Annotated in this window: 58 protein-coding genes, 6 tRNA genes and 1 riboswitch (2 of these 65 only partly in view); of the genes, 19 read left to right on the top strand and 45 right to left on the bottom strand. The window is 66.3% G+C overall.

Annotated features, from left to right (window positions below; translation table 11 throughout):
• Positions 1-1,261: the 3' portion of a S10 family peptidase gene (locus tag B9Y82_RS05820; protein WP_100471900.1), read on the top strand. Its footprint begins 236 nt before the window's first position; 1,261 of the gene's 1,497 nt are visible here — the last part of the coding sequence; its start codon lies off the left edge, out of view; it ends in the stop codon at positions 1,259-1,261.
• Positions 1,262-1,575: 314 nt separating this feature from the next.
• Here B9Y82_RS05820 and B9Y82_RS05815 read toward each other — a convergent pair whose 3' ends face one another.
• Positions 1,576-2,697: an inorganic phosphate transporter gene (locus tag B9Y82_RS05815; protein WP_014036730.1), complete on the bottom strand. Its 1,122-nt coding sequence runs from the start codon at positions 2,695-2,697 to the stop codon at positions 1,576-1,578.
• 13 nt (positions 2,698-2,710) lie between these two features.
• On the bottom strand, positions 2,711-3,337 hold the full coding sequence (locus B9Y82_RS05810; protein ID WP_004152833.1) for a DUF47 domain-containing protein: 627 nt from the start codon (positions 3,335-3,337) through the stop codon (positions 2,711-2,713).
• Between the two features lie 292 nt (positions 3,338-3,629).
• On the opposite strand from B9Y82_RS05810, the gene B9Y82_RS05805 reads away from it, so the two are divergent.
• Together B9Y82_RS05805 and B9Y82_RS05800 are read left to right on the top strand one after the other, a co-directional pair.
• Positions 3,630-4,934, top strand: a complete 1,305-nt coding sequence (locus tag B9Y82_RS05805) for a hemolysin family protein (RefSeq protein WP_100471899.1) — start codon at positions 3,630-3,632, stop codon at positions 4,932-4,934.
• A complete protein-coding gene (locus B9Y82_RS05800; RefSeq protein WP_100471898.1) occupies positions 4,918-5,577 on the top strand; it encodes an exopolysaccharide biosynthesis protein in 660 nt (219 codons plus the stop codon). Before B9Y82_RS05805 ends, B9Y82_RS05800 begins: the two co-directional genes overlap by 17 nt.
• An 88-nt stretch (positions 5,578-5,665) precedes the next feature.
• Here the strand turns inward: B9Y82_RS05800 and B9Y82_RS05795 are convergent, their stop codons facing one another.
• The 4 genes from B9Y82_RS05795 to B9Y82_RS05780 all read right to left on the bottom strand — a co-directional run bounded on the left by B9Y82_RS05795 (position 5,666) and on the right by B9Y82_RS05780 (position 8,861).
• A complete protein-coding gene (locus tag B9Y82_RS05795) occupies positions 5,666-6,163 on the bottom strand; it encodes a pyridoxamine 5'-phosphate oxidase family protein (protein ID WP_100471897.1) in 498 nt (165 codons plus the stop codon).
• A gap of 68 nt (positions 6,164-6,231) precedes the next feature.
• Positions 6,232-7,227, bottom strand: coding sequence for an LLM class flavin-dependent oxidoreductase (locus tag B9Y82_RS05790; RefSeq protein WP_100471896.1), 996 nt, complete (start codon positions 7,225-7,227; stop codon positions 6,232-6,234).
• A 152-nt stretch (positions 7,228-7,379) separates the two neighbouring features.
• Positions 7,380-8,147: a sulfurtransferase gene (locus B9Y82_RS05785; RefSeq protein ID WP_100471895.1), complete on the bottom strand. Its 768-nt coding sequence runs from the start codon at positions 8,145-8,147 to the stop codon at positions 7,380-7,382.
• 348 nt (positions 8,148-8,495) lie between these two features.
• Entirely contained in the window at positions 8,496-8,861 is a 366-nt protein-coding gene (locus B9Y82_RS05780; protein WP_100471894.1) for a DUF6164 family protein, read from the bottom strand.
• A gap of 70 nt (positions 8,862-8,931) precedes the next feature.
• Between B9Y82_RS05780 and B9Y82_RS05775 the strand changes: the two genes are divergently transcribed.
• Together B9Y82_RS05775 and B9Y82_RS05770 are read left to right on the top strand one after the other, a co-directional pair.
• Positions 8,932-9,366, top strand: a complete 435-nt coding sequence (locus B9Y82_RS05775; protein WP_100471893.1) for an FKBP-type peptidyl-prolyl cis-trans isomerase — start codon at positions 8,932-8,934, stop codon at positions 9,364-9,366.
• The gene (locus B9Y82_RS05770) at positions 9,353-10,600 is read left to right on the top strand and encodes a TIGR03862 family flavoprotein (RefSeq protein ID WP_100471892.1); all 1,248 of its coding nucleotides are present in this window, start codon (positions 9,353-9,355) and stop codon (positions 10,598-10,600) included. Before B9Y82_RS05775 ends, B9Y82_RS05770 begins: the two co-directional genes overlap by 14 nt.
• A 78-nt stretch (positions 10,601-10,678) precedes the next feature.
• Here the strand turns inward: B9Y82_RS05770 and B9Y82_RS05765 are convergent, their stop codons facing one another.
• From B9Y82_RS05765 to B9Y82_RS05750, 4 genes are all read right to left on the bottom strand, one after another.
• Positions 10,679-11,140 carry a GNAT family N-acetyltransferase gene (locus B9Y82_RS05765; protein WP_100471891.1) on the bottom strand — a complete coding sequence of 154 codons (462 nt, stop codon included), beginning with the start codon at positions 11,138-11,140 and terminating at the stop codon, positions 10,679-10,681.
• Positions 11,141-11,163: 23 nt separating this feature from the next.
• Positions 11,164-12,786, bottom strand: a complete 1,623-nt coding sequence (locus tag B9Y82_RS05760) for an FMN-binding glutamate synthase family protein (protein ID WP_100471890.1) — start codon at positions 12,784-12,786, stop codon at positions 11,164-11,166.
• Positions 12,787-12,841: 55 nt separating this feature from the next.
• Positions 12,842-14,128 carry a nucleotide sugar dehydrogenase gene (locus B9Y82_RS05755; protein ID WP_100475181.1) on the bottom strand — a complete coding sequence of 429 codons (1,287 nt, stop codon included), beginning with the start codon at positions 14,126-14,128 and terminating at the stop codon, positions 12,842-12,844.
• Between the two features lie 143 nt (positions 14,129-14,271).
• Entirely contained in the window at positions 14,272-14,706 is a 435-nt protein-coding gene (locus B9Y82_RS05750; protein WP_100471889.1) for a BLUF domain-containing protein, read from the bottom strand.
• Positions 14,707-14,837: 131 nt separating this feature from the next.
• Between B9Y82_RS05750 and B9Y82_RS05745 the strand changes: the two genes are divergently transcribed.
• A tRNA-Leu gene (locus tag B9Y82_RS05745) sits at positions 14,838-14,924 on the top strand.
• A 514-nt stretch (positions 14,925-15,438) separates the two neighbouring features.
• On the opposite strand, the gene B9Y82_RS05740 is transcribed toward B9Y82_RS05745, so the two are convergent.
• The 3 genes from B9Y82_RS05740 to B9Y82_RS05730 form a co-directional block, all read right to left on the bottom strand.
• The gene (locus tag B9Y82_RS05740) at positions 15,439-15,909 is read right to left on the bottom strand and encodes a GNAT family N-acetyltransferase (RefSeq protein WP_100471888.1); all 471 of its coding nucleotides are present in this window, start codon (positions 15,907-15,909) and stop codon (positions 15,439-15,441) included.
• Between the two features lie 214 nt (positions 15,910-16,123).
• The gene (hemN, locus tag B9Y82_RS05735) at positions 16,124-17,533 is read right to left on the bottom strand and encodes an oxygen-independent coproporphyrinogen III oxidase (RefSeq protein ID WP_100475180.1); all 1,410 of its coding nucleotides are present in this window, start codon (positions 17,531-17,533) and stop codon (positions 16,124-16,126) included.
• A gap of 44 nt (positions 17,534-17,577) precedes the next feature.
• Positions 17,578-18,018 (bottom strand): group III truncated hemoglobin, encoded by a 441-nt coding sequence (locus B9Y82_RS05730; protein WP_100471887.1) that lies wholly within the window; start codon positions 18,016-18,018, stop codon positions 17,578-17,580.
• A 179-nt stretch (positions 18,019-18,197) separates the two neighbouring features.
• Between B9Y82_RS05730 and B9Y82_RS05725 the strand changes: the two genes are divergently transcribed.
• Together B9Y82_RS05725 and B9Y82_RS05720 are read left to right on the top strand one after the other, a co-directional pair.
• Positions 18,198-18,482: a hypothetical protein gene (locus B9Y82_RS05725; RefSeq protein WP_100471886.1), complete on the top strand. Its 285-nt coding sequence runs from the start codon at positions 18,198-18,200 to the stop codon at positions 18,480-18,482.
• Positions 18,483-18,484: 2 nt separating this feature from the next.
• Complete coding sequence (locus tag B9Y82_RS05720) at positions 18,485-19,528, top strand: 4Fe-4S dicluster domain-containing protein (protein WP_100471885.1); 1,044 nt, start codon at positions 18,485-18,487, stop codon at positions 19,526-19,528.
• 9 nt (positions 19,529-19,537) lie between these two features.
• Here B9Y82_RS05720 and B9Y82_RS05715 read toward each other — a convergent pair whose 3' ends face one another.
• Both B9Y82_RS05715 and B9Y82_RS05710 read right to left on the bottom strand, forming a co-directional pair.
• Positions 19,538-19,774: a hypothetical protein gene (locus B9Y82_RS05715; RefSeq protein WP_100471884.1), complete on the bottom strand. Its 237-nt coding sequence runs from the start codon at positions 19,772-19,774 to the stop codon at positions 19,538-19,540.
• 359 nt (positions 19,775-20,133) lie between these two features.
• Positions 20,134-20,337, bottom strand: coding sequence for a hypothetical protein (locus tag B9Y82_RS05710; RefSeq protein WP_100471883.1), 204 nt, complete (start codon positions 20,335-20,337; stop codon positions 20,134-20,136).
• Positions 20,338-20,448: 111 nt separating this feature from the next.
• On the opposite strand from B9Y82_RS05710, the gene B9Y82_RS05705 reads away from it, so the two are divergent.
• Positions 20,449-20,850: a helix-turn-helix domain-containing protein gene (locus B9Y82_RS05705; protein ID WP_005415999.1), complete on the top strand. Its 402-nt coding sequence runs from the start codon at positions 20,449-20,451 to the stop codon at positions 20,848-20,850.
• Between the two features lie 22 nt (positions 20,851-20,872).
• A riboswitch (Fluoride riboswitch) is annotated at positions 20,873-20,936 on the top strand.
• An 80-nt stretch (positions 20,937-21,016) separates the two neighbouring features.
• Complete coding sequence (gene crcB, locus B9Y82_RS05700) at positions 21,017-21,409, top strand: fluoride efflux transporter CrcB (protein WP_100471882.1); 393 nt, start codon at positions 21,017-21,019, stop codon at positions 21,407-21,409.
• 3 nt (positions 21,410-21,412) lie between these two features.
• Here the strand turns inward: crcB and B9Y82_RS05695 are convergent, their stop codons facing one another.
• Both B9Y82_RS05695 and B9Y82_RS05690 read right to left on the bottom strand, forming a co-directional pair.
• Positions 21,413-22,246, bottom strand: a complete 834-nt coding sequence (locus tag B9Y82_RS05695; RefSeq protein ID WP_100471881.1) for an AraC family transcriptional regulator — start codon at positions 22,244-22,246, stop codon at positions 21,413-21,415.
• 96 nt (positions 22,247-22,342) lie between these two features.
• Positions 22,343-22,855 carry an AAA family ATPase gene (locus B9Y82_RS05690; protein WP_100471880.1) on the bottom strand — a complete coding sequence of 171 codons (513 nt, stop codon included), beginning with the start codon at positions 22,853-22,855 and terminating at the stop codon, positions 22,343-22,345.
• 261 nt (positions 22,856-23,116) lie between these two features.
• Between B9Y82_RS05690 and B9Y82_RS05685 the strand changes: the two genes are divergently transcribed.
• A complete protein-coding gene (locus B9Y82_RS05685) occupies positions 23,117-24,193 on the top strand; it encodes an alpha/beta hydrolase (protein ID WP_100471879.1) in 1,077 nt (358 codons plus the stop codon).
• Between the two features lie 90 nt (positions 24,194-24,283).
• Positions 24,284-24,484, top strand: coding sequence for a hypothetical protein (locus B9Y82_RS05680; RefSeq protein WP_100471878.1), 201 nt, complete (start codon positions 24,284-24,286; stop codon positions 24,482-24,484).
• A 34-nt stretch (positions 24,485-24,518) separates the two neighbouring features.
• Here the strand turns inward: B9Y82_RS05680 and B9Y82_RS05675 are convergent, their stop codons facing one another.
• The gene (locus B9Y82_RS05675; RefSeq protein WP_100471877.1) at positions 24,519-25,451 is read right to left on the bottom strand and encodes a LysR family transcriptional regulator; all 933 of its coding nucleotides are present in this window, start codon (positions 25,449-25,451) and stop codon (positions 24,519-24,521) included.
• A gap of 106 nt (positions 25,452-25,557) precedes the next feature.
• Between B9Y82_RS05675 and B9Y82_RS05670 the strand changes: the two genes are divergently transcribed.
• Together B9Y82_RS05670 and B9Y82_RS05665 are read left to right on the top strand one after the other, a co-directional pair.
• Complete coding sequence (locus B9Y82_RS05670) at positions 25,558-26,178, top strand: FMN-dependent NADH-azoreductase (protein WP_100471876.1); 621 nt, start codon at positions 25,558-25,560, stop codon at positions 26,176-26,178.
• A gap of 55 nt (positions 26,179-26,233) precedes the next feature.
• Positions 26,234-26,998: a thioesterase family protein gene (locus B9Y82_RS05665; RefSeq protein WP_100471875.1), complete on the top strand. Its 765-nt coding sequence runs from the start codon at positions 26,234-26,236 to the stop codon at positions 26,996-26,998.
• A gap of 15 nt (positions 26,999-27,013) precedes the next feature.
• Here B9Y82_RS05665 and B9Y82_RS05660 read toward each other — a convergent pair whose 3' ends face one another.
• Together B9Y82_RS05660 and B9Y82_RS05655 are read right to left on the bottom strand one after the other, a co-directional pair.
• Positions 27,014-27,283: a hypothetical protein gene (locus B9Y82_RS05660; RefSeq protein ID WP_008267735.1), complete on the bottom strand. Its 270-nt coding sequence runs from the start codon at positions 27,281-27,283 to the stop codon at positions 27,014-27,016.
• Positions 27,284-27,407: 124 nt separating this feature from the next.
• Entirely contained in the window at positions 27,408-28,112 is a 705-nt protein-coding gene (locus tag B9Y82_RS05655) for an ArsR/SmtB family transcription factor (RefSeq protein WP_100471874.1), read from the bottom strand.
• Positions 28,113-28,217: 105 nt separating this feature from the next.
• Here B9Y82_RS05655 and B9Y82_RS05650 point away from each other — a divergent pair, with 105 nt between their 5' ends.
• A complete protein-coding gene (locus tag B9Y82_RS05650; protein WP_100471873.1) occupies positions 28,218-28,859 on the top strand; it encodes a flavin reductase family protein in 642 nt (213 codons plus the stop codon).
• A gap of 10 nt (positions 28,860-28,869) precedes the next feature.
• Here the strand turns inward: B9Y82_RS05650 and B9Y82_RS05645 are convergent, their stop codons facing one another.
• The 7 genes from B9Y82_RS05645 to B9Y82_RS05610 form a co-directional block, all read right to left on the bottom strand.
• Complete coding sequence (locus B9Y82_RS05645; RefSeq protein ID WP_100471872.1) at positions 28,870-29,391, bottom strand: GNAT family N-acetyltransferase; 522 nt, start codon at positions 29,389-29,391, stop codon at positions 28,870-28,872.
• Between the two features lie 51 nt (positions 29,392-29,442).
• On the bottom strand, positions 29,443-29,769 hold the full coding sequence (locus tag B9Y82_RS05640) for a hypothetical protein (RefSeq protein ID WP_157804596.1): 327 nt from the start codon (positions 29,767-29,769) through the stop codon (positions 29,443-29,445).
• A 382-nt stretch (positions 29,770-30,151) separates the two neighbouring features.
• Positions 30,152-31,033 carry a hypothetical protein gene (locus tag B9Y82_RS05635; RefSeq protein ID WP_238381543.1) on the bottom strand — a complete coding sequence of 294 codons (882 nt, stop codon included), beginning with the start codon at positions 31,031-31,033 and terminating at the stop codon, positions 30,152-30,154.
• Between the two features lie 352 nt (positions 31,034-31,385).
• Positions 31,386-32,828 carry a hypothetical protein gene (locus B9Y82_RS20820; protein WP_238381542.1) on the bottom strand — a complete coding sequence of 481 codons (1,443 nt, stop codon included), beginning with the start codon at positions 32,826-32,828 and terminating at the stop codon, positions 31,386-31,388.
• Positions 32,829-33,052: 224 nt separating this feature from the next.
• A tRNA-Cys gene (locus B9Y82_RS05620) sits at positions 33,053-33,126 on the bottom strand.
• A 66-nt stretch (positions 33,127-33,192) separates the two neighbouring features.
• A tRNA-Gly gene (locus B9Y82_RS05615) sits at positions 33,193-33,268 on the bottom strand.
• A 142-nt stretch (positions 33,269-33,410) separates the two neighbouring features.
• A tRNA-Gly gene (locus B9Y82_RS05610) sits at positions 33,411-33,486 on the bottom strand.
• 127 nt (positions 33,487-33,613) lie between these two features.
• Here B9Y82_RS05610 and B9Y82_RS05605 point away from each other — a divergent pair.
• From B9Y82_RS05605 to B9Y82_RS05595, 3 genes are all read left to right on the top strand, one after another.
• Positions 33,614-34,015 (top strand): hypothetical protein, encoded by a 402-nt coding sequence (locus tag B9Y82_RS05605; RefSeq protein ID WP_100471868.1) that lies wholly within the window; start codon positions 33,614-33,616, stop codon positions 34,013-34,015.
• Positions 34,008-34,445 (top strand): hypothetical protein, encoded by a 438-nt coding sequence (locus B9Y82_RS05600; protein WP_087922096.1) that lies wholly within the window; start codon positions 34,008-34,010, stop codon positions 34,443-34,445. Before B9Y82_RS05605 ends, B9Y82_RS05600 begins: the two co-directional genes overlap by 8 nt.
• 183 nt (positions 34,446-34,628) lie before the next feature.
• A complete protein-coding gene (locus tag B9Y82_RS05595; protein WP_157804595.1) occupies positions 34,629-35,015 on the top strand; it encodes a hypothetical protein in 387 nt (128 codons plus the stop codon).
• 6 nt (positions 35,016-35,021) lie between these two features.
• Here B9Y82_RS05595 and B9Y82_RS05590 read toward each other — a convergent pair whose 3' ends face one another.
• Genes B9Y82_RS05590 through B9Y82_RS05575 form a run of 4 tightly spaced genes read right to left on the bottom strand, consistent with a single transcriptional unit; the run spans position 35,022 to position 39,271 of the window.
• Positions 35,022-35,936, bottom strand: a complete 915-nt coding sequence (locus tag B9Y82_RS05590; protein ID WP_100471866.1) for an HlyD family secretion protein — start codon at positions 35,934-35,936, stop codon at positions 35,022-35,024.
• A complete protein-coding gene (locus B9Y82_RS05585) occupies positions 35,933-36,661 on the bottom strand; it encodes an ABC transporter ATP-binding protein (RefSeq protein WP_100471865.1) in 729 nt (242 codons plus the stop codon). The genes B9Y82_RS05590 and B9Y82_RS05585 overlap by 4 nt, the downstream gene beginning before the upstream one ends.
• Positions 36,662-36,671: 10 nt before the next feature.
• Entirely contained in the window at positions 36,672-37,811 is a 1,140-nt protein-coding gene (locus tag B9Y82_RS05580; RefSeq protein WP_100471864.1) for an ABC transporter permease, read from the bottom strand.
• Positions 37,808-39,271, bottom strand: a complete 1,464-nt coding sequence (locus B9Y82_RS05575; RefSeq protein WP_100471863.1) for a TolC family protein — start codon at positions 39,269-39,271, stop codon at positions 37,808-37,810. The genes B9Y82_RS05580 and B9Y82_RS05575 overlap by 4 nt, the downstream gene beginning before the upstream one ends.
• Between B9Y82_RS05575 and B9Y82_RS20815 the strand changes: the two genes are divergently transcribed.
• Positions 39,270-39,809, top strand: coding sequence for a hypothetical protein (locus tag B9Y82_RS20815; protein WP_238381541.1), 540 nt, complete (start codon positions 39,270-39,272; stop codon positions 39,807-39,809). The two genes, B9Y82_RS05575 and B9Y82_RS20815, sit on opposite strands and share 2 nt — an antisense overlap.
• 69 nt (positions 39,810-39,878) lie before the next feature.
• Here B9Y82_RS20815 and B9Y82_RS05565 read toward each other — a convergent pair.
• The 14 genes from B9Y82_RS05565 to B9Y82_RS05500 form a co-directional block, all read right to left on the bottom strand.
• Positions 39,879-39,954, bottom strand: a tRNA-Gly gene (locus B9Y82_RS05565).
• Positions 39,955-40,067: 113 nt separating this feature from the next.
• On the bottom strand, positions 40,068-41,174 hold the full coding sequence (locus B9Y82_RS05560; protein WP_100471862.1) for an NAD(P)/FAD-dependent oxidoreductase: 1,107 nt from the start codon (positions 41,172-41,174) through the stop codon (positions 40,068-40,070).
• A 138-nt stretch (positions 41,175-41,312) separates the two neighbouring features.
• A tRNA-Gly gene (locus tag B9Y82_RS05555) sits at positions 41,313-41,388 on the bottom strand.
• A 155-nt stretch (positions 41,389-41,543) separates the two neighbouring features.
• Positions 41,544-42,170 (bottom strand): CDP-diacylglycerol--glycerol-3-phosphate 3-phosphatidyltransferase, encoded by a 627-nt coding sequence (gene pgsA, locus B9Y82_RS05550; RefSeq protein WP_012510614.1) that lies wholly within the window; start codon positions 42,168-42,170, stop codon positions 41,544-41,546.
• 18 nt (positions 42,171-42,188) lie between these two features.
• Positions 42,189-44,033, bottom strand: coding sequence for an excinuclease ABC subunit UvrC (gene uvrC / locus B9Y82_RS05545; protein ID WP_100471861.1), 1,845 nt, complete (start codon positions 44,031-44,033; stop codon positions 42,189-42,191).
• Positions 44,030-45,442: a hypothetical protein gene (locus B9Y82_RS05540; RefSeq protein WP_100471860.1), complete on the bottom strand. Its 1,413-nt coding sequence runs from the start codon at positions 45,440-45,442 to the stop codon at positions 44,030-44,032. The genes uvrC and B9Y82_RS05540 overlap by 4 nt, the downstream gene beginning before the upstream one ends.
• Positions 45,439-45,927: a low molecular weight protein-tyrosine-phosphatase gene (locus tag B9Y82_RS05535; RefSeq protein WP_100471859.1), complete on the bottom strand. Its 489-nt coding sequence runs from the start codon at positions 45,925-45,927 to the stop codon at positions 45,439-45,441. Before B9Y82_RS05535 ends, B9Y82_RS05540 begins: the two co-directional genes overlap by 4 nt.
• The gene (gene kdsB / locus B9Y82_RS05530; protein ID WP_100471858.1) at positions 45,924-46,697 is read right to left on the bottom strand and encodes a 3-deoxy-manno-octulosonate cytidylyltransferase; all 774 of its coding nucleotides are present in this window, start codon (positions 46,695-46,697) and stop codon (positions 45,924-45,926) included. The genes B9Y82_RS05535 and kdsB overlap by 4 nt, the downstream gene beginning before the upstream one ends.
• Before the next feature lie 75 nt (positions 46,698-46,772).
• Positions 46,773-47,792: a tetraacyldisaccharide 4'-kinase gene (gene lpxK, locus B9Y82_RS05525; RefSeq protein ID WP_100471857.1), complete on the bottom strand. Its 1,020-nt coding sequence runs from the start codon at positions 47,790-47,792 to the stop codon at positions 46,773-46,775.
• Positions 47,792-49,540, bottom strand: coding sequence for a lipid A export permease/ATP-binding protein MsbA (msbA, locus tag B9Y82_RS05520; protein ID WP_100471856.1), 1,749 nt, complete (start codon positions 49,538-49,540; stop codon positions 47,792-47,794). The genes lpxK and msbA overlap by 1 nt, the downstream gene beginning before the upstream one ends.
• On the bottom strand, positions 49,537-49,959 hold the full coding sequence (locus B9Y82_RS05515) for an ExbD/TolR family protein (RefSeq protein ID WP_100471855.1): 423 nt from the start codon (positions 49,957-49,959) through the stop codon (positions 49,537-49,539). Before B9Y82_RS05515 ends, msbA begins: the two co-directional genes overlap by 4 nt.
• Positions 49,960-49,962: 3 nt before the next feature.
• Positions 49,963-50,625: a MotA/TolQ/ExbB proton channel family protein gene (locus B9Y82_RS05510; RefSeq protein ID WP_100471854.1), complete on the bottom strand. Its 663-nt coding sequence runs from the start codon at positions 50,623-50,625 to the stop codon at positions 49,963-49,965.
• A 3-nt stretch (positions 50,626-50,628) separates the two neighbouring features.
• Positions 50,629-53,028, bottom strand: coding sequence for a DNA internalization-related competence protein ComEC/Rec2 (locus B9Y82_RS05505; protein ID WP_100471853.1), 2,400 nt, complete (start codon positions 53,026-53,028; stop codon positions 50,629-50,631).
• A 59-nt stretch (positions 53,029-53,087) separates the two neighbouring features.
• Positions 53,088-54,202: the 3' portion of a sensor histidine kinase gene (locus B9Y82_RS05500; protein ID WP_100471852.1), read on the bottom strand. 229 nt of this gene lie beyond the right edge of the window; the window shows 1,115 of its 1,344 coding nt (coding positions 230-1,344); its start codon lies off the right edge, out of view — the gene reads right to left on this strand; the stop codon is at positions 53,088-53,090.

The following is a 54,202-nucleotide window of genomic DNA, read 5'->3' as shown; positions in this document are numbered from 1 at the left end:
CGCCGACGTGGTGTTCACCGCCTACACGATGCCGGGCAAGGACCGGCCGGTGACCTTTGCGCTCAATGGTGGCCCCGGTGCGTCGTCGGTCTACCTCAACATGGGCGCGATCGGGCCCAAGGTAGTGACCTTCGGCTCCGAGGGTGACAGCGCCTCGGCGCCGGCCACCCTGCACGACAACCCGGGCACCTGGCTGGACTTCACCGATCTGGTGTTCATCGACCCGGTCGGTACCGGCTTCAGCCGCGCGCGCATCGGCGACGATGAAGCCAAGAAGGCACTCTACAACCCCAGCGCCGACATCGAGTACCTGTCGCGCTCGATCTACGACTGGCTGCTTCGCAACCAACGCATGGCCTCGCGCAAGTACCTGACTGGCGAGAGCTACGGTGGCTACCGTGGCCCACGCATCACCCACTTCCTGCAGACCCGGCTGGGCGTGGCGATGAACGGCCTGGTGCTGGTGTCGCCCTACCTGAGCCCGACCCTGGAAGACAACGCCGACGTCTCGCCGATGGCGTGGATGCAGACGTTGCCGTCGATCGCTGCAGCGCACCTGGAGCGCCAGGGCAAGCTGACCGATGCGGCGATGCGCGAGGTGGTGGACTACACCCGTGGCGACTACGCCACCGCGTTGATGAAGGGCCGCAGCGATCCGCAGGCGACCGAGGCGATGCTGCGCCGGGTGACCGAGCTGACCGGACTGGACCCCCAGTTCGTGCGCCGCGCTGGCGGGCGCCTGGAAACCCAGGCCTACCTGCGTGAAGTATTCCGCGACAAGGGCACGCTGGGCAGCCGCTACGACTCCAACGTGACCGCATTCGATCCGTTCCCGAACGATCCGGAGCAGCGCGCCAACGATCCGCTGCTGGACAGCATCATTGCGCCGACCACCACGGCGATGGTCGACTTCGTGACGCGGGTGGTTGGCTGGAAAGTGGATGCGCGCTACCAGGCGCTGAACTACGACGTGAACCGGCTGTGGGACCGCAATGGCGAGCTGCGCCAGGGCGCGGTGACCCAGCTGCGCCAGGCGGTGGCGATCGATCCGCACCTGCAGGTGCTGATCGTGCATGGCTGGAACGACCTGTCGTGCCCGTTCATGGGCTCGATCCTGACCGTGGACCAGATGCCGACGATGGGCAGCAATCCGGACCGGGTGCAGGTGCGCAGTTATCCGGGGGGGCACATGTTCTACAGCCGGGCCGACAGCCAGGCGGCGTTCCGCAGGGATGTGCAGGCGTTGTTCCAGCGTAATTGAGGGGGTGCGGCCGGGCCTGCGGCCCGGCACCCGCTGGATCAACGGCAACGTCAAAATCCGGGTTTCCATGCGCTGGCGAGGCGGGGATGCAGGACACGCCGTAAACCCAGCCCGGGGGCTCGATGGCGCCATCCATGGCGCCAACGGTCCTGCATCCCCACCCCACCCCACCCCACCCCGCCGCTGACAGGTTCCTGCTGCTGTTGGTGGGTGCCGACCGTTGGTCAGCATGCTGGATGCGGAAAATTCTCTGGCCATGAAAAAAGCCCGCCGGTATCCGGCGGGCTTTTTCGGTTGCAACCTTGGCGTGGCGATCAGGTCCAGCCGAACAGTTCGAACAGCTTCAGGATCAGGTAGGCACAGCCGCCTGCCGCCGGGATGGTCAGGATCCAGGCCCAGACGATGCGCTCGATCACGCCGAACTTCAGCGAGCGCGGGTTCTTGGCGAAGCCAACGCCCATGATCGCGGTGGAAATGCTGTGCGTTGTCGAGACCGGCATGCCGAAGTGGGCGGCCAGGGTCAGGATGGTGGCCGAGCTGGTCTCCGCAGCGAAGCCGTGGATCGGGTGCAGCTTGACCATCTTGTGACCCAGGGTCTTGATGATCTTCCAGCCGCCCGATGCGGTACCGGCGGCCATCACCACCGCACAGGTCAGCACGATCCACATGGCGATGCCGTCACCGGCATGCGCGTCCGGGTGCATGAAGGCCAGCCAGGACGGCAGGTCATTCAGTGCGCCGGTCGCTTCGGCACCGATCAGGGTCATGGCGATGATGCCCATGGTCTTCTGCGCGTCGTTGTGGCCGTGGGCAAAGCCCATGTAGGCCGCCGAGGCGATCTGCGCCTTGCCGAAGAAGGCATTGACGATGCGCGGACGGGCCAGGCGACCGATGGCACCACCGATCTTGGCCAGGCCGGCAATCAGCGCCCAGAGCAGCACCATCACCACGATGCCAAGCAGGAAACCGGCGATCGGCGAGGTGATCATCGGCACGAACACCTTCCACAGCAGGCCCTTGTTCTGTGCCCAGCTGCCCAGGCGCTCGGACCAGATCAGTGCGTCCCAGTTGTTGTGGGCGGCGGCCAGGCCGGCGCCGCAGAGGCCACCGATCAGTGCGTGCGAGGACGAGGACGGAAGGCCCTTCCACCAGGTGATCAGGTTCCAGATGATGCCGCCCAGCAGGGCGCACAGGATCACCTGCGGGGTGACGTCCACCACGTTGGTGTTGAGCAGGCCCGAGGCGATGGTCAGCGCCACCGCGGTACCGGTCAGTGCACCGATGAGGTTCATGAAGGCGGCCAGCATCACCGCCCAGCCGGGCGAGAGCACCTTGGTCGCCACCACGGTGGCAATGGAGTTGGCGGTGTCGTGGAAGCCGTTGATGAACTCGAAGACGAGCGCGGCCAGGATCACCACCAGGACAAGGGTCAACATGCGGCGGCGTCCGTCAGCTGTTCTTCAACACGATCTGGTACGCCACCACGCCGGCCTCGCGGCAACGGTCGATGGCCTTTTCCAGGATCTCGAAGAATTCCTTCAGCAGGAACATCTGCAGGTTGTCCAGGCGGCCCGAATAGATGTCGCGGTACAGCTCGAGCATCAGGCGGTCGGCTTCGTTCTCCAGCGAGCGCAGCTTCTCGTTGAGCGCGGTCATCCGGTCCAGGTTCATGTGGCGCAGGTCGGCCACCATCTCCACCACCACGCCGGCAGCCTGTTCCAGCATCGCCGCGCGCGGCGCGAAGTCGATGTGCTCCAGGTGGGTCGTGGCCAGCGAATAGCGATCGGCGAACTTCTCGATCTGCTTGGGAATCTTGTACAGCGCCGAGCCCAGCGCTTCGATGTCTTCGCGCTCGATCGGGGTCATGAAGCTGTCCACCAGCGCCTGGCTGATCTTGTCCGAGGCCGCGCGTTCGCGCAGGCGGGCCAGCTTGAAAGCATCCAGCGCAGGCTGGCGGTCGGCCTCGCGCAGCATGGAATGCAGCGCCTTGGCAGCATCGGAAGCCGCGACGGCAGCCTCATCGAGCAGGGTGTAGAACTGTTTGCCGGAACCGAAAATGGTCTGCAGAGAGAACATTGAGAAACCTGTCAGCCGTCGCGGGAAGGACGGCACCAGACGGAATTATGACGGCTAGATGACCATCTCGGGTATCCCCGCCCCCTTTCGAGGGCTTGGAACCCCCAACCTGAACAGGCGGTTGCCACCCTGCCACGCCCCTTTGCTAAGATGCCAGCGCGCCTCCGGGCGCACCTTATGGACGACGACCCTTATCCCCCTGCGCCGCGCCGGACCCTGCTCCTGAGCGCCTGCCGCCATCGCAAGCACCCGCCCTCCCTGCCACCAACCGGGGACGACGCCCGTGTTTGAAATGATCCTGATTGTCTTCGCGCTTGTTCTGCTGAACGGCTTCTTTGCCATGTCCGAGATGTCGGTCATGACCTCGCGCAAGAGCCGCCTGAAGCAGATGGCCGCCACCTCCAAGCGCGCCGCCAAGGCACTGGAGCTGTCGGAGAAGCCGGAGAGCTTCCTGTCCACCGTGCAGATCGGCATCACCGTGATCGGCGTGCTGACCGGCTACCTCGGCGGAGAAGCGCTGGGCGAGGCCTTCGCCGGCTGGATCCAGGGCCTGATGCCCGGCTTTGCCTACGCCGGCAACATCGGTACCGCGCTGGCGGTCAGCCTGATCACCTTCATCACGCTGATCTTCGGCGAACTGGTGCCCAAGCGCCTGGCGCTGACCCGCTCGGAAGCCATTGCCGGCCTGGTCGCGATGCCGATGAGCTGGCTGGCCAAGCTGGCCCTGCCCTTCGTCTGGCTGCTGTCCAGGACCACCCAGCTGGTGCTGCGCCTGTTCGGCCTGGGCAAGGATGAAGTGGCCTCGGTGACTGAAGAAGAGATCCGCATGCTGGTGGCCGAGAGCCACGAGGCCGGCGTGATCGACGCCCACGAGCGCGACATGATGAACCGCGTCATGCGCCTGGGCGACCGCACAGCCGACAGCCTGATGACCCCGCGCAACCGCATCGCCTGGCTCGATACCCAGGCCGGGCTTGAGCGCAACCTGGAAATCATGGCCGAGCACGAGTTCTCGCGGTATCCCGTATACCGCGACAACGACATGGACGTGGTCGGCGTGCTTGAACTGAAATCGCTGGCCACGCGCATGGCGCGCGGTGACAACGCGCTGTTCCAGACCCTGCGCGAACCGCTGTACGTCTCTGAATCGACCCACGCGATGAAGCTGCTGGAGATCTTCCGCGAGGAGCAGCAGTCGATGGCGCTGGTGGTGGACGAGTACGGCGAGATCCAGGGCCTGGTGACCATCAGCGACCTGATGGGCGCCGTGGTCGGCCGCCTGCAGGCGGTGGAGAACGCCGACGAGGATGCGCTGGTAGTGACCCGCGAAGACGGCTCACTGCTGGTGGACGGTTCGCTGCCGATCGAGGACCTGCGCGAGCTGATCGGCAGCAACGACCTGCCTGATGCCGAGGACGGCGACTACTACACGCTGGCCGGCATGTGCATCCATTACTTCGGCCGCATCCCGCACGCAGGCGAATACTTCGATTGGGCCGGCTGGCGCTTCGAGGTGGTCGACCTGGACGGTGCGCGGGTGGACAAGCTGCTGCTGCGCACGCTTTCCGACGAGCACGCCGATGAGCTCACCGCCTGAGGCCGGCCAGGGTCCGGGTGCGGAGCGCCCGGCCTACCGTAACGAGGGCATCAGGACCCTGCTGGAGATGTTCGCCTCCGGCGACCCGGCCGAGCACATGCCGCTCGGCCAGATCCTGTGCAACCTGCAGCAGGGCGCGTTCGGCGTGTTCCTGTTCGTGGCGATCCTGCCCTCGTTCATTCCTATTCCGGGCATGGGTGGCGCGGTCAGCGGCCCGCTGGTGATCCTGATCGGCCTGCAGATGCTGTGCTGCCTTCGCCGGCCCTGGCTGCCTGGCTTCATTGCCCGACGCGGACCGAAGCGCAGCACCATGCACCGTTTCCTGGACCGCATCGATCGCCCGCTGCGGCGCCTGGACAAGATGCTGAAGCCGCGCCTGCCGCAGCTGCTGACACCGCTGCCGGCGCATGCCTTCACCGGCCTGCTGCTGGTGCTGCTGGGCGCGCTGCTGTCGCTGCCGATTCCCTTCACCAACTTCCTGTTCGGCTTCCAGCTGCTGCTGTTCTCGCTGGCGCTGCTGGAACGCGACGGTGCGCTGATGCTGTTCAACTGGATCGCGGCGTTGGCGGCGATCGCGTTCTTCGGCTTCAGTTCGGGGCAGCTGGTGGGCTACACGGTGGAGCTGTTCCAGCGCTGGTTCTGAGCACCGGAACTCATCGGGGTTACCCCATCCACGCATGGCGTGGATCTACCGGGATGCAGTAGATCCACGCCATGCGTGGATGGAACGATCAGCGCAGGTCGATGAAGCCATTGTCAGCCAACGGCGCGGGCTCGTCCTGCACCGCCGACAGCACGAAACTCAGCGCCGTCCCCAGCAGCGTGCCCGGGCCATCCCAGTACTCGGCCGAGTCGGCGCGCACCTGGATCAGGCGCAGGTTCGGGTCGTCCTTGCCGCCCGGGAAGAACAACTTCATTGCCGGCGACCACAGCTCCTCGATCTTCGCGCGGTCGTCGACGATGCACGCACGCCCTGCCACTGACACATAGGTGTTTTTCGAAGGCGAGGCATAGGCCACGTTGACGTAGGGATCCAGCGCGATCTCGGCGACCTTGGGGCTGTCGGCAGTGATGACGAACCACAGATCACCATCGAAGGTGACCTGCTGGGTAGCCAGCGGCCGGCTGTAGAGTCGTCCATCGACGCCGGTCGTGGTGAACATCGCCACCTCCACGTCCTTGATCAGCTCGGCCAGCTGGGCGATGTGTTCGGCGCGGGTATCAGCCATGTGGGGGCTCCATCGGTGTGAGCCCCCATCAGACGCGGTTTGGCCGCAATGGGCCGTGACGCAATTGTTCAGCCCGCGTGGCGCGCATGCCAGGCGTGCATGGCCAGTTCAAACGAACGCAGTCGCGCGCGGTGGTCATACAGGTTGGCGGTGAGCATCAGCTCGTCGGGCTGGTGCCGCTCGACAAAGGCGGCGATACCGTCGGCCACCTGCTGAGGATCACCCAGCACGGTGCAGGCCAATGCCCGCTCCACACCCAGCTTTTCATGCGGTTCCCAGAAAGTATCGATATCGTCGATCGGTGCCGGGATCTTGCCCGGTCGACCACGGCGCAGGTTCACGAAACTCTGCTGCTGGCTGGTGAACAGGCGGCGCGACTCCGCTTCGCTGTCGCTGGCAACGACGTTCAGCGCCAGCATCGCGTGGGGCTGCTTCAGCGTGGCCGAGGGGCGGAACTCGCGGCGATAGACCGCCAGCGCTTCGTCCATCACGTCGGGCGCGAAGTGCGAGGCGAACGCATACGGCAGGCCCATCGAGGCGGCCATGCGCGCGCCGAACAGGCTCGAACCGAGGATCCAGGTCGGCACCCGCAGGCCGCCACCGGGAACGGCCTGCACCGCCTGCCCGGGCTGCACCGGCTCGAAGTAGTGCAGCAGCTCGCGCACGTCCTGGGGGAACTGGTCGGCGCTGTCGAAGTAGCGGCGCAGGGCACGCGCGGTCGGCTGGTCGGTGCCCGGGGCACGACCCAGGCCGAGGTCGATGCGATCCGGATACAGCGAGGCCAGCGTGCCGAACTGCTCGGCCACCTGCAGCGGCGCATGGTTGGGCAGCATGATGCCGCCTGCGCCGACGCGGATGCGCGTGGTGCCGCCCGCCACATGGCCGATCAGCACCGCGGTGGCCGCGCTGGCGATGCCGGGCATGTTGTGGTGTTCGGCCAGCCAGTACCGGCGGTAGCCCAGCGCATCGGCGTGCTGCGCCAGTTCCAGCATGTTGGCGAACGCGGCGGTGGTGTCACTGCCCTCGCAGACCGGGGCCAGGTCAAGGATCGACAACGGGATCATCAGCGGTTTTCCGTTACAGGATCCCCCATGCATGGGGTCGGCCAGGCGCGGCGGCCAGTGACGGTGGCGGGATGCTGATTCCCGTGGGACGGGTTCAGGGCTGGCCGCGCTTGATTCGATACTTCCGCCAGGCATGGCCCGGCGCGACCGCGTCAGAACGCGCTGGGGCGCGGCTCCGGCAGCGGCTGGTCGACCATCGGCTTCAGTTCGGCATCCAGCGCGACGCGCTCGTCGAACACGAAGCAACGACCCTCGTAGCCCTCGCCCCCCACTTCCTCGAAGTAGCCGAGGATGCCGCCGTCGAGCTGCAGCACGTTGTCCATGCCATCGTTGACCATCCACAACGCTGCCTTTTCGCAGCGGATGCCCCCGGTGCAGAAACTGACCACAGTGCTGTCCTTCAGCGCGTCGCGGTGCGGCGCCAGCGCCTCGGGCAGGTCGGTGAACTTGTGGATGGGCAATACCAGCGCATCCTTGAAGGTGCCGTACTCCACTTCCTGCAGGTTGCGGGTATCGAGCATCACCACCGGCTTGCCAGCGTCGTCATGTCCCTGCCGCAACCAACGCTGCACCGTAGCCGGATCGACCGCCGGTGCACGCGGATAGTCCAGCGGCTGGCCGTCATCGCGACGGAAGCTGATGATCTCGTCCTTCACCTTGGCCTTCAGCCGCGCGAACGGCTGATGCTCGCTCAGGCTGGTCTTGACCCGCATATCAGCAAAACGCGCATCGGCATGCAACGCGGCGTAGAAGCCCTCGACCGCCTCCGGCGCACCGGCCAGGAACAGGTTCAGCCCCTCGCCGGCCACCAGGATCGTGCCGCGCAGCTCCGCCGCCTCGGCGCGCGCCAGCAACTGGTCGCACAGGGCCTGGGGGGCGTCGATGACGGCGAAATGGTAGGCAGCGGTATTGGCGATCATCCCGCTATTTTAGCGCCAGACCACCCCAGGAGCAGACTTGCCCGTTCATCCACGCATGGCGTGGATCTACAGAGCTCATGAACCTGTCAGAGGCGTGGCGGTGTGGGCAGGCGGGGGCGCAGAGCGCCATGGGCCCGGGGCATGCGCCGGGCGGGTTGGGCAGGACGCCCAACCCCGGTCTTGCCGTATGCGCAGGACAGCGCACACGAGCAAGGCGCTCTACGAGGCACGCAGGAGCAGTTTTTGCCGTCCCCCGCCTGCCCACACCGCCACGCCATCCCACGGAAACCAGCTTTTGCCGTTGTCGTTGCCTCTGCGGGTGCCGGGTGCAACCCGGCCAGAAGCCCCCTACCCCCGCAACAGCATGAACGGCAGCAGCACCAGCGCCGCCGCAACTGCCATTCCCAGCAGTACCAGCACCACGAACACCGGCCGCCGCCGGAACAGGCTGCCGAACGTCTCCGCCGTGCCGTCGCGCAGCGCCTGCTCGCGCTCGGCCCGCACGCGTATGCCGCGCGCCGCCTGGTACTCGGCCATCAGCGCCTTCGCACGCGGATGATCAGCATCCTCGCGCAGCCACAGGCCGCCATTGGAAATGCCCCAGGGGCTGGGTTCGGTGCGATACCAGGCGATGCCGTGCTGGTCGAGCAGCGTGCAGACATCGGCATATTCGTCGTCGCCGACATTGCGCAGATTGAGCAGGAGTTTTGCCATGTACCCATGATACCCGGCGCCGATGCGCTACCCTTGCCGCCCTCGCCCTGCGCCCTACCGGAGACGCCCGATGCGCCGCCTGCTGCTCCCCCTGCTGCTGTCCCTCGCCGCCGTTGGCTGCTCGAGCGAGCCCGCCGGCCCGCCGCCGGGCGGCACGCTGACCACCTTCGAACGCATCGATACCCTTCCCGGCACCGGCGCCGAGGCCGTCCCCGGCAGCAAGGTCACCGTGCACTACACCGGCTGGATCTACGACAACCGCACCGAGACCAAGCATGGCAAGACCTTCGACAGTTCGGTCGGCCGTGGCGAACCGTTCACCTTCGCGCTCGGCGCCGGCCAGGTCATCCGCGGCTGGGATGAAGGCGTGGCCGGCATGAAGGTCGGCGGCAAGCGCACGCTGATGATCCCGCCGGACTACGGCTACGGCGACCGCCGGGCCGGCACGATTCCGGCCGGCTCGTCGCTGGTGTTCGATGTCGAGCTGCTCGATGTCAAACCGTAATACCGCAATGCCCCATCGGGTCGCCGTCATCGGCGGTGGCCCGGCCGGCCTGTTCGCCGCCGAGCGCCTGCGCGCCGCGGGGCTGGACGTGGACCTGTACGAGGCCAAGGGTTCACCCGGCCGCAAGTTCCTGATCGCCGGCAAGGGTGGCCTCAACCTTACCCATTCCGACCCGCGCCCGTTGTTCGACAGCCGCTACCGCGAGCAGGCCGAAGCCGTTGGCCACTGGCTGGATGGCTTCGACGCGCAGGCGCTGCGTGACTGGGCCGCCAGCTTCGGCGTGGAAACCTACGTCGGCAGTTCCGGCCGCGTGTTCCCGGTCGACCGCAAGGCCGCCCCGCTGCTGCGCGGCTGGGTGCGCCGCCTGAAAGAACAGGGTGTGCGCCTGCACGCCAACCACCGCTGGATCGGCTGGGGCGACGACGGCGCGCTGCGCTTCGCCGCCGAAGCGGGCGAGATCGGAGTCCACGCCGATGCCACCGTGTTGGCGATGGGTGGCGGCAGCTGGCCGCAGCTGGGCAGCGACGGCGCCTGGATCGCCCCCTTGCAGGCACGAGGCGTGGACATCGCACCGCTGCAGTCGGCCAACTGCGGCTTCGACATCGACTGGACGCCGTTCTTCGCCCAACGCAATGCAGGCGCGCCGTTGAAGCCGGTGGTCGCACACTGGCTCGACCTGGCTGGACAACCGCAGGCGCTGCAAGGCGAATGCGTGGCCAGCGAGTACGGCATCGAAGGCAGCCTGATCTACGCGTTGGCCGCAGACCTGCGCGAGGCCATCAACCGTGATGGCCACGCCATGCTGTGGCTGGACCTGGTGCCGGGACGCGATGAAGCACGCCTGCTGGCCGATCTGTCGCGCCCGCGCAAGGGTCGCAGCTTCGGCGAACACCTGCGCCGCCAGGCCGGCCTGGATGCGGTGAAGGCCGCGCTGGTGTTCGAGATTCTCGGCAAGGAAGCCGGCCACGACCTGCCTGCGGTGGCCGCCACGCTCAAGCGCCTGCCATTGCGCCTGCAACGGCCACGGCCGATGGCCGAGGTGATCAGCACCGCCGGCGGCGTGCGCCTGGATGCAGTGGATGACCGCCTGATGCTGCGGGCAGTGCCTGGCGTGTTCTGTGCCGGCGAGATGCTGGACTGGGAGGCACCCACGGGTGGCTACCTGCTGACGGCGTGCTACGCCAGCGGCCTGCGTGCTGCCGAGGGCGTGATCGGGTGGTTGGCGGAGCAGTGACGCCTGCGTTATAGAGTCGAGCCTTGCTCGACTCTCCAGAAGCAGCCGAGCAGGCTCGGCGCTACAAATGCCGGATGCTCACCACGGCCTGCGCATGCTCACCGAGGCCAATGCCACACCGCTGGGATGCGCATAGGCTTCCTCGCGCACACTGACAAAGCCTTGCCGTTGATAGAACGGCACGGCATTGAGCGAGGCCGACAGCACCACCTCACGCTCGCGATCGGCCATCGCCAGCAATCGCTGCATCAGCGCCTGGCCGATCCCCTTGCCGCCACGATCCGGATCGACGAACAGCGCATCGACTTCATTGGCGTTGGCATCGAACACGCCGAAACCGAGCAGGCGTCCCTGATCGTCCTCGGCCACCACGCAACCGCCCTGCCCCAGCAGCCGTGCGTACTGCGACGGCGGCGGCGAGGCCGACCACGGTGCGATGACCTCCGCCGGATAGTGGCTGCTACAGGTCTCGCGCACGCAGCGCGTGCGCAGGGCCCACAGCGTGGCCACGTCGTCGATGGTGCCGGTCCTGAACTGCATGACTTCCCCCTCTACAACAACGGTTATCGCGACTTGCTGGCGCGCAGCGCCTGGATCTTCGGCGGCGGCTGGAACGAATCGCTGCGTGCATCGGCCCAGAATGCGTGGAACACCGCATGGTCCGGCACCTTGTGCAGCAGCTCACCCGGTTCCAGGTAGCGGTACAGCGACGCCAGCGAACGGATTTCCACCGGCGAGACGCGGCGCAGGATGTGCTCCGGCCCCAGCTCGGCCGGATCATTCAGGCCGGCGGCACACAGCAGTTCCTTCAAGGCATGCAGCGTGTGCTCATGGTAGCTGTACACGCGGGTGGCCTTGTCCGGTGCATCCAGGTGCTTCCAGCGCGCCGGATCCTGGGTGGCGATGCCGGTTGGGCATTTGTCGGTGTGGCAGCTCAACGACTGGATGCAGCCCAGCGCGAACATGAAGCCACGGCCGGCATTGCACCAGTCGGCACCGAGCGCGATGGTGCGCGCGATATCAAACGCGCTGGTGATCTTGCCGGCGGCTCCGATGCGGATGCGCTCGCGAAGATCCAGGCCAACCAGGGTGTTGTGCACCAGCAGCAGCGCTTCGTGCATCGGCACGCCGACATGATCGACGAATTCGGCCGGCGCTGCGCCGGTGCCGCCCTCGGCACCGTCGACCACGATGAAGTCCGGCAGCAGGCCGGTTTCATGCATCGCCTTGGCAATGCCGAACCACTCCCAGGGGTGGCCGATGGCCAGCTTGAAACCGACCGGCTTGCCACCGGACAACTCGCGCAGCCGGGCCACGAACTGCAGCAGTTCGACCGGCGTCGAGAATGCCGAATGACGCGACGGCGATACGCAGTCCACGCCCATCGGCACGCCACGGGTCACTGAAATTTCCGCGGTCACCTTCGGCGCCGGCAGCACGCCGCCGTGGCCGGGCTTGGCGCCCTGCGACAGCTTGATCTCGATCATCTTGACCTGGTCATGGGTGGCGTTGGCGACGAAGCGCTCTTCACTGAAACCGCCCTTCTCGTCACGGCAACCGAAGTAGCCCGATCCGATCTCCCAGACCAGATCGCCCCCCATCTCACGGTGGTACGGCGAAATCGAACCTTCGCCGGTATCGTGATAGAAGCCGCCGCGTCGCGCGCCCTCGTTCAGGGCGCGGATCGCATTGGCCGACAGTGAACCGAAGCTCATCGCCGAGATATTGAACACACTGGCCGAATAGGGCTTGGCGCAGTTGGCGCCAATCAATACGCGGAAATCATGCTTGGCGATGGCGGTCGGCGCCAGCGAGTGGTTGATCCACTCGTAATCGACAGCATAGGTGCTGCGCAGGGTGCCGAACGGCACCGTGTCCATCTCGTTCTTGGCGCGCTGGTAGATCAGCGCACGCTGCTGGCGCGAGAATGGCACGTCCTCCAGGTCGCTCTGCACGAAGTACTGGCGGATCTCCGGGCCGATCGATTCCAGGCCGTAGCGGAAGTGCGCCATCACCGGATAGTTCCGGCGCAGCGTGCTGCGCTTCTGCAGCAGATCCCAGGTCCCCAGCGCCACCATCGCGGCAGTCAGGCCGACGCCCCAGTACCAGGCCGGCCAGATCGTGGCCAACCACAGGCAGATGGGGAACATCAGGATGGCGAGCAGGTAGACGATATACCGGTGCATGGCGTTCCTTGGTTGCAACTGCCTGCGAGTCTAACGCGCTGCCCGCCGCCCGGGTTTACAGGCGATCGTCAACCACGTTGCGTGGCCAGGTTGATTTCACGTCGTAGACCAGGCCACCCGGCGCCAGCAGCGACCGGATGCCGGCCTCGTCCATCGCCTTGAAGCGGGCATGGGCCACCGCCAGCACCACTGCGTCATAGGCACCTGCGACGGGTTCGGCCAGCCAATGCACGCCCTCATCGGCCAATGCCGCCGGGCCGACCCAGGGATCACTGACCTCGACCTGTGCACCGGCATCGTGCAGGCGCTGCGCCAGTTCCAGCGCGCGGCTGTTGCGCAGGTCCGGGCAATCCTCCTTGAAGGTCACACCGAGTACCAGGATGCGCGACTGCGCAGGTGCGCGACCGCGTTCGGCGAGCATCGCCAGCACCCGCGACGCCACATGCTCACCAACGCGGTTGTTGACCTGCCGCGCGGTGTGGATCAGGTCCGGGTGGTAGCCCACGCTCTCGGACTTGTGCAGCAGGTAGTACGGGTCCACGCCGATACAGTGGCCACCGACCAGGCCCGGCCGGAAGGGCAGGAAATTCCACTTGCTGCCAGCCGCATCCAGCACATCCTGGGTATCGATGCCGAGGCGGTCGAAGATCAGCGCCAACTCATTGACGAGCGCGATGTTGACGTCACGCTGGATGTTCTCGACCACCTTGGCCGCTTCGGCCACTCGCATCGACGGCGCCGGGAAGGTACCGGCGGCAATGATGCGCTGGTACAGACCATCGATCACCGCCGCTACTTCCGTAGTCGACCCCGAGGTGATCTTGCGGATGTCGGCCAGGCGCCGCTGGCGGTCGCCGGGACTGACCCGCTCCGGGCTGTAGCCACAGTAGAAATCTTCGTTGAAGCGCAGGCCCGAGCCTTCTTCCAGCAACGGTACGCAGACCTCTTCGGTGGTCCCGGGGTACACCGTGGATTCGTAGATCACCAGGTCACCCGCGCGCAGGTGGCTGGCGATCAGCCGCGTGGCCGAACGCAACGGCTCCAGGTCGGGCTGCTCGTAGGCATCAATCGGGGTGGGCACGGTGACGATGTAGACGTTGCACGCATCGAGCAGGGCCGGATCGCTGCCATACCGCAGCTGCAGTGCACTGGCCAGCTCGTCGGCCTCCACTTCCAGCGTGTGGTCCCGGCCATCACGCAGCTCGGCGATGCGATCGGCATCGATGTCAAAGCCCAGCGTCGGCCAGTGCCTGCCGAAGGCCACCGCCAGCGGCAGGCCGACGTAGCCCAGCCCGATCACCGCGAAGCGAGGGGTCTCCGCTGCAGCAAGGGATGCGCTCACCGGCATGTCCTGCGCAACGGATGTAATTGCATGCGTGCTGCCTTGGCTTCGGCCAACCTACTCATTTGCTGCACCACTCCGGGCAAATCCACACCAGAAAGGCTACAGCCTAACGGCCCGGGTGCCCGGCCGCCAAGGTGGGGTCAGGAGCCCAGCGCGACCGCGGCCGGTTCCAGTTCACCATCAGCGCCGGTCCAAGCCTGCAGCAGGCGCTCGAAACCACCACTGCCAAGCAGGAAGCCCGGCCACGCCGCGTCGACGATCTGTGCCAGCAGGTCCGCATCGATGCGCCGGGTTCCCATCGACCAACGCGGAAACGCCCGCTGCGCCACTGGCGCGTGGCACAGCACTCTCAGCTGGCCATGGCTGCGCGCGTTGACGATGCGCTGATACACCGAATCGACGCCATCCTCCGGACCTTCCAGGTACTGCAGGAAACGGCTGCCATCGAACATCAGCACACCGGTGACACCCGCTACACGGTTGAAAGCCGTGGCATCGGCCAGCAGGCGGTCAAGATCGGTTGTCTGCAGATCGGCGCGGGCCTCACTGGCATAGGCAATCGCATGCAGCGACATCAGGTGGCTCCCCCCCTGGGAACGATGGCATGGACTATGACATGAACAGGGACGACAGTTAAGCACGCCGCTCTCCTGCCGCAAACCAGCCTCTGTTCTGAAGGTGGGCTACAATCGGCGCCGCGCTGCAGGCCCGGATGGCGAAACTGGTAGACGCATCGGACTTAAAATCCGCCGGGGGCAACCCCATGCCGGTTCGATTCCGGCTCCGGGCACCATCGCATGTTTTGGGGCGCCAACGTGTTCGCCACGATTCGGCGCGAATCAGACACTTGGGGTGATCTGGATTTTCGCGATCACGACGATTTGCCCGGACTTGCCCGGCCAGTCTTCCCAAGAACTCCCCATATGCTGCGGCCACGGCCAGCATCCAACGATCAGGGAACAAGTGGCGCGTACAGGTGTACGCAGCCGGCGGTCACGACTCCACCACCAAGCATGCGCAGCAGAACGCTGCGAAGTGGACTCGTGAGCGCGAAGCTGAGCGGCGTGATCGAAAACCGCCAGTTAGGTCGCTACGCAAAGCGATGTGCCGCCAGGTCAAGGGGAGGCGTCCAAGCGAATGGGCGAGCGGTGGGCGTCGGTCCGCATCGCAGCCTGTGAACGATCACTGCACCGTTTGGACAGGCGAATTGCGACAGTCAGCAGTTCAGACATCATCGGTTGGCGAGAAGGCTGAAGCAGGTCAAGGTCGGAACGGTCGCACGCGAAATGCCTGACAGCTTGCTCCACTCAACCGAATCGGAAGACAAGTTCCGCCTCGTCGTCCAATCGACGGCCCGTAGCCGAAAACCCGAGCCGCTCGTAGAAGGGAAGCGCATTGCCGGCTTCTCGATCCATCGTTGTCAGGGAGACACCCTGCAATCCCACAAGCCTGGCGTAACCCAAGGCGAACTCGATCGCCTGAACGCCAACGTTGGCGCCCCGGGAACTCTTGTCGACCATCACCCTCCACACGTACAGGCAATTCTCCTGATAGTGATCATGGTCCTCGTCATCCTCATCCACCAGGCGAGGATCGATGAAGGAGATAACTCCAACGGGTCGACCTTCCTTGAAGATGCCGAACGTCAGGGATTCCGCAACGAAGGCCGCTTGCGCAAGCCACTCGGGGTTCGAGCAGATCAAGTGCTGCTCGGATTCTCGAACCGCAAGTTCGGACAACTCATCAACGTTGCTTCGATTGAGTGGGATGAACTGCATTGATTGCTTCATACCGTCCATCTACGCTTTAAGGATTCAGCCCCAATCTTATCTGTTTCCGCGCATGAGCCGGCCTGGGGGCCCGGGTGAATGACACAGACGGCCACAGCAATCAGGCGCAAACGCGACCCCATATCCCGCGAACGCTCCACCGCCAGCGGTGGCGTGGCGGCCCGGCATCGGGAGCGCGGCTTCGGCAAGAAATGCTGAAGCGTCAGATCGCACGCGAGTAACGCGGCTGCTCGTGGGCGGCGCGCAGGTACGGATCGAAGCACATCGCCAGCAGACGCAGCAGCGGCCGCCCAGGCTCGCTGGCGCGCACTACACCATCGCGGTATTCGGCCAGCCCATCTTCCTGCAGCTGCTGCACCGAGTGCAGGTCTTCGGCGAAGTACTGCTCGAAATCAATGCCATGGCGCTGGCCCAGCACGGTGCCATCCACCTCGCCCTGGCACATCAGCTGCTGGATCAGTTCCGCACGCAGCTGGTCGTCGGCGCTCAGTGCCACGCCGCGCCAGACGGGCAGCTGGCCCTGGTCCACCGCGTCTTCCCACGATGGCAGGTCGCGCGGATTCTGGCTGTAGGTGGCACCGATGTGGCTGATCGCACTCACGCCCAGGCCGAGCAGATCGGTATCGGCGTGGGTGGTGTAGCCCATGAAGTTGCGATGCAGCTGCCCCGCACGCTGCGCACGCGACAGGTCCTCTTCCGGCAACGCGAAATGATCCATGCCGATGTACTGGTAACCTGCGGCAGAGAGCCGCTCCACCGCCAGCCCCAGCAGCGCCAGCTTTTCTTCCGGTGAGGGCAGCCGGCTTTCGTCGATCTGCTTCTGCGCGCGGAACAGGTGCGGAAGGTGCGCGTAGCCGTAGACCGCCAGGCGATCCGGGCGCAGCGCCAGCACTCGTTCGAGGGTGCGACCGAAGCCTTCCAGGCTCTGCCCAGGCAACCCATAGATCAGGTCGACGTTAACCGAACGCATGCCGCTGTCGCGGCACGCGCGCAGGACATCCAGCGTCTGCTGCACGCCCTGTATGCGGTTGATCGATTCCTGCACCTGCGGATCGAAATCCTGCACGCCCAGGCTGGCCCGGTTGAAGCCCAGCCGCGCCAGCATGGCGACGTCGCGGGTATCGATGAAGCGCGGGTCGAGTTCGATCGAGAAGTCGCGCTGTGGCGAATCGCTGAAATCGAAGCGGCGGCGCAGCCCCTCCACCAGCGTGGTCATCGCCTCGGCATCGAGGAAATTTGGCGTGCCGCCGCCCAGATGCAGCTGGATGACTTCGCGGCCATCCTCGAACTGCGGCGCCAGCAGGTCGGCCTCGGCCAGCACGCGCGAGACGTAGCTGTGGCCACGGCCACGATCACGGGTGATGACCCGGTTGCAGCCGCAATAGAAGCAGGGACTGGAACAGAACGGCACGTGCACGTAAAGCGACAGCGCCCGGGCCAGCTGGTTGCTGTCGGCGATCGCCTGGCGCAGTGCCGGCGCGTCGAAGCCATCATGGAAATGTGGCGCGGTCGGATACGAGGTGTAGCGCGGCCCCGGCCGGTCATGCCGGCGCAGCAGGTCGGGGTCGAAGTTCCAGGCCAGGCCACCGGCGGCGGGAGAGAACGTGTCCATGCCGCCAGCATCGCGCCGGGCGGCCGTGACCGCCTTGACCCAGATCAATCCCGGGTGGGAATTCCCAGCACCGGCAGGCCGACCTGCGGCCAGCGCAGCATCTGGTAGCGCTTCCAGAACGTGTCACCGATGCGCGCAGCCACGTCGTTGGCCAGCTCCTGCATGGGCGGGTTGCCGCACTCGGCGGTGGTGATCCGGAACAGCACCAGCCAACGGTCGAACAGGTCCTTGTCCAGTTCGATGGCCATGTGCTTGGACATGGGCGAACCCTTGAAGCGGCGGGTGCCGCGCAGCATCGCCGACCAGAAGTCGACCAGCTGTGCCAGGTGCTCCGTCCAGTCGTGGACGTGCGCCTCGAACACCGGCCCCAACCGCTCTTCTTCGCGCACGCGCGCGTAGAAGTCGTGGACCAGGCGGGTCACTTCCTGCTCGGTGCACAACTCGGGCGAGGCGACGGGAAGAGCAGGCGGAGGTGTTGCGTTCATCGGGGTACCCAAAGCGTGCCGGCAGTGTGTCCCAGCCGGGCCGCACCGCCGTTGATCCAGATCAATGTCGGCGCGGTCCGCTGCACCTAGGCTGGCACGCTTGCAGGAAGCATGCCCTGCGGATGCTGCGCCGGCCTCGGCGGAGTATACGCGCCGCCCTCATTCCGATCCGGGACAGCATGAACAGACCCTCTCCCAGCCGCCGCCAGCAGCTGATCCAGCACTGGGGCGCCATCCTCTGGCCCAGCTTCATTGCCGCGGGCCTGGCCAGCGTGGTGTTCTTCGCCTTCGTCGACCCGCTGCGACTGCAGGCGATCAGTTTCCCGGGTACGCCGATCAGTCGTGAACTGGGCTATACGGCAGGCTTTTTCATGTTCTGGTCGGTGACAGCCCTGTCCAGCGCGGTCACCTGGTACCTGCAGCGCCCGATACCCGGTGACGACGACGAGCTGCCTCTGGGATGAGCATGCCCCGCACTGGAATTCCACGCTCCTGGCGTTGGCGCGGCGCGCTGAACGTGCTCCTGCTGGCGCTGTTCTATGCGTTGCCATGGCTGCGCTGGAACGGGCAGCAGGCCCTGCTGCTGGACATCAACGCACGACGCTTCGACCTGTTCGGCTGGACGCTGTGGCCCGGCGACGTCGGTGTACTGATCGGCCTGCTGGCGGTGCTGGCCGTTGGCCTTGCGTTGCTCACGCACCTCGCCGGCCGCGTCTGGTGCGGCCACGCCTGCCCGCAGACGCTGTGGCGGCGCGCCTTCGACTGGATCGCGCACGGCATGGCCCGGCTCTTGCCAGTGCCAGCTGTGCGCCCTGCCACTCAAGTGGCCTGGGGGTTGCTGTCGCTGTGGACCGGCATCACCTTCGTCGGCCTGTTCAGCCCGATCAGAGAACTGGTGGACGCAGCGCCGAACGCCGGCTGGAGTGGCTGGGAAACATTCTGGGTAGTGTTCTATGCCATAGCGACCTGGGCCAATGCCGGCTTGCTGCGCGAACAGGTGTGCCGTTCGCTGTGCCCGTTCGCACGCATGCAGCCGCTGCTGACCGATCCGCACACGCCCCGCATGTTGTACGACGCGCGCCGCGGCGAACCGCGCGGCATGCGCCCGTCGGGCCTGGGTGGCGTGCTCGGCCGCGGCCGCGGCCTGCTCGACCCGACCACCGCGCAGGACTACGTATTCCGTGCGGCGCATCCGCTGCTGGCCGGACCGATGCCCACCTTCAGCGCCGACCGCCTGGGCGACTGCACCGATTGCGCCGCCTGTGTCAGCGCCTGCCCGATGCAGCTGGACATCCGCCAGGGACCGCAGGCCGATTGCCTCGCCTGCGGCGCCTGTCTGGACGCCTGCGCGCGGCAGCAGCACCAGGCCGGTTTCGGCTCGGGGCTGGTGCGCTACAGCAGTCCGCAGGCCATGGCCGGGCAACCGCGGCAATGGTGGCGACCGCGGACCCTGGCACTGCTTTCGATGCTGCTAGCGCTGTTGGCCTGTGGCGCCTGGCGCCTGCTTTGAATCAACGGATCAACGCGGCCCGTTGGCGTGCGGCGGTACCAGCTGCGCACGTCGGACAATGCCGAGCTGCTCGATGATCAGCGCCATTTCATTGGTGACCTCGGTACGCTCGGTCCCCTGCGGGACCAGGCGGTCCAGCACCTGCTGGTAGGTATCCCAGAACGCCGGACCGCATCCGTGTCTGTGATAACTGGCTTCCAGTTCGCGGCGTACCCGTTCAGCCAAGCCATGCATGCCGTATTCCATACGACCTCCGTTGGACTTGTCCTGCATCGTTGACGGTCTACCGACTCACTTGCGAGCTACTGAAAGACTCCCGGGCTTCACGCCCGGTTGATGCCAATTAGTCACAGATTTCACGACAGGTCAATTACATGCAGCGACTTTCGTGATCGAAATTATTAATCGTTCACAAAACCACATACGGGGAGACGGGGTCGCCGGATGGGGCGGACCCGACACACTACCCGATCCCCCCACCCCCTGTTCTAGTAGGCACTACCGATGGCCAAGCCCCGTTCCATCGAAGTTTCCTATATTGCTAAGCATACTTAGCAAACCACGCTTAGAGTGCTATATGCGACAAAATGCGGCGTAGCTCAGGCCTATTCTGCCTCTTTGGCCTCAGTCGCCGGGAACAGATGGGGGTAGCGTTGATGGAGGATGTATTGGCGCAGCGCAGGAATTGGGAAATCCTTGGGCCATTGCGACACAGCAGATCGGCTTATGCCAAAGAAGCGCGCCAGTTCGGCATCGGTCCGGAAACCCAGTCGGGTGCGCACCTGCCCCTTGCTCCAGAATTCGGTCACGGTCGGTCCTTCTGTTAACCAGACTTATTCTTGGAACAAGGGAACTTTGCGATCCACGCGTTAAGCTGGCTTGCATAGATGAATACTCTCGGCCAACGACTCGCCATTGCCATGAAGAAAGCCGGGCACCCTCGCCCGGCCGATCTGGCCCGCGCCGCCGATTCGACGACGGCAACCATCAGCAACTGGCTCAACGACCATGTCAGCCCCGCCCATGTAAAGGCCGAACAGCTGTTCCGCATCGCCGATGCGGCCAAGCTGGACGCGCGCGAACTGTTGTATGGCGTGAGCGGGCTTGGCGTCGGTGAGCGGGGCAATACCTATATCCCCAGCCAGGCCCACCTGGACGTCTGGCAGGACGCCTACGAACTGGTCAGCCATCTGGTGGAAGAGAAGGGCCTGGAGATCGACCATCGCCGCCACGCGGCCCTGGACCTGCTGGCCTTCGAACTGCTGATGGACGGCTTCAGCCGAAGCAAGGTCATCCGGGTACTGACGACCTCGATGACGTGAATGCACCGCCGCTGGTAGCATGGCCGTCGATGGGGATGGGGCTCCCCCGATAACCGCCTGAAAGGGCTGATGGCTCCTGCCAGACGAACCGGTGTTCGTCGACGGCAGGGCGTGCCCGCCTTCGGCGTTCGCCATCGAATCAGCGAACCCCTACCCGAGGCACGTGATGCACGGATTGAACAATTATTTGCTGGTCTTCATCGGCGGCGGGCTCGGCGCCTGCCTGCGCCACGCCTGCAACCTGATCGGTGCGCGGGTAGTAGCCGGCAGTCCGTGGCCCTGGTCGACCTTCCTGATCAACATCAGCGGTGCACTGCTGATGGGCGTGCTGGTCGAAGCCTTCGCCCTGCGCAATGGCGCCTCGCCGCAGATGCGCCTGCTGCTGGCCACGGGCGTTCTCGGCGGATACACCACGTTCTCCACCTATGCGCTGGAAATCGGCCTGCTGCTGCAGCGTGGCCAGCACGGCCTGGCAGCGCTGTATGCCGGCGGCTCGGTGGCTTTGGGCCTGGTCGGCCTGTTCGGCGGCATGAAACTGGCGCGGCTGGTGCTGGGCTGAGGCTCAGGCAGCGCCGGCGCGGACCTGTCCGCGCCACTCCCGCGGCGACTGCCCGGTATGCGCCTTGAACGCACGCGACAGCGCCGCTTCGCTGCCGTACCCCACGTCGTCGGCAATCCGCTTGAGCAGCCTGCCCTGCCGCAACGCCTGCTGTGCCAGGCCCACCCGCCAGCCCTGCAGATACTGGCCCGGCGTGGTGCCCATCGCCTCACGGAAGCTGGCGGCGAACACACTGCGCGACATGCCGGCGACGTCGGCCAGGTCTTCCAGCGTCCACGCCCGCGCCGGCGCTTCATGCATCGCCACCAACGCCAGTCGCAGCCGCGGATGACCGAGACCGGCGAACAGGCCGCCACGCATCTGGCCGCCTTCCATCAGCTGGCGCAGCACCTGGATCATCACCACCTCGAACAGCCGGTTGACCATCGCCGCCCGCCCGCAGCGCTGCTCGAAGGCTTCTTCGAACAGCAGCTCCAGCGCCGCGTCACCGCCATAGAGATCCGCCAGCGGCATGCAGATGAAATCGGGCAACGCGGCGCTGATCGGGTTGAGCCGGCCACCCTCGAAGTGCAGGTTGGCGCAGGCCATGTCGGCGCCCTGCTGCGGATCGGTACTGAACCGGTGCGGCATCGGCCGTGGGTAAAGCAGCAGGCTGGGCACCTCGACCTGCACAGTCTGCTGGCCATGACTGACCTGCAGCGGGCCCCGCCGCACCAGATGCAGCTGGCCGGCCTCATCCTCCCCCTGCAGGGTGTTGATACCGCATAGCGCGCCGGCATGGAACACCGAGGCGGTGACCGCGAAACGTTCGAGCAGGATGGCGAGACGGTCGACCACGGAGGGACTCCAGATCAAGCGAATAGGGTTCAATGCGTCACATCGTATCGGAATCGCCATCACAATGATCGACTGAACGTCGCCGTTCGCAGGCGCTCACCCCTCCTGTGCATGACGGATCACCACGAAACCCTCCTCCGGCGCAGGTGCCACGAAATGGCGGGTGATCTGCTCGAAGGCGTCATCGCTGGCCTGGAACGGGTGCTCACCGCGTGCGTTGCGGGCACGCAACCGCGCCTTGCAGATGGCGTCGGGAACATCGAGAAAATGCAGCTGATGGGCAACGCCGGCCGACTCGAACAGTCCGCGGCCCCAGGCACGGGCGGCGGGCGTGTTGAACGGAACGTCGAGCACGACGGAGACACCAGCCTGCAGGATCGCGCGGACATGCGGCGTCAGCGCAGCGCGCAGTGCTGACGCGCGCCGCAGGTAGTCGGCGACGGAATGGATCTGATCGGGATACAGCGCCGCCAGCCAGGTGTCTTCGCTGATCAGCACGTGGCACGGCTGCGCTACCAACTGCTGCGACAGGGTGGATTTGCCGGCGCCGATCTTGCCGCACACCAGGTGCAGGGTCGGGGCATTGCCGCTTGATGAAAGAGGGTGCATCAGCGTTCTCCTCGGTGGATTCCAGTACCCGGGAGAGCGCTGCATGCAACCCGCCTTCCCGGGCGGGTTGCATGGCCGTGACGACCGCGCGCTATCCCGCCTTCCCGTGGGGAATGCGGATAATCGACGCGGCAGTGTGCTGGGCCATGCCGCCAGCGTAGAGCGCGGCACGGCCGACCGGCAATCCCCTGCGGCAGTGCAGCGCGCGCAATAATTCGCAGGCATCTATGCTCGGCGCCATTCCCGGATGGAATGACCACGATGCGCCCCTTGCTTCGATGCGCCCTCGCCCTCGCCCTTCTGCTGCCTGCCGCATCGTTGTTGGCTGCACGAGCCACCGCACCCCGCATGCTCAGCGGTGAGCTGCAAGGGGCACCCTGGCGCCTGGACGTGCCGGCTGACTGGAACGGCGACCTGGTGATGCTGGCGCACGGCTACGAGCCGGTGGGTGTGCCACGCACTACGCCGATGGCCGCCAATGACAGCACCGCAGCACTGCTGGCCGCAGGCTACGCCGTCGCGCAGAGCGCGTATGCCAGCCAGGGTTGGGCGGTGGCCGATGCGATCACCGACATGGAACGCCTGCGCCAGCACGCGCTGGGCGAGCTCAAGCGCGTGCGCCAGACCTGGCTGCTCGGATTCTCGATGGGTGGCGCAGTGACCTTGGCCAGCCTCGAGCGCTACCCGCAGCACTACGCCGGTGGCGTCTCGCTGTGCGGTGCCAACCTCAGTGGCGAACAGATCGCCGCCGACCTGCTGACCACCCTGGTCGCCTTCGATTTCTTCTTCCCCAACGCGGCAGGCCTGCCCGCCGCCGGACTTGCCTCGCGTGAAGCAGCCGCGTTGCCGCAGGGAGCTCTCTATCAAGGCATCGCCGGCGCGCTGCAGCAGAATCCCCAGCATGCCGAGGTGCTGGCCAGGCGGCTGCAGGTTGCTCCGGATGCGCTGGCCGGTACGATCAGCCTGCATGCACTGGTCCTGCACGAACTGGCGACACGTAGCGGCGGCATGCCAGTGGGCAACAGGGGCGTGGTCTACCGCGGCTTCGGCGACGACACGGCGTTCAATGCCGGCGTGCAGCGTGTCGATGCGGTGCCCGCTGCACAGGCCGATGTCCGCGCCAAGCTGGCACTGAGCGGCGCGTTGAAACGACCGCTGGTGATCCAGTTCAACAACAACGACCCCACCATCGTGCCGCACATGCAGACGGTGTATCCGCAGCTGGCGGCGCATGCCGGCGCACGGCCGTTGCCGCGGGTGCTGCCTGCGGCAGGCAAAGGACATTGCGGCTTCTCTGAAGCAGACGTGGTCGAAGCGTTGAAGGCTGCACAGCAGTGAAAACAACGGGTGTCGCGGTGCATCAAGGCCGCAATGAAAGGACTGCTATGGTAGCCCCGCCCATTGACGGGCAAACAAAGGACTGACGTGATGATCAAGACGACCTTGAGGACCGTGATGCTCCTTGGCATGGCCGTGACTGGCCTGGCCTTCGCCGCAGATTCCTGCGACTTCTGCACGCTGAAGCTTGAACAGTGCCTGCGTGCAACCCATGGGCCATTGGGCAAGACCTCGCAGCAGTGCGAGGCCGAGTACCGCCTGTGCCGCGAAACGGATTGCCCGTCTCCCTGACCGGCGTCCCCGGCCGGCTCCTGCGGGAGCCGGCTCAGCGACGGCCGGCGTGCCCGGATTCCACCTCAAGCAGGCGCGCCGGCAACTGTTCCAGCAATGCGTCCACCGCCACCCGTGTCTTCAGCGGCAGGTGGGGAACACGCGGCCACACCGCATGGATCGGATAGATGGCACTGGAGGCAGCCGGGAAAACCTCCTGCAATCGGCCCAGCTGCAAGGCCTCGCGCACCAGCCAGTACGGGAGCCAGGCCACGCCCAGCCCCGCTGCGGCCGCATCGGCCAGGCCCTGCAGATCGTCCATCAGCACGCGCGCATCCGGCTTCAACACCTGCGGCTCGCCATCCACCCGCATCTTCCATTCCATCACCTGGCCGCGCCGGCTGTAAGCCACCGCCTCCAGCCCACGCAGTGCGTCGACGGTGTGTGGCAGCTCGCGCCCAGCCATGAACGCCGGCGAGGCGCAGATCGCCATGCGGTGTTCGCCCAGCAGCCGCGCGACCAGATCACTGCTGTCCGGCAACCCACCGATGCGGATCGCAAGGTCGATCCCCTCCTCACGCAGGTCCACGGCGCGATCGCTGAACTGCAGATCCAGCGCCAACGCCGGATGCTGCCGGGCCAGCTCCAGCAGGATCGGTGCAATGCACAGGTGGCCGAACAACACCGGCAGGGACACGTGCAGGCGACCGCAAACCTGGGTGCGCCCGCCCTCGAGCGCTGCCTCGCCTGCACGGATTTCCTCCAGCGCGCGCAGGCAATGCTGGTAGTAGAGCGCCCCCGCCTCGGTCAACTGCTGGCTGCGGGTGGTGCGCTGGAACAACTGCGTGCCCAGCCGTGCTTCCAGCCGCGCAATGCTCTTGGCCACCGCCGAACGGGTGACCTGCAGCGCGTTGGCCGCCTGCGCGAAGTTGCCGGCCTGCACCGTGGCCACGAACACGTCGATTCCGTTCAGATCGGACAGGGCCACAATGTATCCATCCAGGAACCAATGGAAAGACAAAATAGCGCCACTGGCGAAGATTTTAAAGTCTAGAGTGGGCACCCTTCCCGTCCACGCAGATCGCCTTCCGGCCATGAACAAGGTGCTTGTCCTCCATTCCAGCCTCAACGGCACCGCTTCGCGCAGCGCCGGCCTGATCACTCGTTTCCTTGCCGAGCGTGCAGCGCAGGGTTTCGATGACGCCGTCACCGTGCGCGACCTCACCGCACTGGACCTGCCGGTGCTGGATGAGGAGATCTTCCACGCACTGCGCGGTGCAGAGAACCCGGGGCCGCGTGCGCGACAGGCCATCGCGCTGTCCGATGCGCTGATCGGCGAACTGATGGACACCGACCTGCTGCTGATCGCCGCACCGATGTACAACCTCAACGTACCGACGCCGCTGAAAAACTGGTTCGACCTGGTCGCCCGCGCGCGCGTGACCTTCCGCTACACCGAGACCTGGCCGCAAGGCCTGGTCCAGGGCGTGGAAGCGGTGGTGTTCAGCCCGCGCGGCGGCGTGCATGTCGGCCAGGGCACCGACACGGTGACGCCTTACCTGCAATCGGTGCTGGGCCTGATCGGCATCACCGAGGTTGATTTCGTCTACGCCGAAGGCATGGACATCCGCCCACATGGCATCGAGCAGGGCATGGCCCGCGCGCAGGCACAATTGACCGCATTGGCGCAGCGCATGCCATTGCCGAACGCTTAGGATGCAGGGGCCGGCAAGCACCCTGCCGCCTCTTTCCCCGCTGAAGCAACACCCGATGGCCTTCTTCGAACGACTGAGCGAAACCCGCTACCTGCCAACCGAGCATACCGGCGGCGCCTGGAACACCCGCGAGCAGCACATCGCGCCAGCGATCGGCCTGCTGGCCCACCACCTCGAACGCGACGCCGCGGCGCGCGGCCATGGCTTCCTGATCGCGCGCCTGTCCTACGACATCCTTGGCACCGTTCCGATCGACACGATGGAAGCCGACGTACAGGTGCTGCGCGGCGGCCGCACCATCGAACTGGTGGAGGCCACACTGCGGCACGATGACCGTCCGGCGCTGCGCATGCGCGCCTGGTTGATGCGCCCGAACGATACCGGGGCGATCGCCGGCACGCCGATCGCCGGCATTGCTCCGCCAGAATCGATGCCGGTATGGGACCCGGGCACGGTCTGGCCCGGGGGTTTCATCCAGAGCATCGAGATCCGTCGCCACGATCAGGGGCCGGGCCGCGCAACCTACTGGGCCCGTGCAACGCAGCCGCTGCTGGACGGTGAGGCGGTCAGCCCATTGGCGCGCGCCGCCACGCTGTTCGACCTGTCCAACGGCATGGCGGTACGCGCCGACCCGAAGGAGGTCGCCTTCCCGAACCTGGACCTCACCGCTCACCTGTTCGGCATGCCCGAGGGCGAGTGGCTGGGCTTCGACACATCGGTGTCGTTCGGCCGCCAGGGCATCGGCCTGACCAGCACCGTGCTGCACGATGCGCATGGTCCAATCGGAACACTCGGCCAGGCGCTGACGGTGCGCCCGTAGATGCAACAGGCGGCATCAGCCGCCCAGCGTGCCCATGGTGAAGGTGTAGCCGGAACTCATCAGGAACTCGCGCATGCGCATTTCCGCGCGGCGCGGTGAAGCCAGATTGGCTGGTGCATACAGCGCGTAGACCACGCCCGCACCTTCGATGGCCTCGCGCCGCACGCCACAGTGGCGGGTCTCCGAGGCAATCACCCAGCCATCCTTCAACCGGTCCGGCCCGATCGATTGGCCGTTCATCAGCCGGAACGTCAACCAGCGTACTTCCGCAGCGGACTTGCTCATCGGCGGCATTCCGGCTGCGTGCTGTCGTCCATCATGTCCTTGCTCGCCATTGCAGCTCCCTGAGACGTGGAACCTGACCATAGCGCCTCCGCATGTCGCGGGTGAATGAGACTGGCCGGAGCGCTCAGGTCGCCAGGCCGAACCGCTTCCACAACGCTTCGCGCCCCGGCGGGGTCAGCCGCAGTTCGCGACGGCCTTCAACGCGCCGCAGCCAATCGTTGTTCACGAAGCTGTCCAGCAACGCCTCGCCGACCAGCCCGGCCAGATGCGGGCGCCGCTCGGTGCAGTCCAGGCATCCCCGGCAATAGCGCGCGGGCCTGACCGTTGCCGGATGCTGCAGCACCTCGGCCAGCGGCTGGCCGAGCTCCCGCAGGAACGCTGCCCCTTCTACGCTCACCTGCCAATAGCCGTCGCGCGGTACAAGGTGCCCGGCTTGCAGCAGGCGATCGGTGATGGCTACCGCATGCACCCCGGCCAGGTGCCGGTAGCACGAGCGAGCCTCGCGCAGCGCCGGCAGCTTGCGTGACGCGGCCGCGGTGCATGAGGGCGTGCGGTCGGCCACACGCAGGATGCCCTCCAGCATGTCCGCGACCTCGGTCGACGCCAGCCGATGGTATCGATGGCGCCCCTGCGGAATGACCACCAGCAGTTCGCCTTCGATCAGGCGCCGCAGGTGCGTGCTCGCCGTCTGCGGCGTCACCCCGGCCACCCGCGCCAGCTCCATCGCGGTGTAGGCGCGGCCGTCCATCAGAAGCAGCAACATTGCGGCGCGCGCCTGGTCACCGACCAGGGCACCGACACTGACAAGGGAACCGGAGGTGTGGACCATGCCGGCATTGTGGCATGCAGGGACCTGCCGACAGTTCGATGCAGACCGAAGCATTGCCTGCCCGCCTCGGCGCACAGTCAGCGCCCCGCTCTTCCGAGAACCACAGTGACGAATCCTTCGATCCAGCGTCGGTGCATCACCCCTTCGGTGCTGTACCCGGGTACGCCGGTGCTGCTGATGACTACGCTCAATCCCGACGGCAGCAGCAACATCAGCCCGCTCTCTTCTTTCTGGGCACTGGGCAACCGGGTGGTGCTGGGGCTCGGCACGCAGGGCCAGGGCTATCGCAACCTGCAGCTGCGCAACGAGTGCGTGCTGAATTTCCCATCCTCTGCGCAGGCGGCCGAGGTCGAGGCCATCGCGCGTTCGACCGGCCGCGATCCGGTACCCGATGCCAAGCAGGCGATGGGCTACGTGCTTGTGCGTGACAAGTTCGCGCTGGGCGGCTTCACCGCCGTACCGTCAGCACAGGTGGCACCCGCCACGATTGCCGAGTGCCCGCTGCAGGTGGAAGTCACGGTGATGGCCATGCACGCGCCAAGCGATGACGATGGCCAGCACTTCGTGATCGTCGAAGGGCGCATCCGCTGTGTGCATGCGCATGAGGCGATCACCCATCCAGGCAGCCAACACATCGATGTCGCCCGCTGGAAACCGTTGATCTACCTGTTCCGCCACTATCTGGGCGTGGGTGAACCCGTCGGGCGCAACTTCCGCGCGCAGACGCCGGTACACGAACCGGCGTAGAAGCGGTGATTCAAGGTGCCGGTGATGGTGGGTGGCTGGTCACTGGAATCCAGTACGACACCATGTCCACATAGCGACCGTCGCGCTTCACCGCGCGCGGCTCGACGCCGGATTCGGTGAATCCCAGGGACTTGTACAGTCCTCGCGCGGCAGCATTGTCTGCCAGCACCGCAAGCGTGAGCGACTCGATGCCATCCGTGCATGCCGCCGCGAATGCCGCAAGGAACAGTTGACGGGCGATGCCGTGACCACGATGGCCTGCACCAACATGGACGCTGTGGATCTCCGCCGTGTGCCGCCGTGCCAGCCGCACCGGACGCACATAGCGCAGGAAGCCCACCAGTGTTGCCTGGTCAAAGGCACCGAAGTAACGGGTATGAGGGTCATCGAGCTGCGCCTGCATCACCCGTGCGGTATCACCGGCGGCCTCGGCGAGCGTGGACAGGAATGCAGCGGGTGATTCACGCAGTGCCTGCAGGCGGGCCGCCCATAGCGTGTCCGCGTCGTCGTGCCCCAGTGGCCGGATGATCATGTCGCGTGCCTGCCACCATTTCCGTGCTGGAGCCAGCGTACCAGCCCCGCCTCAGTGGCGTTCACGCATCCGGCGCAACTCCAGTACGGCAAAGGTGTACCAGCCGAACGCCGGCAGCAGCGCGATGCGCTGGATCAGACCGCGGTACGACGGCGGACTGAACTCGGACATCATCAGCCACAGGTAGGCCATCCCCATCAGCGACGTCGCCGGCGCCACCCAGGCCATGCGCGGGGACGCGTCGGCACCGAGCGCTACCTGGAACAGCAGCGGGGTCAGGGTCGAGAAGATGCCGATGGCATGCATGCCGTGCAACGGGCTGCCCGTGGTGAAGGCGCTGTTGCTCAACGTGGCGACGCTGAACAGCACGGAGGTCACTGCGGCCAACGCGAATCGGCGCCCACGGGTCGAGCCTGACTCAACTCCTTCGCACGGCGCGGCTCAAGTACCACAGTTGAGCTACCTGCCAGCGTGCCACAGCGAGGTTGATCGGCCTTATACGATGCGAATCACGCTTTAGAAGCATCGACTTCGAGATGCTACCATCCAAGCGTCACTTCATAGGGATATAAAGCATGGGTGGTTTCAGCATCTGGCATTGGATCATCCTACTGGCGGTCATCCTGATTCCGGTTGGCATCATTGCGGTAGTGCTCAGCATCCTGAGTCGCCGCAAGAAGTGAAGCGTCTTTCAAGAGCACAAATAAGAAGGGGCCGCGAATGCGGCCCCTTCTTCTAGATACGGTGATCTACCACTCCGTCAGCGGATCATATACTCGACGTTGCAAACCTTAGCGACCCCGGCGCCACTACAGGTGATTGCCTTGACACTCCCCGTCGAAGACGGGCCAGATGCCGACATCGTTGCACCGAGCCCCTGGAGATGGGTGACCATCCGTGCGAGATTCTCCCCGCCGTAGTCAGTCCAAGTACCATTGACCTGCTGAATATCGGTCGGAATCAACTGCCCTGCAGCCGTTCGCTCGCTACCGACCTCGGACTGACCATTCTGATGTTCGAGGTTAACGATAACAACAACCGATGAGCCGTCTTTAAAGACGACCTTCATTATGATCCGCGCTTGGTCGCGCAGGCCTGTGTAGTTCGTAACGTGCTGCAGCAGGTCGGCCATGGCCGTGAAAACGTCAGCCCCGACTACTTTCGAAATGACCTCTGTGCTGCCCGTCGCAGTTTCGACCATTGCACGCAGGTTGTAGTCCGACACGTACTCGTAGGCCGTCATGCCACTTGCGCTCGGATTGAGCCCAAGCGTCGCGATGGGCACGATGAATGTGGGACGAAGCGTGCCACCACCGACGACCTGTACGCGATGAGCTCGGTTCACCTCTTCAACGGCACCCGCCGGCGGCGTCTCCCGTACAACGAGAGGTCCTGCGGCCCTCGGCTCAATGCCACCACCGCCGCCGCCGCCGGAGCTTGTACCGACGTAGTACTGCTGAATCTGGTTGGCAGTGACATTAAAAATCAGGTGAGTCCCTGGTCCTTGACGAACGGCCTCAGCGCGATAGTCACCATCAATTCGACAGGTTTCGCATCGTACAGCGGCAGCATTCACGTCTGCGACAAGAACGCCAAACCCAACAAATCCGAGCATCCCAGCAAGAGCGCACTTCAACAGCATTGTCTCTCTCCATGTTAGACCAATCAGCTATCGAGGCTCCTGTCTCTCGAAAGCCCAGTCGATACTATCTCAATCGCGTCGGAAGAAAAAAGGCGGGCGATTCCACCGCGCTCGCGATGGCCACGGCCAATGCCAGGTGCTGAGATCACCTGTGTTGCGGCGCCGCTCGGATGCTTGCCGGCACCCGGGCGGCGCCCTGTCTTGCTAGACGGTCACTTCGATGAGCGGCAGGTTGGGCGCAGCTTCCACCAAGCGCCCAGCCCGAACCCACACGTTGTAAGGGATCGGCAACTGGAGCTGACCAAACGCCCGCATCTGCACTCCGTCATAAGTGGTCAGCGTGCTGGTTCCGTCACTGTTGTGCGCAGTGACGGTCGCCAGCAATCGGGGGCTGCTGGTCACCAGCTCGCCGAATTGATCCCAGAGGCCAGTCCGCATCGGTGTAGTGCCTCTCCAGTGTAGCGGCCTGTTCAATCACAACGGCCTGCTGATCGATCACAACCTCGATGCGCAAGGACTCGCATTGCCCGTGCCAGGTGCCCTCAGCAGCAACGACCTCCACCAGATCCAAAGGCATGATGGCTCCCACTTTCCCCGCCTTCAGCGGCTTCGGGAAGAGGGGAACCGTCAGGTCTACGGCTGCCTGCTCACCGCGATCGCTCAGAACGTTGCGTCCTCGCTCAGCACCTGCCGCAGCGACGCTGATCAGCCGACTGCTCACTTGCTGAGCGTAGAGCTGCCCTGCCTCACCAGCTTTACGGACCTTGCAGGTGACTCCTTTCCCCGGAATCTCGCCAGTCACCACGACGGCGTCATACAGTGGCGCGCTCCGCATCTGCAAGCTCTCAGTCAGCACGATGTCTTCCTGCACGACATGGGCTGGCTGAGTGTCGCGCCATAGCCATGGGCTGACTGGGTAGCTCGCGCGGACGTGAAGCGAGAGGTCTTGCGGATGAGATTGAACAACCGCCCCGCTCGCCTCGGCCAGTGCACTGATCGCATCGAGGGGCGTGCTGGCGTCATAGAACCAAGCACCAGCGAGCACCGTCCAATCAACCGTCTCGTACTGGCTGGTGAATCCGGTATCGGCCAGCTCTTCGGCCACCAGCTGGGCCATGCTCCTGTCCTCGTTGGCAACCTTGACCCTTGCCGGCGCGTACGGCGCCGCAAGCAGGGCTGTCCGCGACCTGCCGCTGAGCCGGGCTCCCCCATCGGCAAACTCTCGCTGCTTCTGGAAGCTCTCGATGACGCCAGTCCACACATGTCCATTGAGAGATACCTCAAACTGGCGCGGGCCACCCGCCGTTGGCTTCAGCAGCGACAGTTGCGTTGGGTCCCCATCTATGCGCTTCACAACGATCTTGTCATCAGCCGTGTACGTGGAGTAACCCCAAGGCAGGAGTCGCAGAGGATTCATTGGCGGCGCGCCATGAGCGGCCAGCCAATCCAAGGCACGGGAGAGCGCCCCCACATAGTGTCGGATCGTTGAAGGCGCAAGATTCTGCTCGGGCTTCATGGTGGTCACCCACTCGGTCGCCCAAGTAAAGGTCAGCTGCGGCAAGGTGATGCCGATAGGCAACCGCGAGAGGAAGACGGGCAGCAGCTGCTCGTCATCGACAGAGGTGTGCTGCGCGCTCCGATACTCGGTTACCTGGCTGCGCAGATCCTTCGCCGCCGCCTTGGTGTTGGTCAGCTCCTCCGGCACTACCCCACGGTTGAGCAGCGCCTCAAGGCGACGCACGTACTCGTCCCGTTCCGCCTCCGTGGCAAAGCTCAGGTAGACCGACTGGGGCAACAGCCCCACCCGCCTGATCGTGTACTGCCAGAAGTCCCCCGGCGTCGCTTGGTTGCCATCCCTGCTCAAACTCGCGTAAACGCACTCGGCACGTGTGAACGCGAGTTTGCCACCCGAAAACGGGTGGCAGACCGATGATTTTGGGGGCGAATCAGGGGATTCTAGCCTTCGGCGCTAGACACCGGGCAAAGAAAAAGCCCTGACCGGAGTCAGGGCTTTTCAATTGGAGGCCTCAAGCGGAATCGAACCGCTGTAAACGGATTTGCAATCCGGTGCATAGCCACTCTGCCATGAGGCCAACGTACTGCGCGCCAGGAACAGGGCCCTGACAAGACAAAACCCCATGATGGGGCCTGTCGGAACATGGAGCGGGAAACGAGACTCGAACTCGCGACCTCAACCTTGGCAAGGTTGCGCTCTACCAACTGAGCTATTCCCGCGTAAGCCGACATGGTACCGGAAATCCGGGGCACACACCAGCTATTTCACCTTTCTGACTGCGCGTAAAGCCTCGTGGCCCAACGTGCCCCGCCTTGCCGTGGCGGGAGAAAAACAAGGCCCCTACCGGGGCCCTGTAGAATCTGGAGCGGGAAACGAGACTCGAACTCGCGACCTCAACCTTGGCAAGGTTGCGCTCTACCAACTGAGCTATTCCCGCAGATTCTTCGACCTGCGTCGAAGGAGCGCTATTGTGTCCAAATTCCTTCACGCCGTCAACAGTCTCACATCATGCGGTCACGGGCGTCCGCACTGGGGTACGCTGCCCCGCCCGGTCCCGTTCGCCCATGCTCCTTCGCGGCAAGCCCCTGTTGATCGCCCTGCTGTTGCATCTGCTGGTGGCGCTGCTGTACTCGGCGCTGATTCCGCTGGGAATGAACTGGTATCGCGACCATGTCGGCTTCACCTCCGGTCGCGGCATCAGCCTGGGCATCGCCCAGTTCCATCTTTTCTGGATGTTCCTAGGCGCCCAGCCGATGATCGCGGTGTTGCGACCGCTCTGCGCCAAGCTGCTGGTGCTGGCCATTCCCTTGGCCTTCGCGACCTGGACGCTGATGCACAACCACCCGCTGCGCCTGCTCTACTTCACCGCCGGGCCCAGCCTGCTGGCACTGGCCGCCATCGTGGCAAGCCTGCGCTACTCGTCGCGCGGGACCTCCCGCCCGACCACGGACACCGTTGATGCCTAGACGTTACATCCGCCTGTTCTGGCTGCTGGTCGCACTGACCTGGCTGGCACTGATCGCTGCACTGGTCAATGCCGGCTTCACTCCGGACTACTGGCTGCTGCACCACCTGGAAGGCGCCGAGCTGCCCTACCCGACCAGCAGCGTCATCATGTTCGCGCTGCTGGGAACCGTCGAGCTGGTGGTGGCCGCCCTGATCGTGCAGCCCTGGAAACTGAGACGCCTGTGGCTGCGCCTGCTGATCGCGTTCGCGTTGCTGGTGGTGTGGTCGGTGCCGTGGATGCTGTCCGCGATGCACCAGCCACCCGTGCACGGCACGCATCTGCTGTGGTTGCTGCTACTGGACGTGGGGCTGCTGCTGGCACTGTGCGTGGTATCGGCGGTGAGTGCAGCGAAGGCAGTGGCCAGGGCGCGGCACGGAACGCGCACCTAGACAGGAAGCACTGCCGTTACGCGCCCCCCGAAGGCTCTCACCTACAGGATTTCGTATCAATTGCATGTACGCAAACCCGGTAGCGGCGGGATGTTTGTCGCCCCTCCTTCGAATGGGCCTGCGTCAATGTCGCCCCGCGCGCTCCTCCCTCGGCCTCCCCGGATGTTCTGCTTGTGCCTGGCCATGCTTTGGCTACTGCTTGTTGCCGGATTCGTGCACGCTGGTTTCCAACCCGATCACTGGCAGATACGCCTGGGAAGAAGCACGACACCAACCTATCCGCTGCAAGCCGTCATTGGATTCTCGATGCTTTGCCTGGGAGAGATCGTCGTCGTTGCGTTGCTGCTCCGGCCCTGGTCTCTCTTTCGCTTGTGGTTGCGGCTGACGATCATGCTGGTACCGCTGCTCGCCTGGACATTGCTATGGAGCGTGTCCGCCATCCATCAACCCCCGGTGCGCGGCCTGCACTCCCAGTGGCTGCAGGCGCTCAGCGCAGGCATGTTGCTGACCCTTGCCATCATCGTCCCCGTCCAGTACTGGCCGCGCCTACGCCGCTGGCCCAACGGCTGATCGAATCTACTTCCGGAACTCCACCCGCACGTGCTGGCCGAAGCGTACCTTGGCCTCACCGTCGAATTCCAGCACGCACTCCACGACCTTGGCCACGCCGCGCCCGGCATCTTCAGGCAGGCGTGCCTGCGCGAACACCGGGCTGATGCGCACCACGCGTGCGGGCGGCAGTGCGCTGGTGCTCTCGGCACCATCGCTGTCCGGCACCACGGTGGCCTTCATGCCCACCTGCACGGCATCGGCATAGGCGGCGCTCAGTTCTGCACGCACCTGCAGCGGGCGCGCCGGCAGCAGCGAAATCGCCGGCTTGCCAGCCTGCACGAACGCACCAAGGCCCGGCACCTGGCCGACCACAGTGCCGGCTTCCGGCGCACTGAGCGACATCTGCTGCAGTTTCAGTTTCGCGTGCTCCAGCTTGTGCTGGGCCATGTCAACCTGCGCACCGGCCACGTCGACGTCAGCGCGCACAGCGGCCAGCTGCTGCTTGGCCGCATCGGCCTGCTGGTTGGACGACACACCTTCGCTGGCGCCGGTGGACAGGCGCGTGGCATTGCGCTCCAGTTCGCGCAGCTGCGCCTGGGTGCCCTTCAAGCGGTCATTGGCCAGGGCCAGATCGGCGGCGGCCATCGCCACTTCCTGCTGCAGCAGTGCACCGTCCAGCGACAGCAGCAGCTGCCCCTTCTTCACCGTGGCGCCCTCCTTCACCGGCGCGGCGGTGATCGAGCCATCCACCGGTGGCGCCAGCGCAATCAGGCCACCCTCGACGTCGATGATGCCGCGCGCCACCGCGACCTTGCTTGCGGTGGCAGTGCTGGCTTTGGCTGCGGGTGCCTGGGCAGGCACGCCCCTGGAACAGGCACCCAGCAGGAACGCTGCGGACAGGGCCAGGCTGAGCGGGAGCAGGTACAACATCTTGGTCATGGGGCGGGCTCTACAGTTTCGTTCTGGCGGCGGTCATCACGGACCATGCCGTCTTCCATGGCGATCACCCGATCGGCATGCCGGATCAGGCGCGGATCGTGGCTCACGCACAGCACGGTGGCGCCATGTGCACGTGCGTAGCGGTGCAGGATGTCGATCACGCGCTGGCCGTTCTCGGCGTCCAGCGCGCTGGTCGGTTCGTCGGCGAAGATCAGCGTCGGCGACTTGGCGAATGCGCGGGCAACGGCCACACGCTGCTTCTCACCGCCGGACAACTGCGCCGGGCGCATGTGGCTGCGGTGGCCGAGGCCCACCTCTTCCAGCGCCCTGCGGGCCAGCGGTTCACTTTCACGATTGCTCATCCCGCGGTAGCCCAGCGGCAACTGCACCTGTTCCAGCGCGGTCAGCGCCGGGAACAGATTGAAGCCCTGGAACACGAAGCCGACATGGTGCAGGCGGAAGCGCTCCACTTCGCTGCGCGTCATGTGGCCCACGTCCTGGCCGAGTGCGTGCACGCGGCCGCCATCGGGCGCAGACAGGCCGGACAGCAACGACAGCAGCGTGCTCTTGCCGCAGCCGGACGGGCCCGATACCAGAGTCAGCTCGCCGGGATAGATGTCCAGCGACAGGCCGCGCAGCACCGGCACCTGCACGTCGCCGGACATGAAGCCCTTTTCCAGTGCGTCGGCCTGCAGGGTCGGGGCGGCGGCGCGTGTAGAAATCATCGGCCGGCCCTCAACGCAGCAGCAACGATGGATCGGAGCGGACGACACTGCGTACCGCCATGATGCTCGACAGCATGGCCATCACCGCGACCAGCGCCACGCAGCCGATGATGACCATCGGCGTCAGCTGCACCGGCACGCGCTGCGTCTGTGCGATCAACAGCACGACGGTGCTGAACGCCGCCGCCAGCAACATGCCCACGCCGCCGATCAGCAATGCCTGCTCGAACACCACCCGCGCCAGTGCATAGCGCCCGGCACCGAGTGCGTTGAGCGTGGCGTATTCGCGTACCGACCCAGCCACCACGGAAGCAAACGACTGGTTGGTGATCACCGCGCCGACGAAGCAGACGATGACCGCCATGAACAGCACCGCGATGCCGGCGCCGGTATCGAACAGCCAGTATTGCTGCGAACGGCTGGCGAACTCCGGTGCGGTCCAGAACTCGACCGGCGTGGCCTGGCCCATCGACGCGGCCAGGCGGTCGCGCACACGGTCGGCCAGGTCCGTCGAGCGCAGGCCCGCCACGAAATAGGTACTGCCCTCGTGCGGATCGGTACCCGCGATGGCGCGCGCGGTATCCAGCGACGCCAGCACGTTGACACCACCAAGGCCACGCAGGCCCGGTTGTGCAGCCACCACGCGCACCGCCTTGCCGTTGATCCACGCACGGTTGTTCTGCAGGTCCACGCCCAGCGTGTCCAGGTCGGCGCTGTCGACGATCACCGCACCCGGCTCCCGCAGCTGCGCGCGCAGGTCGGCAGGCAGGATGCGCGCGAACATCATCGCGTCGTCCCGGGTAGAGATGCCGGACAGGTACACCGACACGTTGCCGGTACCCTGCGCGCTGGAACGCCACTCGCCATCGACCCATTCGTAGGGTTCGACGCGGGTGACGTCCGGGTCCATGCGCAGATGGCTTTCCACATCCGCGCTGATGGCATGGCCGTAATTGACGCTCTGGGTGCCAGGGAAACCGGCCCAGATATCGGCGGAGGATGCCTTCACGTAGATCGCCGCGGTACCGAAGATACCCAGCACCAGTGCCGCCTGCACGATCAACAGCACGCCGGCGAAACACATCGCCAGCACCACCGGCAGGAACCGGCGCCACTCGTAGGCCAGGGTCTTGCGGGCCAGCGCGATCATTGCGAGCCGCCCTCAGGCTCGACCGGCAGCGGCGCGCCGCCCAGGGCGCGGTACAGCGAGGCGAATGCGAGCACGCGCGCGCCCTGCGCACCGATCAGATCGGCCTGCGCGGCCAGTGCGGCACGCTGCGTGTCGAGCCCATCGAATTCGCTGGACAGGCCAAGCTGCACCTGCCGCGCCTGGCGCTTGACCTGCTGGCCCGCGGCATCATCGGCCGCACGCAGCGACTGGATGCTGCTTTCCTGCCGCGCCAGGCTGCCCAGCGCGCCTTCCACTTCGCTCACACCTTCGAGCACCGCCTTGCGGTAACCAAGCAGCGCGGCATCCAGCTGCTTTTCATCGGCGTGGAAGCGCGCGCGACGCTGGCCCCAGTCCCACAGCGGAATATCGACGTACGGGCCGATCGACGGACTGGAATCGGAATTGGAACGGGCGTTCTGGGTGAGGTTGTACGCGTACAGGATGGAGCCGCCGAGGCTGACCCGCGGATACATCGCTGCGCGCGTCGAGCCCTTGCTGGCCGCGGCCTGCATCACCTCCGATTCGGCCAGCAGGATCTGCGGCCGATGGCGCAGCAGATCGGCCGGGACCTGCTGCAGCGAGAATGCGCCCAGCGTCGGCGGCGTGCGATAGGCACGCCACGCCGGGTCCGGGCCATCACGTCCCAGCAACAAGGCCAACGCACGGGCAGCGTTGTCCGCAGTCTCGCGGGCCTGCGCCGTCGCCGCACGGGTGGCGGCCTGGCGTGCACGCAGGCGGTCAAGTTCGCCGGGCTCATCCAGGCGCAGGCGCTGGCGGACCAGCGCCAGTTGTTCGCCGCGATCGTCCACGGCCTGTTGGCGCACCAGCAGATCCTGCTGGGCCTGCGCCATGGTCAGATCCAGATAGCTGCGCACCACGTCGGCAATCACCGCCACCTGCGCGGCATTGCGCAGCGCCTCGGCATTCCCGGCCGAGGCCTGCGCGCTGAGCTGCGCGCTCTCGGCAGCGCCGAACAGCCCCAGGTCCCAGATCGCTTCGATACCCGCGTGGAAATAGGTGTCGACCGCGGCGGCGTCCTGCACCTGCTTGGCGCTGGCCGAGATTTCGGGCAGGAAACGCGAGTCCGACGTGCCGGCGACGATCCGCACGGCCTGCAGGCGCAGCGTGGCCTGCTGCAGGTCGAGGTTGCCGGCAATGGCCTGATCGACCAGTCCATCCAGCGCCGGGTCGGCCAGCACTTTCCACCACTGCTTGGCGTCCACGGCCACGCCCTGGCCCTGCGGCACCCGGGTCCAGGTGCTGGGCGTGCGATCAGGCAGGTCCGGCACCGGCACCGACATGCAACCGGCCAGGGCCAGGCTTGCCAACAACGCAGCGGGGCGGAGCACTGGATGCAGGGAAAGTCCGTGCCCGGCCCTGGGCACTGCCACTGAACTGATACGCCTGACCACCAGCCCGCCAACGTGTAGAAGGAGCATGAAGGCTACCGTGGGATTGTGGAGCAAACATGGAGAACTGGTCGAAAATCAGTCACAACAGGCGTTCGGTTCAGGCAATGCTGCCCCAGTCTTTCACCACGCTTTCAATGCGTTCCCAGCACGGAACACTGGACGCCCTCCACTGCGTATTGCACATTTCGGCGTCGCCCTGCCTCGATGCTGCCTGCCCGTGAATCGTACCCATGCCGGGCTACTGACTGCCTCGATTACGTCACTGATCGCCGGTGCGCTCGTTGTCGCGCTGACCACCCCACTGGCCTCGAACGTCCTGCTGCTCCTGATGGAGCGCAGCAACTTCATTCCTGCCGAATCCTCGATCCTCACCTTCGAGCCGTATGCCATCAATGAAGGCTCGTCGAATTACTGGCTGTACGGGAAGGACCGGACCTACCACTACCATTTCACCTACGAAGACGATGTTCCCTACGTCTACATCCCGCGGGACAGCCGCTGCCCCGGCTTCGACCAGCATGACGCCCGGACCTGGTGCAGCCCCCTGCCCGGCAAGCCGCGCTAGCGCCCCCCTGCGATGAAACCCGTGTGACAAACGAAAAACGCCCCCTTGCGGGAGCGTTCTTCTTGAATCTGGAGCGGGAAACGAGACTCGAACTCGCGACCTCAACCTTGGCAAGGTTGCGCTCTACCAACTGAGCTATTCCCGCAGATTTCGTTCGACCTGCGTCGAAGGAGCGCTATTGTGTCGATATTGCTGCACGGCGTCAACAGGAATTTTCAGGTGCATCGCGGTGCGACGTTCAGGCCCTGGGCCCTGGCCTCAGGGGCGCAGGCCACGGCGATGGAAGTAGATCTGCTCGGCGATACGCCGCGTGGCGCCCGTGTGCAGCAGTGCATTGAGCGGCCAGTCGGCCTGCAGATGGTCCATCGCCCAGCGCAGCAGGCGCTTGCCGTGGAAGGCCGGGGCGGCCTGCCGCGCCACCCGTTCGGCGTCCGGCCCTTGGCCGCGCAGATGGCGGGCAATCGCCTCTCCGACCGCCCAGCCATGCCGCCACGAGGAATGGATGCCGCCAGCCGACAGCGGCGAGACGATGCCGGCGGCGTCACCGGTCAGGATCAGGCGATGGCCGGTGATCGGCCCATCCGGCCGGCCGCAGGGCACCAGGCCGGCGCGGGTGGCCGAAGGACGCGCTGAAGGCGGAATGCCGACCACATCGCGCACGTGGCCGAGGAAGCCATCAATATCCGGCGGCCGTACCTGTTGCGGATCATGCCGCAGCGCCAAGCCGACCTGCAGGCCGGTTGGATTCTGCACGACCCAGCCGATATAGCCCGGCGCGTAGCGCTTGCTGACGAAGCAATGCAACGCATCGCCCTGCGGCAATTGACGGCCGGCAAACTCACGCTCGACGCCGAAGAGGTTGTCGCGCACCTGCCCGAGTCCGGTGCGCTGGGCCACGCGCGAACGTGCGCCATCGGCGCCGACCAGATAGGCGCATCGCCCTGCCCCATCCACCTGCCAGCCGTCACCACTGCGATGGGCATCAGTGAAAGACTGCTGCAGGCGAAGGTCGACACCGTTCGCGCGCAGTTCGCTGGCCAACCAGCGCATCAGGTTCGGCGTATCGGTGGTGAGGAAGTAGTAGCCCGGCGCGGCCAGCAACACGCTGCGCAGGTTCGGCGCATACAGGCGCACATTCGCGACGCGTTGCACGAGGTGTTCGGGCATGCGCCCCAACCAGGCCTGCTCCATCGCCTCCTTCACCACGATGCCGGTAGTGTGCAGGCGCTCGCCGGGGTCGGCCTTGCGTTCAAGTACGCAGACCCGCAGGCCGTACTGGGCGGCGGCCAACGCGCAGGCGGCACCGGCGAAACTGGCGCCGACGATGACCACGTCGTGGTCATAGGCAGAGGATTGATGAGGCATCGCGGGATCACCGGGCTGTAACGGAGACGCAGCTTCGCGAGCGCGCGTGGTGAGGCGATGGAGTGGCGGTGAAGCCGGGATGAAGTGCGCTGGACGCAAACGAAAAACGCCCCCTTGCGGGAGCGTTGTTCTTGAATCTGGAGCGGGAAACGAGACTCGAACTCGCGACCTCAACCTTGGCAAGGTTGCGCTCTACCAACTGAGCTATTCCCGCTTGGGAGGCGAAATTCTACCTATTCCAAGGATGGCGTCAAGCGCTTTTTTTCAGGGTCTGCGACGCGCCCGGCGCCGCGTATCCACGCCATGCGTGGATGGATACATCGATGGGGTCAGAGCCCTTTCCTGAGCAAAGGGATCCGACCCCGGGGCTCAGTTGCCCAGCTTCTTCTGCCGCGCACGCTCGCGTGCCGCGCGCTCGTCATCACGCAGGCTCGGCCAGGCGGCGTGCAGGTACTGCAGGCCGGACCACAGGGTCAGCACGGCGGCAATCGCCAGGGTCCAGTCGCCGATGTGGAACACCGGCCAGCCCATCCAGATGTCTTCCACCGGGACGTTCGGGGCCACCGAATACAGCAGGCACAGCAGCGCGACCATCTGCGCGGTGGTCTTGACCTTGCCGATCATCGCCACGCGCACCTTGGCGCGCTGGCCCAGCTCGGCCATCCATTCGCGCAGCGCCGATACCGCGATCTCGCGGCCGACGATGACCGCCGCCCAGAACGCCATCCACGGCGTCGGATGACCCTGCACGATCAGGAACAGCGCCACCGCCACCATCAGCTTGTCCGCGACCGGGTCGAGGAAGGCACCGAAGGCCGACTCCAGCTGGTACCGGCGGGCGATCCAGCCGTCGAGCCAGTCGGTGATCGCGGCCAGGCCGAAGATCGCCGCCGAAGCGAAGTTGGTCCAGGTGTAAGGCAGGTAGAACACCAGCACCAGCACCGGGATCATCACGATCCGCAACAACGTCAGCCAGGTGGGCAGGGTCAACTTCATGCTTGCGTGCTTCTCTCTCTACTCGGCCGCATCAGGCGTGGCCAACCCGTGCAGGTTAGCGTAGATACGTGCCGCGAGGGCGTCATTGATGCCTTCCACCTTGGCGATTTCCGCTTCACCAGCCGCTTTCAGGCCGACCAGGCCGCCGAAATGCTTGAGCAGGCTGGCGCGGCGACGCGGCCCAATTCCTGGAATGTCCTCCAGCTTGCTGGTCATCCGCGCCTTCTGGCGGCGGCCGCGGTGGCCGGTGATGGCGAAGCGGTGCGCCTCGTCGCGCACCTGCTGGATGAACTGCAGCGCCGGATTGGCCGCGCCCGGGCGCAGCTCGCGGCCATCGGGCATCACCAGCGCTTCATGGCCGGCGCGGCGCTCCACGCCCTTGGCCACGCCCACCAGCAGCACGCCTTCCACGCCCAGGTCGGACAGCGCGGCCTGCGCCTGCGCCAGCTGGCCCGCGCCGCCATCGATCAGCAGCACGTCCGGCAGCACGCCCTGCTCTTCCACCGCGCGGCGGAAACGGCGGTCGATGGCCTGGCGCATGGCGGCGTAGTCGTCGCCCGGCTCGATGCCGCTGATGTTGAAGCGGCGGTACTGCGCGCGCACCGGGCCTGCGGCGTCGAACACCACGCACGATGCCACGGTGGCCTCGCCCAGCGTATGGCTGATGTCGAAGCACTCGACCCGCTTGACCGGCTCGGCCAGGCCCAGCATGTCGCGAAGCGCATCGCTGCGCGCGTGCTGCGCATTGCGGCTGTTGAGTTCGGTGGCCAGGGTCAGCTGCGCGTTGCGGCTGGCCAGTTCCACATAGCCAGCGCGCTCGCCGCGCACATTCCACTTCAGCTGCACCTTGCGCTCGGCCGAGGCCGACAGCGCGGCGACCAGCAGATCGGCATCGGGAATCTCGCGATCCAACAGGATCTCGCGCGGCGGCTCGAATTCGACGTAGTACTGGGAGACGAAGGCGGCCAGCACTTCTTCCGGGCTCTCCTCGCCATTGGTGCGGGGGAAGAACGGGCGGGTGCCGAGGTTGCGGCCATCGCGGAACGCCAGCAGCAGCACGCAGGCCTGCGAGCCCTGCATGGCCACCGCCAGCACGTCCAGGTCGGCGGCGCGGCCGTCCACGTACTGGCGGGTCTGCATGCTGCGCAACGAGGAGATCAGATCCCGCAGGCGCGCAGCCTGCTCGAACTCCAGCGCCTCGCTGGCGGCCTGCATCTGCTCGCCCAGCTCACGTGTCAGCTCGTCGCTCTTGCCTTCAAGGAACAGTGCGGCGCGGCGCACCGATTCGGCATAGTCCGGCGCCGGCACCAGCTCCACGCAGGGTGCGCTGCAACGGCCGATCTGGTACTGCAGGCACGGCCGCGAACGGTTGCGGAACACGCTGTCCTCGCAGCTGCGCAGCTTGAACAGCTTGTGCATCAGGTTCAGCGTTTCGCGCACGGCGGTAACGCCGGGATACGGCCCGAAGTAGCGGCCAGGAATGGCCCGCGGGCCGCGATGCAGCGCGATGCGCGGCCAGTCCTCGCGGGTCAGCAGCACATGCGGGTAGGTCTTGTCATCGCGCAACGAGACGTTGTATCGGGGCGACAACGATTTGATCAGCTGGTTTTCCAGCAGCAACGCCTCGGCTTCCGAGCGCGTCACGGTCACATCCATGCGCGTGATCTGCGAGATCATCGACATGATCCGCGCATTCTTCGGGCTGCCGTTGAAGTAGCTTCCGACACGGTTGCGCAGCGCGCGCGCCTTGCCCACGTACAACAGGGTGTCGTCGGCCGCATACATGCGATACACGCCGGGGGCGGTACTGAGCTGTGCCGCGAAGGCCTTGCCGTCGAAGGCCGGGGCTGGAACGTCGGTCATTCGCTGATCGGGACTTCGCTGAGCACGCCGCTGTCGGGGTCGAATCGCAGCACGGCATGGGCGTCGGTCTCGGCAATCCACACCGCACCGGCGCCCACCGCCAGGCCGGCCGGGCCATGCAGGCGGCGCGGCAGCGACTGGGTGGTCAATTCACCGCCGCCCAGACGCAGCGTGCGCAGGCGACCGTTGCCGGTATCGGCAATCCACAACAGCGGAGCGTCCGCGCTCAATGCGATTGCCTGCGGGAACTGCAGGCTGGCCTGCGCGCGCGGGCCGTCTTCACTGCCGAAGCGCCAGGGCCCCTGCCCGACCAGCGTCTGTACCAGGTCGCCGCGCAGTTGCAGCGCGCGGATCGAGGACCCCAACGCATCGGCGACGTACAGCACCTGCTGCACCACGGCCAGCGCGGTCGGCTGCGCAAAGGCGGCCAGATGGCCACTGCCATCCCGCTCGTCGATGGAGCCGCTGCCGGCGCGCCATTGCAGGCTGCGCTGGCCCAGGTGGTAACTCCAGATGCGGTTGTCGCCGGCCATCGCGATGTGCAGCTGGTTGTCGGCGATGGCCAGTCCGACCGGATGGTCCAGCGAGACCTGCCGCGCCTGCGCCACCGGGCCTTCCACTGGCGCACCTGGGCGCCCGTTGCCACACAGCGTGTCGACGATGCCGGTCAACAGGTTGATACGGCGCACGGCGTGGTTGCCGGTGTCGGCGACGTACAGCGAATCGCGTTCCAGCACCAGCGCCTGCGGGCGGTGGAACGCCGCTTCGGCCAGGTTGCCGTCCATGAAATCAGCGGTGCCGAGGCCGAACTGGCGCAGGATGCGGCCACCATGGCTGCATTCGAGGATGCGGTGATGGCCACTGTCGGCGATGTACAGGCGCTCGGTACTGACCGCCAGCCCCAGCGGGAAGCGCAGGGCCTGTCGGGGCTCCGGATGCAGTTCGCTGCCGCCGCGCGGCGGCGCCGAAGGGCCCCCTTGGCACAGCGCATTCAAGGCGCGCTCCAGTTCACCGGGTGCGCCCTGCCCGACCAGCCGCTGCTGTTCGCGGCCCTGCGCATCCAGCAGCACCATGGTCGGCCAGGCGGTAACGCCGAAGCGGCGCCAGCCATCCCAGTCGGCATCGAGCAGCACGGGCATGGCCAGGCCCTGGCGGCGCAACAGCTTCAGTGCGGCACCGGCGTCGCGCTCGAAATCGAAGCGCGGCACCTGCAGCACCAGCGGCTGCAGCTTGCCAGGGTGGCGCGACAGCCACTGGCCGAACTCGGCCAGGCGTTGCGCACTCCAGGCGGAGGCCGCATTGACGAACAGCAGCGCGACCGGCCGGCCGCGCAGTTCGGTCAGGGTACAGGGGGTGGCATTGAGCCAGGTGGCGAACTCGGGCAGGTCCGGGACGGGCTGGACGTTCATGACCCGATTATGCCGGAGTCGGCGTCATGCAACAGTCGTGCCACCGCACGTTTTGCAGCATCGTCGACCAGCGACCAGACCTGTTCGAAATGATCGCTGCCGCCGGTGTAGGGATCAGGGATCGCTACCCGCCCCTGCCCGCCCGACCAGGGCAGGTACAACGCCAGCCGTTCACGCTGGGCCGCCGACGCCAGGCGACCGGCATCACGCAGGTTGGCCTCGTCGGCGCACAGGATCCAGTCGAAACGGTCGAAATCCACGGCCTGCAGCTGGCGTGCGCGCAGGCTGCCGATGTCCACGCCGTGTCCGGCCGCGCAGGCGACCGCGCGGCGGTCCGGCGGCTCGCCCACGTGCCAGTCGCCGGTGCCAGCCGAATCAACCTGCACCTGCCCGGCCAGCGGCGAGGCATCCAGGCGTGCGCGCAGCGCTCCTTCGGCCATCGGCGAACGGCAGATGTTACCGAGGCAGACGACCAGCAGCCTCATCGCGCCGCCATCGCCTGCAGCAGCCCCTCGGCGCGCTCCAGGTCCTCGGGCGTGTCGATGCCCGGCGGGAACGGCTCGGGCGAGATCGCTACGCTGATCGGGTAGCCCGCTTCCAGCACACGCAGCTGCTCCAGCGATTCGACCTGCTCCAGCTGGCCCGGCGGCATCGCCGCGAACTGCTGCAGGAAGCCGGCACGATAGCCGTAGATGCCGATGTGGCGCAGCCAGGCATGGCCTTCAGGCAGCGCGTCTCGGCTGCGTGCGAAACCGTCGCGGTGCCAGGCGATCGGCGCGCGGCTGAAGTACATCGCCTCGTTGCGCACGTTGCGCACCAGTTTCACCACGTTCGGGTCGAACAGGGTATGCGCGTCCTCGACGGTCGTGGCGAGGGTCGACATCGGCGCATTGCCACCGACCAGTGCGTCGGCCACCGCGCGGATGCCGGCCGCCGGCGCGAACGGTTCGTCGCCCTGCAGGTTGACCACCACCGTGTCATCGGCCCAGCCGGCGGTGCGCGCGCACTCGGCCAGCCGATCAGTGCCGGAGGCGTGCGTGGTCGCTGTCATTGCCACCTTCACCTCGGCCAGCCCGGACAGCGCATCGGCAATGCGCTGATCGTCGGTTGCCACCCAGACCTCGCGGGCACCGGCCTGCAGCGCGCGGCGCGCCACATGCAGCACCAGCGGCTCGCCGCCCAGCGGGCGCAATGGCTTGCCCGGCAACCGCGAGGCGGCATAGCGGGCGGGGATGGCGACGACGAATTCAGTCATGCGGGCGGTACTCGGCAGGCTCGTTACAACGGGAATGCGGCCAGCGTCGCGTGAATGCAAGCGCCACCGCGCCACTCAGTTCGGTCGCAGCTTGTCCAGGCGATCGGTCAGCGCCACCCAGAACGCCGCAGGCAGCTCGGCGCGCAGCGGAACCGCGTAGTGCCAGTCGTTGCCGAACGCACGGCATTTCACCGCGTCCTTCTCGGTCATCAATACCGGCAACTGGCTACCGAAGGACAGGTCCTGCGGCTGGTAGGCCTGGTGGTCGGCGAATGCGTGCGGCACCACGCCGATCCCACGCGCGCGCAACATGTCGAAGAAGCGCTGGGGATGGGCAATACCGGCCACTGCATGCACGCGCTGGCCCTTGAAGTACGCCAGCGGGCGGGCGCGGCCACCGGCCAGCGGCTGTGCACTGTCGATGTGCAGCGCCATCGGCCACTGGCCGAAGCCACAGGCCTGGGTCGCGGTTTCCTCATCGGCCTGGCCGAGGTTGACCACGCGGAAATCGCATTCACTGGCACGGCTGACCGGCTCGCGCAACGGCCCGGCCGGAATCATCCGGCCATTGCCGTAGCGGCGCTGCGCATCGACCACTTCAATCTCGATGTCGCGGGCCAGCCGGTAGTGCTGCAGGCCATCGTCGCAGACGATCACATCGCAGCCGGCCTCGACCAGCGCCTTGCCGGCGGCGACGCGGTCACGGTCCACGCGCACCGGCACGCCGGTCTTCCAGGCAATCAGCACCGGTTCGTCACCGCCCTTGGCAGTCGGCGTATCGGCCTGCACCCACAACGGTTTATCGGCCTCTTCGCGGCCATAACCGCGGCTGGCTACGCCCGGCTTCCAGCCAGCCGCGCGAAGCCGCTCGACCAGGGCGATGGTCAGCGGCGTTTTGCCGGTACCACCGGCGGTGATGTTGCCGACCACGATGACCGGCACGGGCAGCGAGTGGCGCTTGCGCCAGCCATGCCGGTAGGCCCGCCGGCGCAGTGCGGTGACACCGGCGTACAGGGGCGCCAGCAGGCGCATCGTCCACGGAACCGGGCTGCCGTCGTACCAGTACGGCGGGGTCTGGGTACCCTTGCCGGCCATCAGTCCTGCCTTTCGCGGAACTGCATGCTGTGCAGATGCTGGTACAGGCCGCCCAGTTCGAGCAGCTCCTTGTGGGTACCGCGTTCAACGATGCGGCCATGGTCCATCACCAGCACCTGGTCGGCATGCTCGATGGTCGACAGGCGGTGCGCGATGACCAGCGTGGTGCGTTCCGGCATCAGGCGCTGCAGCGCATCCTGCACCAGGCGCTCGGATTCGTTGTCCAGCGCCGCAGTGGCTTCGTCGAGGATCAGGATCGGAGCGTCGCGCAGGATCGCGCGGGCAATCGCCAGGCGCTGGCGCTGGCCACCGGACAGCAGCGCGCCGTTCTCGCCCACCGGGGTCTGCAGCTGCTGCGGCATGCGTGCGATGAACTCCCAGGCGTTGGCGGCTTCGGCCGCCGCACGGATCTGCTCGTCGGTCGCGTCCATGCCATAGGCGATGTTGGCGGCGATGGTGTCGTCGAACAGCATCACCTTCTGGCCGACCATCGCCACCTGGCGGCGCAGGTCGGCCAGCGGGTAGTCGTCCAGGGCCACGCCATCGAGGGTGATGACACCGCCGCTGGGCTCGTAGAAACGCGGTACCAGCCGGATCAGGCTGGTCTTGCCGCTGCCGGAACGGCCGACGATGGCCGTCACCGTGCCCGGCCTGGCAACGAAGCTGATGTCGTCCAGGGCGATGCCGCTGTCTTCGCGGTAGCGCAGCATGACGTGGTCGAACGCCAGTTCACCCCGCACACGCTGCACGCGGTGCCGGCCCTCGTCACGCTCCACCGGCATGTCGATGATGCCGAACAGGCGCTCGGCCGCAGAAACGCCGCGGGAAATCGAGGTCTGTACGCTGGTCAGGCGGCGCAGCGAGGGAATGATGGCCATCATCGAGGTCATCAGGCCCATGAACTGGCCGGCATTGAGGCGGCCCGCCAGTGCTTCGCGGGTCGACACCCATACGATCACCGCCAGTGCCAGTGCGGCCAGGAACTGCACAACGCTGGAGGCGGCAGCGCGGGTGATCTCGACCTTCATGTTCAGCGCCAGCATCCGGTTGGCCAGGCGCGAGTAGCGCGAGATCTCGTGCTGCTGGGTGCCATGCACCTTCACTTCCTGCTGCGCAGCCAGCGACTGCTCGGCGGTCTGCGCCATCGTGCCCATGCCGTCCTGGATGCCGCGGCTGATGCGCCGGTAGCGCTTGCCGACGTAGGACACGATCACGCCGATCAACGGCACCACCACCAGCATCGCCAGGGTGACCTTGACGCTCATCTGCAGCATCACCGCCAGCATCGCGACGATGGTAAGGGTGTCAGCCACCACGGTCTTCAGTGCATCGGCACTGGCCTGGGTGACCTGTTCGGTATCGAAGTTCAGGCGGCTGACCATCACCGGTGTCGCTTCGGTATCGAAGTGCGACGACGGCAGGTGCAGGTACTTCTGCAGCACCTGCTCACGCAGGTCGCGGACCACGCTGCGGCCGGTCTTGGCCAGCGTGTAGTCGCTGACCCAGGTGGCCACGCTGCGCATCAGGAACAGGCCAAGAATGGTCAGCGGCAGCACCACGGCCGCGCGCGGCTGCGGATCGACGAAACCTTCGTTGACCAGCGGCTCCATCAGCTTGGTGAAGTGATAGCCGGCAAGGGCTTCGACCACCATGGCGATGACCGCGCCCACCATGAACACCCAGTAGGTGCGGGTATAGCCCAGCAGACGTTTGTAGATCGGCCACACCGGCGCGTGATGGGAACTCATGGACGCACCTCTGGCGCAGTTGCAATGGCGATACGACGGAACCCGAGCTGACCGAGCGCATCCTGCGCAGTCACCACGGCCTGGTAGGGAGTACGCGCGTCGGCGCGCAGCAGCACGGGCTGGCTGCGATCACTGCCGGCAACGGCGGCGATGGTCTGCTTGACCGACTCTACATCGTTGCGCAGCACTTCCTGGTCATTGATGAAATAGCGGCCTTCGGCGTTGATCAGCACGCTGAGCGAACGCGGCGGCTCGTTGTTGGGCTGCTGGCTGGCGGTCGGCAGCTGCACCTGCAGCGTCGAGCGCGCATCGAAGGTGGTGGTGACCACGAAGAAGATGATCAGCACCAGGATGACATCGATCAACGGAACCAGATCGATATGCGGCTCATCCTGGGATCGGTCATTGCCGATACGCATCGATCAGGCCTTCGCCGTGGCGGCGCTGGCCGGGCGCGCCGACGGCGACGGGTTCATCACCCCCGGGCGACCGTCGAGCGTGTCCAGCAGGGCGCTGGCTTCCTGTTCCATCTCCACCACATAGCCGTGGATGCGGCCCTTGAAGTAGCGATGGAACATCAGCGCCGGGATGGCCACGATCATGCCGGTGGCGGTGCACACCAGCGCCTTGCCGATGCCGCCGGCCAGCTGGTTCACGTCACCCACGCCATGGTCGAGGATGCCCAGGAACATCTGGATCATGCCGATCACCGTGCCCAGCAGGCCCAGCAGCGGGCCAGCCGAGGCAATGGTGCCCAGTGCGTTGAGGAAACGCTCCATGCGGTGCACCAGGTGCCGGCCGGTATCTTCGATGCGCTCGCGGATCTGGTCGCGTGGACGGTTGCGGGCTTCCAGCGCCGCGGCCAGCAGCGCGCCCAACGGCGAGTTGGCCCGCAGGGTCTGCAGGTGCGCCGGGTCAAGCTTGCCGCGTGCGGCCCAGTTGCGCACTTCCTGGCCGAGGCCGGGCGGCAGCACTTCCGTTCGCCGCAGGGACCAGAAACGCTCCAGGATGATCGCCAAAGCCAGTACGCCCAACAGCAGCAGCGGCACCATCGGCCAGCCACCGGCCTTGACCAGTTCCCACACGTTTCAACCCTCCGGCCCAACGGCCGCTTGTTCGATCGGCGATAGGATAGCAGCCGACCGCGCCCGCCCAGCGGCATCCCACCACCGGGATGCATGGATACGCTGTTCACGCAGCTGCAGCCCTTGTGCGCCAAGCCATACGCGGATCGCACCGGACTCTGCGGTGGACACCACCTCGGCCCCCTGCGCCTGCCAGCGCCGGACCACGTCCTGCCGCGGGTGGCCGAAGCGATTCTGGTGCCCGGCCGAGACCAGCGCCAGCCGTGGAGACACCGCCGCCACCCAGGGCGCGCTGGAGCTGCCGCTGCTGCCATGGTGCGGCACCAGCACCACATCCGCCTTCAGCGCCGCCGGAGACGCCCGCAACAGCGCCTGTTCGGCCGGACGGCCGATGTCCCCGGGCAACAGGACCACGCCATGGGGGCTGGCCACGCGCAGCACGCAGCTGTCTTCGTTCTCGGCCCGCTGGCTGCCCGCATCCGGGTGCAGCACCTGGAAATCGACCCCGTCCCAGTGCCAGCGCAGGCCCCGCTGGCAGCGCTGGGCGCCGGTGATCGCACTGCCCGGCGGCGCCAGCAGCGGCAGCCCCGGCAGCTGAAGGCGCAGGCTGGGCAGGTTGCCGGCATGATCGAGGTCGTCGTGGCTGAGCAGCACCCGGTCGGGCGGAGCCTGGCCCAGCGCACGCAGTGCTGGAACCAGGACCCGCTCGCTGCCCTCGTCCCCGCTCGGCGGCCCCACGTCGTACCAGAGCGCATGCCGCGCGGTGCGCAGCAACACCGCCGTACCCTGGCCGACGTCGTGCACCAGCAGCTCCAGCGCTCCCTCGGCCGGCCGCTCGCGCAACGGCCACAGCAGTGGCAGGCACAACAGCAAGCCGGCCAGCCCGCCCCCGGCGCCGCGCGGCAGCAGCCACCAGAACACGCCCAACAGCGCCGCCGGCACGGCCCAGGCCGGCGCCTCGGCCAGCCACCACATCGCCTGCGGATGCACCGCCAGTGGCTGCAGGGCCTGCCAGCTGATCTCGAACAACCACGCCGCAGCGCTCCACACCCAGCGCCCGGCCCCGTCGGACAGCACCTGCAGGCCGGTACCGAGCAGCGACAGCGGAACCACCAGCAGGGTCCACCAGGGAATGACCGGCAGGTTCACCAGCGGCCCCAGCCAGGCGGTGCCACCGAACAGCGCGATGCCCAGCGGCACCAAGCCAACGCTGGCTACACCCTGTGCGGCCAGGAACCCGCGCAGGCTGGCGACGATGCCGCGCGGACGCCCCTGCGGCAGGCACCACACCAGCCACAACACGCCGCCGAAGCTGAGCCAGAAACCCGCCGACAGCACCGACAGGGGCGCCGGCAGCAACAGCGCCAGCGCCGCCAACGCAAGCCCCTGCATCGCACCGAGCGGGCGCCGCCCGCTGCGCGCCAATGCGATCAACCCGATCATCAGCGCCGTGCGCACGGTCGGCAACTCGCCGCCGGCCAGCACTGCATAGCCTGCTGCGGCCAGGGCCGCGGCGCAGGCCGCCGCCTGCGGACGTGGCCAACGGCATGCCAGCAGCGGGCACAGCCACCACAGCCCCCGGCACAGCAGCGCCCCCAGCCCCGCCACCACTCCGACATGGAACCCGGAAATGGCCACCAGATGGGTCAGTCCCAGTGCCCGCAGCTGATCCCAATCGGTATCGGACAGGCCACGCGTATCGCCCAGTGCCAGCGCCTGCACGAAGCGTGCGGCCGGATGGGCCACCTGCGCGGCGATGGCGGCACTGGTGCGTTCACGCCATGCTGGCAGGCCATGCGCGGCCTGCAGCTCACGCGCGTTGGCCGGCGCCCGCACGGTCCCGCTGCCGGACACGCCACGCAGCAACGCATGGCGCTCACCGTCGAAACCACCGGGATTGATCCGCGAACGCGGCGCCCGCACGCGCAGGGCCAGATGCCACTGCGCACCGGCCCGGACCCGATGCCGCCCAGGTTCAGCGCCGGTGGCAGTGCGGGCATGCCAGGCATCGTTCCAGGTGACCTGCAGACGCTTGCCACGCAGTGATGGCAGTTCGCTGCTCTCATTGACCTGCAGCAGGAAGCGGGTGCGCGCGACCCCGCGATCCGGCAGATCGATGACCCGGCCACTGACCAGCACATTCCGTGCCGGCTGGTCCGGCGGCAGCTGGTGCTGCAAGGCCCAGTGCCCGTGCATCGCCGTCCAGCCGGCACCGAACAGGAAGACCGCGGGCAGACGCCCACGCCAGCGCAGCCCCCACCCTGCGCTGCCGAGCACGAACATCACCGTACAGACCCACAGCGGCGGCAGCAGCGGCAGCTGCACGCAGGCCAGCGCGCCCAGCGTCAGCGCCGCAGCGGAGCCGCTGCCCAGCAAGGGAGACGGGGAACGCTGATCGGCCATGAAGCCAGCCTGCCGCCGCCGGCAGCAGGTTGCCTATCAGGACTTGCCCCGCAGTTGCGTCAGCGTCGAACGCTACCGCGATGGAAATTGACCCGGAAGCTCGCGCCGCCTCCCGAGGCCTCGCCGACACTGACCGAGCCACCGTGGTGCTGCACGATTTCCTTCACCAGGTGCAGGCCGAGGCCACTGCCGCTGCCCGCCGCGCGCAGGCGATGGAACGGCTCGAAGATCGCCTCACGGTCGCCCACCGGAATGCCCGCGCCCTGGTCGCTGACTTCCAGCAACCCGCGCGTATCCAGCCGCACGCAGATGGTGCCACGGCCACCGCCATGCACGATTGCGTTGTGTACCAGGTTGGCGATCACCCGCCCCAGTGCCAGGCTGTCGCCGTGGATCCACACCGGCGCTTCCGGCGCATCCACTTCGAAGCCATAACCAGCGCCGACCACCAATGGCGCCAGGTCCGCCGCTGCTTCACGCACCAGCACGGCCAGGTCCAGCCGCTGCAATGCACCCACGTTGCGGTCAAGCCGCTGCAGATCAAGCAAATGCTCGGCGACATTGCCCAGCCGCGCCACGTCGGTCAGCAATTGCGATTTCAGCTCCCCCTGCGGCAGCTGCGACAGGCGCGCCTGCACCACGGCGATCGGTACGCGCAGCTCGTGCGCCGCGTCGGCAAGGAACTTGTCGCGCGCTGCATAGCCCTGCTGCACCTTGTCGATGGCATCGTTGAATGCTTCCACCAGCGGCGCCACTTCCGTTGAAACCAGCTGCGCATCCAGCCGCGCACCGGGTTGGCCGATGTCCAGTTCCTTGGCCTGCTGCGCGGAACGGCGCACGCCCCGCATCGCCCGGTGGATCACGGTCGGCATCACCAGCAGGGTGACGACGATCAGTGGCAGGAAGAACCACAGGCCGATCAGGCGCAGCACCATCAGTGCGCCGTCCAGCAGCCCGCCCTTGGGTGCGCCACCGACCATCACCGTGATGCGGCGCCCATCCTCGTTGCGGATCATCACCCGTGCCACGTCCAGGTAGGGCGGCACCAGCGAACCCAGTTCGGTGGCACCTACGGTCGGCAGTCGCGCAAGCAGCGGCGCGTGGATCGCAGGAATGGTGCCGCGCTCCAGCCACATGCCCTTGTCGTCCACCGCGGCAAACCAGAGGTTTCCCC

The sequence above is a fragment of the Stenotrophomonas maltophilia genome (assembly GCF_002799155.1).
Classification (GTDB): Bacteria; Pseudomonadota; Gammaproteobacteria; order Xanthomonadales; family Xanthomonadaceae; genus Stenotrophomonas; species Stenotrophomonas maltophilia_R.
The sequence above is the reverse complement of the archived record's forward strand: the minus strand, read 5'-3'. Positions and strand labels throughout refer to the sequence as shown.

Excerpts from the sequence above, each read along its gene's own strand:
- B9Y82_RS05815 (WP_014036730.1), bottom strand. The coding sequence starts at position 2,697 with ATGTTGACCCTTGTCCTGGTGGTGATCCTGGCCGCGCTCGTCTTCGAG.
- B9Y82_RS05810 (WP_004152833.1), bottom strand. The coding sequence starts at position 3,337 with ATGTTCTCTCTGCAGACCATTTTCGGTTCCGGCAAACAGTTCTACACC.
- B9Y82_RS05805 (WP_100471899.1), top strand. The coding sequence starts at position 3,630 with ATGATCCTGATTGTCTTCGCGCTTGTTCTGCTGAACGGCTTCTTTGCC.
- B9Y82_RS05800 (WP_100471898.1), top strand. The coding sequence starts at position 4,918 with ATGAGCTCACCGCCTGAGGCCGGCCAGGGTCCGGGTGCGGAGCGCCCG.
- B9Y82_RS05795 (WP_100471897.1), bottom strand. The coding sequence starts at position 6,163 with ATGGCTGATACCCGCGCCGAACACATCGCCCAGCTGGCCGAGCTGATC.
- B9Y82_RS05790 (WP_100471896.1), bottom strand. The coding sequence starts at position 7,227 with ATGATCCCGTTGTCGATCCTTGACCTGGCCCCGGTCTGCGAGGGCAGT.
- B9Y82_RS05785 (WP_100471895.1), bottom strand. The coding sequence starts at position 8,147 with ATGATCGCCAATACCGCTGCCTACCATTTCGCCGTCATCGACGCCCCC.
- B9Y82_RS05780 (WP_100471894.1), bottom strand. The coding sequence starts at position 8,861 with ATGGCAAAACTCCTGCTCAATCTGCGCAATGTCGGCGACGACGAATAT.
- B9Y82_RS05775 (WP_100471893.1), top strand. The coding sequence starts at position 8,932 with ATGCGCCGCCTGCTGCTCCCCCTGCTGCTGTCCCTCGCCGCCGTTGGC.
- B9Y82_RS05770 (WP_100471892.1), top strand. The coding sequence starts at position 9,353 with ATGTCAAACCGTAATACCGCAATGCCCCATCGGGTCGCCGTCATCGGC.
- B9Y82_RS05765 (WP_100471891.1), bottom strand. The coding sequence starts at position 11,140 with ATGCAGTTCAGGACCGGCACCATCGACGACGTGGCCACGCTGTGGGCC.
- B9Y82_RS05760 (WP_100471890.1), bottom strand. The coding sequence starts at position 12,786 with ATGCACCGGTATATCGTCTACCTGCTCGCCATCCTGATGTTCCCCATC.
- B9Y82_RS05750 (WP_100471889.1), bottom strand. The coding sequence starts at position 14,706 with ATGTCGCTGCATGCGATTGCCTATGCCAGTGAGGCCCGCGCCGATCTG.
- B9Y82_RS05740 (WP_100471888.1), bottom strand. The coding sequence starts at position 15,909 with ATGCAGTTCATCCCACTCAATCGAAGCAACGTTGATGAGTTGTCCGAA.
- hemN (WP_100475180.1), bottom strand. The coding sequence starts at position 17,533 with ATGGACACGTTCTCTCCCGCCGCCGGTGGCCTGGCCTGGAACTTCGAC.
- B9Y82_RS05730 (WP_100471887.1), bottom strand. The coding sequence starts at position 18,018 with ATGAACGCAACACCTCCGCCTGCTCTTCCCGTCGCCTCGCCCGAGTTG.
- B9Y82_RS05725 (WP_100471886.1), top strand. The coding sequence starts at position 18,198 with ATGAACAGACCCTCTCCCAGCCGCCGCCAGCAGCTGATCCAGCACTGG.
- B9Y82_RS05720 (WP_100471885.1), top strand. The coding sequence starts at position 18,485 with ATGCCCCGCACTGGAATTCCACGCTCCTGGCGTTGGCGCGGCGCGCTG.
- B9Y82_RS05715 (WP_100471884.1), bottom strand. The coding sequence starts at position 19,774 with ATGGAATACGGCATGCATGGCTTGGCTGAACGGGTACGCCGCGAACTG.
- B9Y82_RS05705 (WP_005415999.1), top strand. The coding sequence starts at position 20,449 with ATGAAGAAAGCCGGGCACCCTCGCCCGGCCGATCTGGCCCGCGCCGCC.
- crcB (WP_100471882.1), top strand. The coding sequence starts at position 21,017 with ATGCACGGATTGAACAATTATTTGCTGGTCTTCATCGGCGGCGGGCTC.
- B9Y82_RS05690 (WP_100471880.1), bottom strand. The coding sequence starts at position 22,855 with ATGCACCCTCTTTCATCAAGCGGCAATGCCCCGACCCTGCACCTGGTG.
- B9Y82_RS05685 (WP_100471879.1), top strand. The coding sequence starts at position 23,117 with ATGCGCCCCTTGCTTCGATGCGCCCTCGCCCTCGCCCTTCTGCTGCCT.
- B9Y82_RS05680 (WP_100471878.1), top strand. The coding sequence starts at position 24,284 with ATGATCAAGACGACCTTGAGGACCGTGATGCTCCTTGGCATGGCCGTG.
- B9Y82_RS05670 (WP_100471876.1), top strand. The coding sequence starts at position 25,558 with ATGAACAAGGTGCTTGTCCTCCATTCCAGCCTCAACGGCACCGCTTCG.
- B9Y82_RS05665 (WP_100471875.1), top strand. The coding sequence starts at position 26,234 with ATGGCCTTCTTCGAACGACTGAGCGAAACCCGCTACCTGCCAACCGAG.
- B9Y82_RS05660 (WP_008267735.1), bottom strand. The coding sequence starts at position 27,283 with ATGAGCAAGTCCGCTGCGGAAGTACGCTGGTTGACGTTCCGGCTGATG.
- B9Y82_RS05655 (WP_100471874.1), bottom strand. The coding sequence starts at position 28,112 with ATGGTCCACACCTCCGGTTCCCTTGTCAGTGTCGGTGCCCTGGTCGGT.
- B9Y82_RS05645 (WP_100471872.1), bottom strand. The coding sequence starts at position 29,391 with ATGATCATCCGGCCACTGGGGCACGACGACGCGGACACGCTATGGGCG.
- B9Y82_RS05635 (WP_238381543.1), bottom strand. The coding sequence starts at position 31,033 with ATGCTGTTGAAGTGCGCTCTTGCTGGGATGCTCGGATTTGTTGGGTTT.
- B9Y82_RS05605 (WP_100471868.1), top strand. The coding sequence starts at position 33,614 with ATGCTCCTTCGCGGCAAGCCCCTGTTGATCGCCCTGCTGTTGCATCTG.
- B9Y82_RS05600 (WP_087922096.1), top strand. The coding sequence starts at position 34,008 with ATGCCTAGACGTTACATCCGCCTGTTCTGGCTGCTGGTCGCACTGACC.
- B9Y82_RS05595 (WP_157804595.1), top strand. The coding sequence starts at position 34,629 with ATGCTTTGGCTACTGCTTGTTGCCGGATTCGTGCACGCTGGTTTCCAA.
- B9Y82_RS05590 (WP_100471866.1), bottom strand. The coding sequence starts at position 35,936 with ATGACCAAGATGTTGTACCTGCTCCCGCTCAGCCTGGCCCTGTCCGCA.
- B9Y82_RS05585 (WP_100471865.1), bottom strand. The coding sequence starts at position 36,661 with ATGATTTCTACACGCGCCGCCGCCCCGACCCTGCAGGCCGACGCACTG.
- B9Y82_RS05580 (WP_100471864.1), bottom strand. The coding sequence starts at position 37,811 with ATGATCGCGCTGGCCCGCAAGACCCTGGCCTACGAGTGGCGCCGGTTC.
- B9Y82_RS20815 (WP_238381541.1), top strand. The coding sequence starts at position 39,270 with ATGAAGGCTACCGTGGGATTGTGGAGCAAACATGGAGAACTGGTCGAA.
- B9Y82_RS05575 (WP_100471863.1), bottom strand. The coding sequence starts at position 39,271 with ATGCTCCTTCTACACGTTGGCGGGCTGGTGGTCAGGCGTATCAGTTCA.
- B9Y82_RS05560 (WP_100471862.1), bottom strand. The coding sequence starts at position 41,174 with ATGCCTCATCAATCCTCTGCCTATGACCACGACGTGGTCATCGTCGGC.
- pgsA (WP_012510614.1), bottom strand. The coding sequence starts at position 42,170 with ATGAAGTTGACCCTGCCCACCTGGCTGACGTTGTTGCGGATCGTGATG.
- uvrC (WP_100471861.1), bottom strand. The coding sequence starts at position 44,033 with ATGACCGACGTTCCAGCCCCGGCCTTCGACGGCAAGGCCTTCGCGGCA.
- B9Y82_RS05540 (WP_100471860.1), bottom strand. The coding sequence starts at position 45,442 with ATGAACGTCCAGCCCGTCCCGGACCTGCCCGAGTTCGCCACCTGGCTC.
- B9Y82_RS05535 (WP_100471859.1), bottom strand. The coding sequence starts at position 45,927 with ATGAGGCTGCTGGTCGTCTGCCTCGGTAACATCTGCCGTTCGCCGATG.
- kdsB (WP_100471858.1), bottom strand. The coding sequence starts at position 46,697 with ATGACTGAATTCGTCGTCGCCATCCCCGCCCGCTATGCCGCCTCGCGG.
- lpxK (WP_100471857.1), bottom strand. The coding sequence starts at position 47,792 with ATGGCCGGCAAGGGTACCCAGACCCCGCCGTACTGGTACGACGGCAGC.
- msbA (WP_100471856.1), bottom strand. The coding sequence starts at position 49,540 with ATGAGTTCCCATCACGCGCCGGTGTGGCCGATCTACAAACGTCTGCTG.
- B9Y82_RS05515 (WP_100471855.1), bottom strand. The coding sequence starts at position 49,959 with ATGCGTATCGGCAATGACCGATCCCAGGATGAGCCGCATATCGATCTG.
- B9Y82_RS05505 (WP_100471853.1), bottom strand. The coding sequence starts at position 53,028 with ATGGCCGATCAGCGTTCCCCGTCTCCCTTGCTGGGCAGCGGCTCCGCT.